46 protein-coding genes (1 of these 46 only partly in view) are annotated in these 53119 nt (G+C 42.2%); 23 read left to right on the top strand and 23 right to left on the bottom strand.

Annotated features, from left to right (window positions below; translation table 11 throughout):
• Positions 1–457 carry the 3' portion of a glycerophosphodiester phosphodiesterase family protein gene (locus BMX50_RS29580; RefSeq protein ID WP_091219655.1) on the top strand. Its footprint begins 398 nt before the window's first position, so 457 of the gene's 855 nt are visible here — the last part of the coding sequence; its start codon lies beyond the left edge, outside the window; it ends in the stop codon at positions 455–457.
• A 134-nt stretch (positions 458–591) separates the two neighbouring features.
• Here the strand turns inward: BMX50_RS29580 and BMX50_RS29585 are convergent, their stop codons facing one another.
• The gene (locus BMX50_RS29585) at positions 592–2316 is read right to left on the bottom strand and encodes an OmpA family protein (RefSeq protein ID WP_091219658.1); all 1725 of its coding nucleotides are present in this window, start codon (positions 2314–2316) and stop codon (positions 592–594) included.
• Between the two features lie 119 nt (positions 2317–2435).
• Between BMX50_RS29585 and BMX50_RS29590 the strand changes: the two genes are divergently transcribed.
• From BMX50_RS29590 to BMX50_RS29605, 4 genes are all read left to right on the top strand, one after another.
• Positions 2436–3536, top strand: coding sequence for a TRADD-N-associated membrane domain-containing protein (locus BMX50_RS29590; protein WP_091219662.1), 1101 nt, complete (start codon positions 2436–2438; stop codon positions 3534–3536).
• A 209-nt stretch (positions 3537–3745) separates the two neighbouring features.
• Positions 3746–4687, top strand: coding sequence for a helix-turn-helix domain-containing protein (locus BMX50_RS29595; RefSeq protein ID WP_091219859.1), 942 nt, complete (start codon positions 3746–3748; stop codon positions 4685–4687).
• A 52-nt stretch (positions 4688–4739) separates the two neighbouring features.
• Complete coding sequence (locus BMX50_RS29600; protein ID WP_091219665.1) at positions 4740–4967, top strand: UPF0175 family protein; 228 nt, start codon at positions 4740–4742, stop codon at positions 4965–4967.
• Entirely contained in the window at positions 4951–5409 is a 459-nt protein-coding gene (locus tag BMX50_RS29605) for a PIN domain-containing protein (protein ID WP_091219670.1), read from the top strand. The genes BMX50_RS29600 and BMX50_RS29605 overlap by 17 nt, the downstream gene beginning before the upstream one ends.
• Positions 5410–5440: 31 nt before the next feature.
• On the opposite strand, the gene BMX50_RS29610 is transcribed toward BMX50_RS29605, so the two are convergent.
• The 5 genes from BMX50_RS29610 to BMX50_RS29630 all read right to left on the bottom strand — a co-directional run bounded on the left by BMX50_RS29610 (position 5441) and on the right by BMX50_RS29630 (position 9119).
• Positions 5441–6136, bottom strand: coding sequence for a Crp/Fnr family transcriptional regulator (locus BMX50_RS29610; RefSeq protein WP_091219673.1), 696 nt, complete (start codon positions 6134–6136; stop codon positions 5441–5443).
• Between the two features lie 282 nt (positions 6137–6418).
• Positions 6419–7066, bottom strand: a complete 648-nt coding sequence (locus BMX50_RS29615; RefSeq protein WP_091219677.1) for a response regulator transcription factor — start codon at positions 7064–7066, stop codon at positions 6419–6421.
• A gap of 26 nt (positions 7067–7092) precedes the next feature.
• Entirely contained in the window at positions 7093–7899 is an 807-nt protein-coding gene (locus tag BMX50_RS29620; RefSeq protein ID WP_091219682.1) for a sensor histidine kinase, read from the bottom strand.
• Complete coding sequence (locus BMX50_RS29625; protein WP_091219687.1) at positions 7883–8548, bottom strand: hypothetical protein; 666 nt, start codon at positions 8546–8548, stop codon at positions 7883–7885. Before BMX50_RS29625 ends, BMX50_RS29620 begins: the two co-directional genes overlap by 17 nt.
• Before the next feature lie 22 nt (positions 8549–8570).
• Entirely contained in the window at positions 8571–9119 is a 549-nt protein-coding gene (locus BMX50_RS29630) for a hypothetical protein (protein WP_143065293.1), read from the bottom strand.
• Positions 9120–9535: 416 nt separating this feature from the next.
• On the opposite strand from BMX50_RS29630, the gene BMX50_RS29635 reads away from it, so the two are divergent.
• Positions 9536–9994, top strand: coding sequence for a GyrI-like domain-containing protein (locus BMX50_RS29635; protein WP_091219704.1), 459 nt, complete (start codon positions 9536–9538; stop codon positions 9992–9994).
• A 17-nt stretch (positions 9995–10011) separates the two neighbouring features.
• Here the strand turns inward: BMX50_RS29635 and BMX50_RS29640 are convergent, their stop codons facing one another.
• Entirely contained in the window at positions 10012–11112 is a 1101-nt protein-coding gene (locus tag BMX50_RS29640) for a hypothetical protein (RefSeq protein ID WP_143065294.1), read from the bottom strand.
• 367 nt (positions 11113–11479) lie between these two features.
• Here BMX50_RS29640 and BMX50_RS29645 point away from each other — a divergent pair, with 367 nt between their 5' ends.
• From BMX50_RS29645 to BMX50_RS29705, 12 genes are all read left to right on the top strand, one after another.
• Positions 11480–13978, top strand: coding sequence for a glycoside hydrolase family 9 protein (locus BMX50_RS29645; RefSeq protein WP_091219721.1), 2499 nt, complete (start codon positions 11480–11482; stop codon positions 13976–13978).
• 4 nt (positions 13979–13982) lie between these two features.
• Complete coding sequence (locus BMX50_RS29650; RefSeq protein WP_091219726.1) at positions 13983–15557, top strand: AGE family epimerase/isomerase; 1575 nt, start codon at positions 13983–13985, stop codon at positions 15555–15557.
• A 29-nt stretch (positions 15558–15586) separates the two neighbouring features.
• Entirely contained in the window at positions 15587–17560 is a 1974-nt protein-coding gene (locus BMX50_RS29655) for a glycoside hydrolase (protein WP_091219729.1), read from the top strand.
• Positions 17561–17961: 401 nt separating this feature from the next.
• Positions 17962–18252 carry a hypothetical protein gene (locus tag BMX50_RS29665; protein WP_244281141.1) on the top strand — a complete coding sequence of 97 codons (291 nt, stop codon included), beginning with the start codon at positions 17962–17964 and terminating at the stop codon, positions 18250–18252.
• A gap of 3 nt (positions 18253–18255) precedes the next feature.
• Positions 18256–19221: a wax synthase family protein gene (locus tag BMX50_RS29670; protein WP_091219737.1), complete on the top strand. Its 966-nt coding sequence runs from the start codon at positions 18256–18258 to the stop codon at positions 19219–19221.
• 660 nt (positions 19222–19881) lie between these two features.
• On the top strand, positions 19882–20472 hold the full coding sequence (locus BMX50_RS29675) for an RNA polymerase sigma-70 factor (RefSeq protein ID WP_091219740.1): 591 nt from the start codon (positions 19882–19884) through the stop codon (positions 20470–20472).
• 77 nt (positions 20473–20549) lie between these two features.
• Positions 20550–21581: a FecR family protein gene (locus BMX50_RS29680; RefSeq protein ID WP_091219744.1), complete on the top strand. Its 1032-nt coding sequence runs from the start codon at positions 20550–20552 to the stop codon at positions 21579–21581.
• A 264-nt stretch (positions 21582–21845) separates the two neighbouring features.
• Positions 21846–25262 carry a TonB-dependent receptor gene (locus tag BMX50_RS29685; RefSeq protein WP_167668142.1) on the top strand — a complete coding sequence of 1139 codons (3417 nt, stop codon included), beginning with the start codon at positions 21846–21848 and terminating at the stop codon, positions 25260–25262.
• A gap of 17 nt (positions 25263–25279) precedes the next feature.
• Positions 25280–26776 (top strand): RagB/SusD family nutrient uptake outer membrane protein, encoded by a 1497-nt coding sequence (locus tag BMX50_RS29690; RefSeq protein ID WP_091219752.1) that lies wholly within the window; start codon positions 25280–25282, stop codon positions 26774–26776.
• Positions 26777–26882: 106 nt separating this feature from the next.
• Positions 26883–28118, top strand: a complete 1236-nt coding sequence (locus BMX50_RS29695; RefSeq protein WP_143065295.1) for a cytochrome c3 family protein — start codon at positions 26883–26885, stop codon at positions 28116–28118.
• A gap of 240 nt (positions 28119–28358) precedes the next feature.
• Complete coding sequence (locus BMX50_RS29700) at positions 28359–28721, top strand: hypothetical protein (RefSeq protein ID WP_091219757.1); 363 nt, start codon at positions 28359–28361, stop codon at positions 28719–28721.
• Between the two features lie 261 nt (positions 28722–28982).
• Positions 28983–30677: a tetratricopeptide repeat protein gene (locus BMX50_RS29705; RefSeq protein ID WP_091219759.1), complete on the top strand. Its 1695-nt coding sequence runs from the start codon at positions 28983–28985 to the stop codon at positions 30675–30677.
• 60 nt (positions 30678–30737) lie between these two features.
• Here the strand turns inward: BMX50_RS29705 and BMX50_RS29710 are convergent, their stop codons facing one another.
• The gene (locus tag BMX50_RS29710; RefSeq protein WP_091219764.1) at positions 30738–31157 is read right to left on the bottom strand and encodes an OsmC family peroxiredoxin; all 420 of its coding nucleotides are present in this window, start codon (positions 31155–31157) and stop codon (positions 30738–30740) included.
• Positions 31158–31258: 101 nt separating this feature from the next.
• Positions 31259–32329 (bottom strand): NADH:flavin oxidoreductase/NADH oxidase, encoded by a 1071-nt coding sequence (locus tag BMX50_RS29715; RefSeq protein WP_091219862.1) that lies wholly within the window; start codon positions 32327–32329, stop codon positions 31259–31261.
• Between the two features lie 211 nt (positions 32330–32540).
• Here BMX50_RS29715 and BMX50_RS29720 point away from each other — a divergent pair, with 211 nt between their 5' ends.
• Both BMX50_RS29720 and BMX50_RS29725 read left to right on the top strand, forming a co-directional pair.
• The gene (locus BMX50_RS29720) at positions 32541–33077 is read left to right on the top strand and encodes a GNAT family N-acetyltransferase (protein ID WP_091219769.1); all 537 of its coding nucleotides are present in this window, start codon (positions 32541–32543) and stop codon (positions 33075–33077) included.
• Between the two features lie 71 nt (positions 33078–33148).
• Entirely contained in the window at positions 33149–33718 is a 570-nt protein-coding gene (locus tag BMX50_RS29725) for a tetratricopeptide repeat protein (RefSeq protein ID WP_091219772.1), read from the top strand.
• Between the two features lie 126 nt (positions 33719–33844).
• On the opposite strand, the gene BMX50_RS29730 is transcribed toward BMX50_RS29725, so the two are convergent.
• From BMX50_RS29730 to BMX50_RS29745, 4 genes are all read right to left on the bottom strand, one after another.
• Positions 33845–34732: an alpha/beta hydrolase gene (locus tag BMX50_RS29730; protein ID WP_091219775.1), complete on the bottom strand. Its 888-nt coding sequence runs from the start codon at positions 34730–34732 to the stop codon at positions 33845–33847.
• Between the two features lie 101 nt (positions 34733–34833).
• Positions 34834–35718 carry an alpha/beta hydrolase gene (locus BMX50_RS29735; RefSeq protein WP_208864831.1) on the bottom strand — a complete coding sequence of 295 codons (885 nt, stop codon included), beginning with the start codon at positions 35716–35718 and terminating at the stop codon, positions 34834–34836.
• A gap of 18 nt (positions 35719–35736) precedes the next feature.
• On the bottom strand, positions 35737–36699 hold the full coding sequence (locus BMX50_RS29740) for an MBL fold metallo-hydrolase (protein ID WP_091219787.1): 963 nt from the start codon (positions 36697–36699) through the stop codon (positions 35737–35739).
• A 350-nt stretch (positions 36700–37049) separates the two neighbouring features.
• Positions 37050–38144 (bottom strand): AI-2E family transporter, encoded by a 1095-nt coding sequence (locus tag BMX50_RS29745; RefSeq protein ID WP_091219791.1) that lies wholly within the window; start codon positions 38142–38144, stop codon positions 37050–37052.
• A 278-nt stretch (positions 38145–38422) separates the two neighbouring features.
• On the opposite strand from BMX50_RS29745, the gene BMX50_RS34670 reads away from it, so the two are divergent.
• Positions 38423–38599 carry a DUF6496 domain-containing protein gene (locus BMX50_RS34670; RefSeq protein ID WP_162996252.1) on the top strand — a complete coding sequence of 59 codons (177 nt, stop codon included), beginning with the start codon at positions 38423–38425 and terminating at the stop codon, positions 38597–38599.
• A 68-nt stretch (positions 38600–38667) separates the two neighbouring features.
• On the opposite strand, the gene BMX50_RS29755 is transcribed toward BMX50_RS34670, so the two are convergent.
• The 10 genes from BMX50_RS29755 to BMX50_RS29800 form a co-directional block, all read right to left on the bottom strand.
• Entirely contained in the window at positions 38668–39180 is a 513-nt protein-coding gene (locus BMX50_RS29755) for a hypothetical protein (protein WP_091219799.1), read from the bottom strand.
• Positions 39181–39204: 24 nt separating this feature from the next.
• Positions 39205–40185 carry a Gfo/Idh/MocA family protein gene (locus BMX50_RS29760; protein ID WP_091219804.1) on the bottom strand — a complete coding sequence of 327 codons (981 nt, stop codon included), beginning with the start codon at positions 40183–40185 and terminating at the stop codon, positions 39205–39207.
• A 311-nt stretch (positions 40186–40496) separates the two neighbouring features.
• Complete coding sequence (gene mgrA / locus BMX50_RS29765; RefSeq protein WP_091219806.1) at positions 40497–41489, bottom strand: L-glyceraldehyde 3-phosphate reductase; 993 nt, start codon at positions 41487–41489, stop codon at positions 40497–40499.
• A 206-nt stretch (positions 41490–41695) separates the two neighbouring features.
• A complete protein-coding gene (locus BMX50_RS29770; RefSeq protein ID WP_091219811.1) occupies positions 41696–43006 on the bottom strand; it encodes a bifunctional folylpolyglutamate synthase/dihydrofolate synthase in 1311 nt (436 codons plus the stop codon).
• A 231-nt stretch (positions 43007–43237) separates the two neighbouring features.
• Positions 43238–44056, bottom strand: coding sequence for an energy transducer TonB family protein (locus BMX50_RS29775; RefSeq protein WP_091219815.1), 819 nt, complete (start codon positions 44054–44056; stop codon positions 43238–43240).
• A gap of 249 nt (positions 44057–44305) precedes the next feature.
• A complete protein-coding gene (locus BMX50_RS29780) occupies positions 44306–44707 on the bottom strand; it encodes an ExbD/TolR family protein (RefSeq protein ID WP_091219820.1) in 402 nt (133 codons plus the stop codon).
• On the bottom strand, positions 44704–45417 hold the full coding sequence (locus BMX50_RS29785) for a MotA/TolQ/ExbB proton channel family protein (RefSeq protein ID WP_091219824.1): 714 nt from the start codon (positions 45415–45417) through the stop codon (positions 44704–44706). Before BMX50_RS29785 ends, BMX50_RS29780 begins: the two co-directional genes overlap by 4 nt.
• On the bottom strand, positions 45414–46487 hold the full coding sequence (locus tag BMX50_RS29790; protein ID WP_091219828.1) for an HU domain-containing protein: 1074 nt from the start codon (positions 46485–46487) through the stop codon (positions 45414–45416). The genes BMX50_RS29785 and BMX50_RS29790 overlap by 4 nt, the downstream gene beginning before the upstream one ends.
• A gap of 39 nt (positions 46488–46526) precedes the next feature.
• A complete protein-coding gene (locus tag BMX50_RS29795; protein ID WP_091219832.1) occupies positions 46527–48401 on the bottom strand; it encodes a TonB-dependent receptor domain-containing protein in 1875 nt (624 codons plus the stop codon).
• Positions 48402–48430: 29 nt separating this feature from the next.
• Complete coding sequence (locus BMX50_RS29800) at positions 48431–51523, bottom strand: tetratricopeptide repeat protein (protein ID WP_091219865.1); 3093 nt, start codon at positions 51521–51523, stop codon at positions 48431–48433.
• 72 nt (positions 51524–51595) lie between these two features.
• Between BMX50_RS29800 and BMX50_RS35085 the strand changes: the two genes are divergently transcribed.
• On the top strand, positions 51596–51718 hold the full coding sequence (locus BMX50_RS35085) for a hypothetical protein (protein WP_262494054.1): 123 nt from the start codon (positions 51596–51598) through the stop codon (positions 51716–51718).
• A gap of 75 nt (positions 51719–51793) precedes the next feature.
• The gene (locus tag BMX50_RS29805; RefSeq protein WP_143065296.1) at positions 51794–52894 is read left to right on the top strand and encodes a DUF922 domain-containing protein; all 1101 of its coding nucleotides are present in this window, start codon (positions 51794–51796) and stop codon (positions 52892–52894) included.
• The last annotated feature ends 225 nt before the right edge of the window (positions 52895–53119 follow it).

Raw genomic sequence — 53119 nt, forward strand, 5'->3', positions numbered from 1 at the left:
CTATCATGAAGCCCTGGCGATATTAAAAGAAACCGGTACAGTACAACAGGCTATTTTTAAATCGGAGGTACCTTATGCTGATCTTAAAGCCCGCTACCCAAGCCTTATTGATAGCATCATTTATATGCCTGTGGTAAACCTTGATAAACCGGAAGCTAAACAGATCATTGTTGATTACCTGAAAAATATGAAGCCTTATGCGTTTGAGCTTAATTTCACCAAAGATACCTCGGCCGTGTTAAGGGATAATAAGTTCATTACCCAAACAGGTGCTAAGGTGTGGATCAATTCATTATGGGCTTCGCTTAACGCTGGGCACGATGACGATACGGCTGTGGAGGATGATAACAAAAAAGATAGCTGGGACTGGATCATAGCACATGGCGCTACCATCATTCAAACAGACAGGCCGCAATTAATGCTGGAATATCTTCGTAAGAAACATCTGCATAAGTAGGGTTTAATATTGCCATTTACAAAGTAAAAGGCTGTTATGCTGAGCATGTTGAAGTATGGTGTGTAGGCCTCTCGGCGCGAGTCTTCGACAGGCTCAGACTGACAGGCCTACAACTTTTTTCATTTTACCCCATATCATCTTTTGGTAATTTCCACGCTCCTGTTTTGAAATTGGCGGTCGTAATTATTTACCCCGCTTAAAGGACTCGCAGTGCCAAGCGCTATTTTACTTTTAATTTGTCCGTCGGTAACATGCTGACTTATTAAATAATCAAATACGCTGTTTATCCGTGCCTGTGAAAGTTTAATTGGAGTGTTATGGTCGTTATTCAGTTCTGTTCGTGGTATTTCCTGTGTATTACAATGTCCTTTTAAAGCTATTTGAGCACCTGGGTTGGCCGTTAGATAGGCGACTATTACTTTAAGTTTGCTTTGCATATCAGCCTTTAGCACAGATTGATTGGGATCAAACGTTATCCTGGTTGGAAAAGGGCTGCTTGTTGCTGCCTGTATATTAAACTGAACGCGACGATTAAGTATACGGCCCTCTTCGGTTGAATTGCTGGCAATTGGACGGCTTTCACCAAATGCTTTTATTTTTACTTTCTGAGGATCGACCCCTGAATTAACTAAGTAAGTTTTTACCGAGTTAGCGCGGTCTTTGGCTAACCTCATTTGATGTGCCGCCGTTCCCTCGTCGTTTGAAGTAAAACCGTCAAGTTCAATAGCCTTGCCAGATGCGCGTAAATCAGCGGAGGTGGCGTCTAACACCGGGTAAGATGAAGTACGTAATACTGAGCTATCAAATTCAAACTGGATGTTTGCGTATGCTGCTGTACCGGGTGAAGCTTTAATTGTATCCGCATGAGGAAATATCATGGTACAACCAGAACCATCAACTACGCTACCTGCAGCAGTGCCCGGGCATTTGTCAAACTGATCAGCAACACCGTCACCGTCAGAATCTTTTTTCAGGTCATTAACAGCAGTTTCAACGTTAGCAACACGGCCTTTTAAAGCTTCAACTTCCTGACGTAAAGCTGCATCATACAGTTCGTCATACATCATAGCTACCGGGTTAACCCACTCCAATACTGGTTTTGATTTTGAACCTAAAGTAAAGGCTAAACCAGCATAAGCATATGAGTAGTGATCTTTAGTTGGGTAAGATTTGTTGTAACCGTCAAAGTTATCAGCACCAACATAAGTTTGAGTATAACCCAAATCTAATGCTACTGCATCGCTTAAACGGAACTTAACACCAGCACCTACAGGAACAACAAACTCTTTTACGTAGTGGCTGCCATCAGATGTTGGGTTTTTGAAATGAAATTCATCAGCACCTACCCTGGTTACTTTTGGATCATAAAAAGCCATACCAGCACCACCTTTTAAGTAGAAGTTAACTGCATTTTTACGACGGATGAAATCGATAGTAGCAACGTTAACCACAGCGCTAATGCTTGCTTGCCGAAAACGGGTATCATATGATACATAATCGCCTGTTGCAGTAGGTGCAGGATCATTTTTACCTTTAACTTTACCACCTGTAACATCTAATTGTAAAGCAAAAGAATGTGCTAACTGCTCTTTTAAATAGATACCGTAGCCGTAGCTAACAGAATGAGAGTTAAAGTCGTTGTTACGGCCACCGGTAGCAATTACTGGTGAAGTAACACCACCATTGATACCAATGCTAAATTTCCTGTACTGGCCTAAACCACCAAATACCTTAGCGGTTTGGGTTTCAGATGACGTTGTAGTTGCCGTTGTTTTGGTTGAATCGGAAATATTCTGGGCATATGCAGTTCCCAAATAAGTCAATGATAATATTACGGTAGTCAGGTAAACTTTTATCATGATATGTCCAGGTTGTTTTATTAGCTAAGTTATTGTTTTTTTATATATTTAAAAATCTGAAAATAAGGTAGTTGTGGTTAATTGTGGCGATAAATAAATAATCTGTAGATAAAATATTTATGAAGAAAGCTTTTAGTTTCTTGAAAAGATTAAATTTCGGGAATAACAGTCTCGAAAAATTTAAGCTTTTGAACCGTGCTGTCTTCCTGTTGCTTATTTTGATGGTGCTTTTTTACTTAGTTAAGGGAGCTGTAAGCTATCGATTTGATACCAGGGGAGCGCAAAACTACATAGGTATATTAACACAGAACTATGCTGCCAAATCAGGTTTCGCACCCGGCGATACTTCGACAATAAGCTGGGCTGGTTTGAAAAATTTAGATACTGCAATAAATAATCCTTTAATAAGGGCAAAGTACGCACCAATGTCAATAAGCAACATCATGGTTGGTAGTAGCAGTGATTCGGCTAAAATCTTATTTCCGGATATTCCCAGCAATAGTTTTGCCGGTATTACGGGGGTTAGTAGCGTGTCATATAAAGGGCTGGCCGAGATTGTGAGTCAATCGATAGGAAATGGCTACTATTCATTGAACTTTGACCAATTTGTACAACGCGGGGCTTTTGCGAGCGATGCCCAGGTTGGCATTATTTGGGCAATTACATGCATGTTCATGCTTTTTTTGATAATAAACAGCATCCATTACTATGGTCATATCCTTGATCAAAAGAAAATTCAGGCCGAGCAGGATAAATTAAGGAAAGATGTATTGGAAGGAAGTCAGGCTTCGCCGGTTTGGGAGCTTGCGCAAATCACACTTAATAAATATTATCAGCGAAACCTGCTTCAAAACAATTGGATATTTTATGTAAGTGTAGTTGTAATGATAGCAGGCTTTGGGTTGATCATGTACGGAGTTGGTAATGCCTATGGCCCTAAAAGTGATAAAACCGCCGAGTTTATAGCGGCCGGATCCGGCGTTATAGTGCAGTTTATCGGTGCTACCTTTTTGGTGGTATACAACTCAACCATTACACAGGCCGCGCAATACACTACCTCATTGCAAAAGTTAAGCACTATCGGTACCTCAATTAAGATCCTGGATAGTATTATATTGGATAATGCAAAGAAGATGGAAGGTGATATAGAGTTTATTAAAACCATTACCAACGCTAAAATCGATCTCGCTAAATCCCTTATTGAGCAATCAAAATCATAATAGGATAAATAGGGGGAGTTGTTTTGTCCTTGTTACTATCGTTTATCAAATTTAAATGCTGATGTTACCGGTAGTTAGTTTAATGTATTATATATTGATTATCAATATGTTGTTTCTTAGTTTGCGACATTGACAGGCATTTATCATATTCAATGATCGGTGCGCTTTTGTTTTGGTTTATAATTAGCTTTGTTAACAGTGACAAACGTATGAAAACAGTAACTGTTGACGATTTTTATAAAAACGCTGCCGAACTCACCGATAATCGGGTAGGAGATCTGCTGCCTGCTGATATTAACAAAGAGATAGGGCATTTCAATGTATTTAATCTTGGCGACCTAATTGCTAAAATCAAAAAAGACCCCAGTCACGTGCCCTACAATCGCCGGTTGTATTATAAGATAAATCTGGTAAGGGGGCGTAATATAGCCGAATATGCAGATAAGGTGATCAATATTGAAAAGAATGCGCTTGTGTTTGGCACTCCCAAAATCCCTTATAGCTGGAAGCCTCAGGATATGGAACAATCCGGCCATTTCTGCATTTTTACGGATGACTTTTTGGTGCAATCAAAAAGCGGTGTAGTGCTGGATTCATTGCCAATTTTTAGCCCCGGAGGTTGCCCCGTGTTTATGCTGACCGATGAACAGGCCGACGAGATCACGTTCATTTTTAAAAAGATGCAGCAGGAAATAGCGTCCGACTATCTGTATAAGTATGATCTGATCAGGAATTATTTATTGGAGCTGATCCATTACGGTCAAAAATTACAGCCTTTTACCAATTACAGCAACAGTCACAATGCGTCGGCAAGAGTATCGTCACTTTTTATTGAGTTACTGGAAAGGCAGTTCCCGATCGCGTCACCGGATCAGAAGGTAATCCTGCGTACCGCGAAGGACTATGCCGACAGGCTTGCCGTTCATAGCAACCATCTCAATAAGGTATTAAAGGAAAGTACCGGAAAAACCACTACCGAACATATCGCCAGCAGGCTCATTCAGGAAGCCCGTATCCTGCTCAAACAAACCGACTGGAATATCTCGGAAATAGCCTATAGCCTGGGTTTTGAGCAGCTATCGCATTTTTCAAATTTCTTTAAAAAGCAAACATCATTATCACCGGTTGAGGTAAGGAATTTGGCGGGGTAAGGTTGGTTATTTTGTGTTTAGGTTTTTATTTCAAATTTGTATATTTACGTATATGACTACAATAACATTAGAGGTGCCGGATAGTCTTGGAGAGCATCAGTATGATACTGTGCGGTTTATTGCGGCTAAATTGTACGAATCGGGGAAATTATCTCTTGGGCAGGCAGCTGAAATGGTTGGTTTATCAAAGCGTACTTTTGCCGAGTTATTACCCGACTATAATGTTGCGTTATTAAACTATCCTGTATCTGAAATGCTAAGCGATGCAGATAACATATGAGACTGTTATAGCTGATACTACCTGTTTTATATTACTTGATAAAATTGGTGAATTAAATCTTTTAAAACTGTTATTTGGTTACGTAGTAACTACAACAGTAATAGCTTTGGAGTTTGGTGAACCATTGCCTGAATGGGTTCGAATCAAAGAAGTTAAAGATGTTGTTTTTCAGGCTACACTCGATGTTGATTGGGGTGAAGCCAGTGCAATAGCTCTTGCTATTGAATCTCTCTCTTCATTAATTATCCTCGACGATGATAAAGCCAGAAAAAAGGCAAGAAAGTTGCAATTAAATGTTACCGGCACATTAGGCCTTTTTTTGAAAGCAAAACGAGAAGGAATTATCCCAAACGTAAGATCGATGCTCAATAAAGTTCAGAAAACAAATTTTCATTATTCTGAAAATGTTTTTAATGAGATTCTAAAACTGGCCGGGGAGTAATTGTTTGCTATTGTAATTAATTTCATTCCTTTTATGCCTCATCATCCTGCGTTAAAAGAAAAAGTTTATCATGATTGATAATGCTGATCTTTTTACCATTTGTGCTGATCAGTTTTTCCTGAAGTAACTCGTTAACCACCCTAAAAACAGTTTCGTAAGTGGCGCCGGCGTATGAAGCCAGATCTTGCCGCGTAAGTTCAACGTCGATATGCCCGTCGGGGTTTAAGCCAAATTGCTCTTTAAGACTGATGAGCGCCTGGGCAACACGGCCTTTTACAGGCATATGCGCAAGATTGCGCATTTTGTGTTCGGCCTCCTGCAGTTCGTCGGCAAAAAACAACATTAACTGGTAGGTAAACTGAGGATTTACCTTTAAAGTAGCCTCAAAAAAATCCATATCGATGAAGCATATTATACCGGCTTCTAAAGCAGTAGCCGAAATAGGGTAGTGGGTAGCATGTTTACCCAGCACGCGATGGCCAAAGATAGCTCCCTTGTTGGCAAAGCGGATAATAAGCTCTTTATCCGCTCCCCATTTTTTATGAACTTTTATATTGCCTTCATAAACAAAGTAAATCCCTTTTACAGGGTCACCCTCACTGAAAATAACCTGTCCTTTTTTTACAGCAAAGTTTTTTTTGTTAGCTGCTATTGCGGGTAGCCATTCTTTTATACAGCCTTTGCATAAAAAACAGGTGTTATTATCGCATTGAATATTTTTTTTCATTCAAATATTAATCAATCAGTCAAATCTGTTGTAAAAATATTAATGAAAATTGTAAATGTTGTTAATAAATTAAATTTTTAGTGCTAATTTTTATTTAATTTTCTATTTGAGATAAATTTTAGGTGTATTTAGCTTCTGTTTTTGTTTTGATATCTTGTTTTTTCTTTGTTGAGTATGTTGAATTTGTCTTTTTGTGTTGGAATTTTTAGCGAAAAAAGGATGAACTGTTAAAATTAAGAAGGATTTGATGAATAATTTATGGGTTTACAGCAGCCGGGCCTTTTATATTATTCCATTCTTCACTGCAAACATGACCAGCCCGGCTGTATTGCGTACCCCTACTTTGTCTATCAGGCGTTGCCTGATGCCTTCAACCGAGCGCGGGCTTAGGAAAAGTTGCTGCCCCATTTCGTTGGCTGTTTTTTCGGCGCAAATCAGTTTCAGCACATCCTGTTCACGTTCGGTAAGTTCAACACCTTCTTTAAAAGATGGCTTGATGTTACCTTTAAGCACCAGTTTTTTTAACAATGCATTACTTACAATATTGTTAAAGTAGTAGCCCGTTTCATGTACAGAATATACAGCTTTCCTGATCTCCTCTGCTTCTGAATTTTTTAATAGATATCCGTTAGCGCCAATCTCCATTAAATGGATCACAAACTTTTCGTCGTCGTACATGGTCACTACTAAAATTTTTATATCAGGGTATTTTTTTTTAATAAGTTTTGTAGCCTCCATGCCATCCATAACAGGCATTTTAAGGTCCATGATAATTACATTGGGCATGTTTGTCTCTATGCCCTTTACCAGGTCTTCGCCGTCTGCGGCCTCGAGCATTACTTCCAGGTTTTCATCCTGGGTAAGACCGATTTTTAGGCCTTCTCTATATATGGTATGGTCATCGGCTATGGCAATTTTAATAGGTTTCATCGCCTTGTATTTTGATGTTATAATAGTTAAATAGTAATCTGTCGGGGGATATTGATGATAATGTAATATCCCTCAGGTTTGTAATTAAAAGATACTTCGCCTTTCAGTAAAATAATACGGGTTTGAATAGCTTTGAGGCCAAGTCCCTGTTTATTGAATTTTAGTTCTTCATATTGTGCATGGCTGAGCCCCTTTCCGTTATGAAAAATGCTGATGTTCAAAGCCTCCTGATTATAAACTGATGTAATGTGTACTTTTTGAGGCCTGGCATGTTTAAGTATATTGTTCATTAATTCCTGCACCATGCGGTAGATGCTGATGTCATTTTCATTGGTTAGGGTTGTGTAAGCATCATCAAGATCTGTTGTAATAAAAATGAGGTCGTTATTCGTTATTTTTTCAACAAAATGCCTGATAGCTTCATTTAAGCCAAACTCTTTCAGGATACTTGAATGCAAATTGTGCGAAATACCGCGCACCTGTTTAATGGCCATGTCAAGCAGTTCCTGTCCCTTTTCATACCTTGGTTCATTGTTTTTATCAATAACGTTGATCTTTACTCCCTGCAGGTGCAATTTTGATGCTGATAAAATAGCACCCACTTCGTCATGCAACTCTTCGGCAATTCGGTGACGTTCGGTTTCCTCGCTGCGTACTGCGGCTTCAATTAATTGGTTTTGCTGGGTTTGATGCAGCTTTTGAATTTTTTGCTGGTATTGGTATTTCTTACGCTGAAAGAAAATGAAAATGAGCAATATACTCGCGAATAAGGAAAGCATAACGGCAATGCCCATAAAGAGCAGGAGCCTGATATCGTCATTCGTTTGTTTCATATAACCCTTTCGCTATAAATACACATAAAACGGTATACGTGAAATTGTGGATATTCCACAGGCTTATGGCAAAATTGTGCAGACGTATCGTGAGCTCATTGTATAGCAAAAAAATGAAAAAATTTATCGTGTAATAAATGCCCAGCCCGGTAACAATCCAAAAATCGGGCTGTTTTTTGCCTGGCTCTTCATCTTCAGTTATTTTAAACAAATAATACTGCATACAATAAAACATCATAATTACCGCCTCAAACGAAAGTAGTCTGCTGCTCAATTGCCCGTAGTCAAAAAAGTTTTGATAAAAGCTGAAATTGATAAGCACAAACCCTAAAAAAATATACGGAACTATCCTTTTGGTTTTGGATAAAAACTGTTGGTTTAACTTTATAAAAAACGAACTGAACAATAACAGCCTGATTATAGAATGAACGTTGTATAAGTAATTATTGGTGTTAAACGGACGCGGTATTATTGTCTTAAGCTTCCATATTACATCAATAGTTATGTTAATTGCCAGCGCTGTCCATAAATAAATGGTAACAGGTTTATTAAAAGCCGGCTGTTTTTTCTTTAAACAGAGAATGGCCAAAGGAATGAGCAGTGCCCAAACCTCCGACCAGTCAGATATGCCTTTAATTAGCTGTTCCACTATGCAACAGTTTTAGCCGATATTACATTTTTGCCGGAGGAGATGGATTTGAATCAATATCCTTCGTATCCTCATCTGCATAATTAATAAACTTTCCGTTTTTTACCAAACCTATAGCATATACAAGATGCTGATTTGAAGCTGAAATCTTAGGCGTGAAAACCAGATAATCATAATCGCGTTTGCCGCCGGCATCGGTAGATATTACAGCTATTATTGCTTTTTTTGTGAGATAGGTATTGCCTAAAACCACGGGGCCTGTTAAGTTAACAGTGGTGTCTTTCGTAACAGCAAGTGTATCGGGGTGCAGTGGGTTAAGGTAGTTGCCTGCAGTATCAAGAATGTACGATACAAGCTGGTAGGGTTTTTTAACATCATCAACCTGAGGGCTGTAAAACTGAAAAATGAAGCTATCCGTTGATTTTGAGTCAAGCCAATAGTTAACCTGGGCGGCGGTGTATTTTACCTGGGCAAATTTGGTGGCCTGCTTGCACGATGTCATTGCAAATAATAAGCAAATTGTGCTTGCCGCTAAAAATGGGCGTAAAAAGTTAAGGGGTCGTTTTTTCATGATATAATAGGTTTATATATGTTGGTAATATAATTGTATTATTTTTATTTTATGAGATTAATAATTAATTATATAAGTGAGAAATTATTTATACTACTGTGAAAAATTTTCTCACTAATTATTTATTATTCGTGCTGTTTTCTGTTTGTTTTCCTATAGGGCAAAGTTAGGATGTGTGAAATTGTGTGAAAGGGTGTTTTTATGGTTTGAGAACGTATAAATACTTATTTTATTTATTTGGTATTTTATCTATAATAAGCTGATGTTGTTATCGGGAATAAGTAGATAAGCAAAGGCATTGACGGGTATAACAGTCGTTTTGAGCATGTAAATTAAAAAACAACTATAAACCATAATAGCTGGCATAAATCATAAGAAAAGCTGTTATATTAGGTGTGCCAGCAAAATAAACTGATATGGAAGATACGGTACAGTTAATAGCACTTAACAATCCGATAAAACTTATTGGAAAAGTATTTACAGGGAACTATGCAGAAGCTTCACTGTACGTTACAGCTGTACAAAATGAATTAACCGCGGCGCAGATTGCTTTTATTCCTTTTAAAATTTGCGGCATTTATTATGATGACCCACAGGTTATTCCTGCGGCCGAACAGCGGAGTTTTCAGGGTGTGGTATCAGAAGGTAATGTGGATCTGTCGTCAACCTCTCTCTCGGCTATTGATATGGCAGGCACATTTCTGTATACTAAAGTTACCGGCGACCCGATGCAAGCCATTATGAAAGGCTATGGTGATCTTTTCGCTTATATTCAAACTCATCAAACCCAATTAAAATCAAACGCAGGTTATCAGATCCTTACATTTGCCGAAGGGCAGGTAGTCACTGAGATCTACATGGAAATTTTAACTTAAGGCATTTAAGTGCTTTATTATTTTTTACCTCCGGAGCCTTTCCCGTCCTCTCCATCAGGCTGGTCAGCAGGTTTTTCATTCCCGATGGTCGTTGAATCATGTTGCTCTGTTACCTGGTCTTTGGTGGGCTCGGTGGCTTTTAAACCGGCATAGGTTCCTGCGCTAATGCCCATCATCAGTAAGATATTGTTATCAAAATCAGGTAATAGATTTGATGAAACTGTTTTCTGTATAAAGATTAACCCGAACAAAATATTGAAAAGCACATTTTGAAGGCGTTGGATATTAATGCTGCTCCGGTCGGAGAGGATATCGTGAAAAAAGCCTTCACTATGTGCTTTGGGATCAATCTCAGTTTTAGGTTTTTGGTCGTTTTCTATAAGTTTACCTGTGGCCATTGTTGCAGCGCTGATACCAAGGATAGCCAGCAGCGAACCCGGAATATCCGGCAAGGCGCCCGTTTCATTACATATGTACAAATAAGTGACGCAAAAAATTACCGTCCAGTACAGGAGTTGCGTACGGCTCAGGCTGTAGTATAAATTGGCGTCATCTTTTAAGATGTTGTTTTTTAGGCCCATTGCCAGGAAGCCGGCCATTACAACAGCCATTATCCATACCCAAACCCGGGTTATTTTTTGTTTAACCTCAAGCTGTGTTTTTATTAGTCCTTTAGTTACGTAACCACCCGAATAGCCTACAGAAAAATATACCGGGATGCGGGCTTTATCGATAGATTTACTGGCTAAAAACTGAACGGCCAGATTTTGTACCGATTCATCTATCTTGAAATAAACTATCTTTTCATAATCGTTACTGCTCCAGAAAGCGGTTTCTCCTACTTTAATGTCATCAACATACAGGGTTTTGAACGAATCGATAGGAAGCGTTGTTTTGAGCCTGATAGCGATGATCTCGTTAAGCCGCGCCGAATCCTTTCGTCCACTCAGGTTGTATATATTTAATATAGAGTCGGGAAGGAGTGCTTTTTGAGTTACTGAATCTTTTTTACCTGCATGGCTTTTTGTACTGTCGGGATTTGCAGCTTGAGCATAAACCACTGCGGAGAGGCTAACTATTAAAGCACTCGCTAATAGTCTGATTAACTGTTTTTTCAAAACAGGGAGCGATAACAACAGTAAAGCTATTACGGCAAAAGATAACAATAAGGCCATTGGTTTGAGTATTGTTGCCTACTCTTTGATCCCTTTTTCGGCATGCAGGTAGTAATGGTAATCAAATTTAATTAATAAATGAATAAAATGAATACCCAGTGGTGGGTATTTTTTGTTTTAATTAATTGATAATTAGTTTATTGTAGTGTTGGTTTGTAATATTGCTTATCGGCGGCTCAATGTAAAATCTATGTTATGATATAAAATCGGCAACAAAAGGTTAATATATCATTATACCGTGCCCTTACCCCGGGACTATTTTTAGCCATGCAAATATCGTATTGCATATTACCGGTTAACCATTATCCTGATGAGATTTAAATTTACTTTCGCGGCAATTATCGCTGCCTGCTGTTTACTACCCTGTTTTGTGTGTGCACAGGTTAAGCCAACTGTTAACTTAATGAAGCTTAATGCGCAGGAATATCTTGAATATAAAGGTGTAAATGTGATGCTTGCCCATGATTTTTACCCCGAAGGGCACCAGGGTGGGGTAGGTATTATCCAAAATGGGCAGCGTGTTGCTACCAATGGCGATATCAGGCTGGAACCTACGCCGGGGCAATGGTCGCCTATACCTAAGGTAGGCAGGCGGGTGGTTGATAAAACTACCGGTGAGGTAAGCGTACGCATGGAGTTTCCTAACCCGGATATGAACCGCCATGGTTTTAACCCTATTATTTATCCCGATCTAAATTTTGCTTATAATATCAGGGTGCTCCCTGCAGGTAAAGCATTCAGAATTATAGTTGATTTGGATAAACCACTGCCTGATAATTGGATAGGGAAGGTGGGTTTTAATCTGGAATTATTCCCGGGCATCTTGTTCGGTAAATCATATTATATGGATAAGCAGTTCGGCATTTTCCCTCAGCAGGCCGACGGACAAACTTATATCGACAAAGAAGGCGAAACCCAGGTACTGCCCATGGCCGAAGGCAAAAAACTAACCATAGTTCCTGAAGCGGACCCGCAAAGGATGACCATCGAAAACCTTTCGGGCGGTAACCTGCAACTGCTTGATGGACGGGCCAAGCACAATAATGGCTGGTTTGTGGTACGTTCATTAGTTGCAAAAGGGGCTTCAAAAAATGCGATAGAATGGCTGGTAACACCAAATGCAGTAGATGGCTGGCAATCACAGCCGGTGGTACAGGTATCGCAGGTTGGTTATCACCCGGCCCAACAAAAGATAGCTGTAATTGAGCTGGATAAAAATGATAAAAAAGTATTGCCGGTTTCTTTGCTCAGAGTAGATGAAAACGGCGGATTGGTAACCGCTTTAAAAACTACACCCAACAACTGGGGCGATTTTTTAAGATATCATTACCTGCAATTTGATTTTACAAAGATCACCAAACCGGGTATGTATGTGGTTAAGTATGGTAGCTATCAAACTGAGCCCTTCCAGATCAGTACCGATGTATTTAAGAACGACGTGTGGCAGCCAACACTTTCGTACTTTTTGCCGATACAAATGTGCCATATGCGTGTTAACGAAAAGTACCGCGTATGGCATGGCCTGTGCCATATGGATGATGCCCGGATGGCTCCAATTGATTCCAATCATTTTGATGGGTATATCCAGGGACACAGTACGCTTAATAAATATAAACCCGGTGATAACGTGCCTTTCCTTGACCGTGGTGCCTGGCATGATGCAGGTGATTTTGACCTGAGGGTTGAATCGCAGGCCGAAACGGTGCATGGGCTTACATTAGCTTATGAGGCTTTTGACGTGAAGTATGATAATACTACTATCGATCAAAAGAATCACATTGTAGAGATTCACCAGCCCGATGGTAAGCCGGATATGCTGCAACAGATTGAGCATGGTTTATTAGCCATTACAGGCGGTTACCAGGCTATGGGCCGCTTTTACCGTGGCGTTATAGAGCCAACCATCAGGCAATACACTATTTTGGGCGATGCCGCCAATATCACCGATAACAAGCCTTTTGTAACCAACGCTGCCAACACCGATCCGGTATTGAAAACCCCTGCTGCGGCTGATGACCGTTGGGTGTTTACGGAGGATAATCCTGGCCGCTCATTGGAAACTGCCGCAGCGTTGGCTGCAGCCAGCCGCGTGATGAAGGGCTATAACGATACACTTGCCACACAGTGCCTGCAGATAGCACAGGAGGTTTGGAAAAACACAGCCGATCAAAAACTATCTCACCGCGTAGCATTAGCCGTCGAATTATTGATCACTACAAAAGATAAAACCTATGCCGATTACCTGGTGAATAACACTGATGGCATAGCAGCCGATATCAATAACACCGGCTGGCTGGTTGGCCGTACTATAGGGCTGATCAGTGATGCAAACTATCATAACAAAATAACAGAAGCGGTTAAAAAGCTTTACGCTCAAATTCAGGAGCAGGGTACTAAAACCCCTTATGGCGTTCCGTACGAACCAAACATCTGGGGCGCGGGCTGGGGCATTCAGAATTTTGGCTATAAACAATACTTTTTGTATGCCGGTTTTCCGTCCGTTTTTAGCGATACCTATATGCTGCATGCCATTGATTTTGTACTGGGCTGTCATCCGGGCTCTAACACTGCCTCGTTTGTATCGGGCGTGGGCTCAAGATCAATGACTACGGCCTACGGCTTTAACCGTGCCGACAGGTCATATATTCCCGGCGGTATTACTTCAGGTACGGCGCTTATCCGCCCGGATTTTCCTGAATTGCTTAACTGGCCTTACCTGTGGCAGCAGGGCGAATACGTTTTGGGCGGCGGCACAACCGATTACCTGTTTTTGGTTTTAGCGGCTGATCATGTTTTAAATAAAAAGTAAGCTTATGAAATTGAAGATCACGTTGCTTTCGGCATTGATAGGTATTGTGTCTGTAGTGTTTGCTCAAAATAGTAAAAGCGAAAAACAAAAGATAGCCCATGAAATACAAAAATCCATGGTTGATGAATTGCTCAAACCCTGGTACCCCGCGGCTATTGATACTGCCGATGGTGGCTTTTTGAGCGCATTCACTTTTGATTTTAAGCCAACAGGCAACCAGGACAAAATGATAGTGACCCAGGCACGCCATGTTTGGAGCAACAGTAAGGCCGCTGAACTTTTCCCTGGTAAAAAATATTACATAGAGGGGGCCCGCCACGGATTTGAATTTTTGAGGGATAAGCTTTGGGATAAGCAATACGGCGGCTTTTACATTTTTACGGATAAACAAGGCAACCCGAAACAGGGTGGCTTTGCACCTAAAGAAGCCTATGGGAACTCTTTCGCTATTTATGCGCTTGCTGCTTATTACCAGGCTTCGGGCGATACCAGCGCATTAAACCTGGCTAAACAAGGTTTTTGGTGGCTGGAGAAACATGCTCACGACCCGGTTTATAAAGGTTATTACCAGCATATGCAACGTGACGGTACACCTATTGTTAGGGATGCAAGCATAAAATCAACTGCCGAAACCGGTTATAAAGATCAAAACTCATCCATTCACCTGCTGGAGTCGTTTACCGAGCTTTATGGTGTATGGCCAGATAAACTGCTCAAGACCCGTTTAGAAGAAATGTTGCTGCTGGTGCGCGATAAGATCACAAACGACAAGGGTAACCTCATCCTGTTTTTTCAACCAAATTGGACACCGGTATCTTACCGCGATTCGAGCCTGACGGTTTATAAACAACACCATAGTCTCGATCATATTTCGTATGGCCACAATGTGGAAACGGCTTACCTCATGCTTGAAGCCTCGCATGCTTTAGGTATTGAAGATGATACCAAAACCTTACAGATAGGTAAAAAAATGGTTGATGATGCATTGGATAACGGTTGGGATAACAAAGTGGGCGGCTTTTACGATGAAGGGTATTATTTTAAGGATAAACCCGGCCTCACCATTACCGAAGATACCAAAAATTGGTGGGCACAAGCCGAGGGACTTAATACACTGCTCATCATGGCTGCCAAATATCCGCAGGATAAGCATCACTACTTTGACAAGTTTAAAACCCTTTGGCAATACACCCAAACTTACCTCATTGACCATGAACATGGCGACTGGTACCAGGGCGGTATAGATAAACAACCTCAATATAAAACAGCCCTCAAAGGCCAGATCTGGAAAGGCACTTACCACACCTTCCGTGCGCTGATGAATTGCGTGGCACAGCTCGATCCGGATAAAACACCACCCACTGCACCACGGCAAGTAGAACTGATTAAAGCTACCGGTACTTTAAAATGGCAAACTTCGACTGATAATAAGCGTGTGCTGGGTTATAATATTTACAGCAATGGCAAGCGGATAGGTTTTACACCACTTAATCATTTTATGGTGGATAAAGATTTAGCGGGTAAGTTAACTGTGGGTGCGGTTGATTTGGCTGGGAATCAGTCGGTTTTGAGTAAATGATCTAAATTAAAAACTACTACCCTTCAATAATGGTACAGGTAAATAAATCGATTATAAGTTATAAAACCCTGGTATTGGTTTTACTTTTTCTGGGGATGTTTACGCGGGAGGCTTCTGCACAAACAGAAGTTGAACCCTGGGGTAATATCACCGGTATCAGGGTACAAGGGCAGTTGTTTGAGTTTGAAACCAGTTTGAGGGTTGCCGGTAAAGATTGGACAAAGCTGCACGCTACTGCCAAGGAAGAACAAAACCCTCAATACCATCGGGAGGGTAAAACACAATTGGTTACAACCCGGATAGATAGCCTTTATTTTAATGAACGGGTAGCTGATGGTGAAGCAGGTAGTGCCATTGTAGCCATTAATTTTATGCCCCATGCCGATACTACGCTTACTGGCGTTTATTTTGTGGTGCGGATTGCCAAAGGGGATTATACCGGCGCTTCGATAAAGGTAAATAACGATTGGGTTAACCTGAATGCCTTGAAAGCTACCACGGGAAATGAATATCTTAACGGCAACACGCAAGCTGTAGAAATAAAATCATTGAACCGCTCGCTTAAACTCACGTTAGATGAACCAACGGAGGTATCGTTGCGGGCAGATACCGGCAAACTGCATAAAGGGGATTACCTGCTTTATCTGCCCATTGCGCAAGGCGATATCAAAAACGGACAGGGTATTGTTAAAACATATACACTGGCTGTATCGGGCAAAATTGACAATGCACCGGTTACTTTGAAGGTCAATACGCAGCAAAACGGCAGGCTCTTTGCCGGTTTCGGTGGTAATTTCAGGATCCAGAACCCCAAAAACGATCCGCAGGTGATTGATTATAGCCTGAATAATTTGCGCGTTGCCTGGGGCCGGGTTGAAATGCCCTGGCGCTTTTGGCAGCCGGAAAAAGATAGTGATCCGACCGAAAATGCAAAAGACAACAAGTTGCATCCTGCCGTTCAAAAAGCCATGGAAATGGCACAGCGCTTAAGCAAGATGAATATCCCGGTGATCCTGACGGCATGGTCGGCACCTGATTGGGCTATTGAGGGTAAACCCCGGTTCAGGCATCAGTCGGGTGAGCCATGGGGTAACCCGTTAAATTACGGCAATATCGATGCTGCCTATAAATCCATTGCCGATTATATTGTTTACCTGCATGATGCTTACGGCGTTGATGTGAAACTTTTTTCGTTTAATGAGTCGGATCTGGGTATCAACATCCGTCAAACAGGCTTGCAACATGCCGATCTGATCAAAGGCCTCGGCGCTTATTTTGTATCAAGAGGATTAAAAACCAAATTGTTGCTGGGTGATAATTCCGATGCCACTACTTACGAGTTTATTTACCCGGCCATGGCCGACCCGGCAGCACGCCAATATATCGGCGCTATTTCTTTTCACTCGTGGCGGGGCTGGGACACCCCTATATTACAAAAATGGGCTGAGGCTGCCAAAAAGATGAACCTGCCGCTCATAGTAGGTGAGGGCAGCATTGACGCTGCCGCCTGGAACTACCCGGCCATTTTTGAAGAACAGACCTATGCCCTTGAAGAAATTAACCTGTATACCCGCCTGCTGGCCATCTGCCAGCCGCTCACCATACTGCAATGGCAACTCACTGCCGATTATTCGCCCCTTATCGGTGGCGGCATTTTTGGCAATAATGCACCTTTAGCGCCAACCCAGCGTTTTTGGAACCTGAAACAATTAGCTTCAACGCCTGAGGACGTTTACGCCATGCCTATTAGTAACAACGGTAAATACCTTTCGGTAGCAGCCCTGGGCAACAACGGCAAACATACCTATGTTGTGCACATCGTAAATAATGGTGCAACAAGGCAGGTTACCCTCAGCGGTTTGCCTCAAATGGTAACGAAAGGTGTGTTGTATTTGACGGATAAGGGGCATCAAATGGAGAAAACCCCGGTTGCGATAAATAATGGCATAGCTAAGTTTAAGGTGGAGGCCACGAGTTATGTGAGTTTGGTAGTGGAAAAATAGGATTCGATTTTTAAGTTCGCGTCGTGTCGAATTTAGTTCAGCATCTAATATGCTAAGTAAGCGTGATTCAAGGCAATTTTTTAACTTTTCTCTTGAGCTCCTAAAGCAAGTTACTTATAAGATAATAAAAAAGGGGTGTCATGCTGAGGCTCTCGAAGTATGGTGGGCAGGCTCTGCGCGTGACCCTTTGACAGATTCAGGTGACAGATTATTGTTTAATATTTTATTTTCAGTATTTTTTGAAAATTCAATAAAATAAGTATATTTGTTCATTATGAACATTCAGACTTCTCCGTCTTGCGGGTCTTGCCCAAATCGCTCTGGTTATAGGGAGTTTCGCTATCCCGCGCATCCTTAACTGGCACGGAGAACTGGAGAAAGTTCAAACTCTCATTAAACAAATGTTCTGGACATATGCGGCATATATACTGGTCGTTAACCTGTGCTTCGGCCTGGTTTCGGTATTTTGTTATTGGGAGTTGACTAATGGTTCAAGACTGGCTATGCTACTTACCGCTTTTATTGCCGTGTATTGGATCTCAAGGGTGTTGATACAGTTCTTTTACTTTGATAGGGAAGCTTTTCCTAATGGCTTATGGCATAAATTGGGCGAGGTGGTTTTGGTTACGCTTTTTGTTTTTCTGAGTATTGTATACAGCTGGGCTGCATATATTAACTATCTTCAAAGCTGAGCCATGCAAAATATATTAATCCATGTTGTTTATTTCGCGGTTATAAACCTTGCATTGGTGCTATTGGGATATGTTTTTGTAAAACGTGAACTGGTTTGGCCGGGCTGGTTATCAATGCTGCTGGTTATCCCTGTAGTGTACTGCATTTTTAACCACGAGCACCCGGTACTTAAAATGCTTGGCATTATTGCCACAACTTTTACCGGTATGAAAGTGATCACCGCCACGGTTGATTACAGTAGCAAAAAGACGAAACTTAAATTTATACCATGGCTGGCCTTTGCTGTGGGCTGGGCAGGCATGCGGGCCCAACCTTTTGAAACCCTCGGACAGCAGGCTTTGCCAAATGCCTGGACGATGATCAGGTTTGGCATCAGCAGGGTTATAGGCGGTTTACTGCTTATTGTACTGGCACATGGAATTGTGGTTTTACATTTTGATACAGGTGTAACTTATTTTTTGGTGAGCCCATTACTGCTGGTGGCTTTGAGTCTGATATTACATTTTGGGTTGTTGAGCATAGGCGCAGGGCAATGGCGCTTAATGGGCGTTAATACTTATTACCTGTTCAGGCAGCCTGCCAAATCCATGAGCCTTACCGAATTTTGGGGCAAACGCTGGAACCTTGCTTTTATTGAAATGACCACGATTACTATCTTTCGGCTGCTTCGGAATAAAATTGGGAGGGGCGGGGCCTTAGCTGTGGCGTTTTTGTTTTCGGGCTTATTACACGAGCTGGCATTGAGCGTTCCTGTTAATAGCGGCTACGGCTTGCCGATGCTGTATTTTGTTATCCAGGGTGTTGTGTTACTGGTTGAAAAGAAGCTGATCCGCCGCAATATTGCGTTTTTGAAGCATCCCATATTGGCAAGATTATGGCTTTTCTTTTGGCTGGTAGTGCCGATGCCTTTATTATTTCATGCACAGTTTATTAAATTGGTGGTGTGGCCGTTGGGAGGGTTCATATGATTGTAGTATCTGGAGTACTGTTATTATACTTAATTTGCGTTAGGGATTGCAGTGTAAAGCCCGCAGCGTGTGTAGGGAGTGAGGGCAGGAAAGGCGAGGACTTGTAACGGAAAGCCCGGCCCGCCAGCTGGCGGGAACGCCCATGTTATAAAATCGATTTTTAAAATATATTTAATAATCAATAACTTACGATCACGTCATTATAAGGTATTAAGCAATCTCAAACTATATAAGGCGGCTCTGTAAGTAGGGGATTGCTTTGTCGCTCATCCTCGCAATGACGATATTCTTAATCTGTTTTAAACAGCTTGTTGGTTTTAAATAAATCTTATCGATATTGAAATCTACTCCTTAAGAATATATTAGATAAACCGTATGATCTCTGCTTTTTCTGACGATATTTTATCCCACTCCGTAGCAAAAAATCTTATTTTATGTCAATTTATAGTCAATATAAATCTGCTTAAAATCGAACAAGCTCGGGCATAAAATCTCGCCCTGTTTGCTATAAAATCAACATTACAACCTACTTATCTTATTGTGTCAAAGCAACATAATGGGCGTTTATATTAAAAGTATTACAATTCATGACTTGTTAGTTGCCTTAATTATTTTCAGTTTTGCCAATCATTTAACATTAATTGCCACGTTATTTAACAAATGAACGATTTTACCAGGCTGACTGAGGAGGATTTGTTGGGATTGCTGCAGCAGGATAAGCTTAGTGCGTTCAGGGAAATCTATCAGCGTTATTGGAAAAAACTGTATGGCGATGCCTATAAGCGACTAAAAAATAAGGAGCTGTGCGAGGAAGTTGTTCAGGAGATATTTTCAAATCTTTGGCATAAACGGCATACGCTGCAAATTAATACCACCATTGGCGGTTACCTGCACCTGGCCGTTCTAAACCAGGTGGTTGACCAGTACCGTAAACAAGCCATCCGCGCAAAACATACCGAAGCGCTTAAATTGCTAACTACCGAGACCGATACCGGAACAGAAGACGCGATCATGCTTCGTGATCTGACCCATACGCTCGAAACCGAGATAAGCCACCTACCCGATAAATGCCGATCTGTTTTTGAGTTGAGCCGCAAGGAATATAAAAGCAACAAGGAAATAGCCCAGTTGCTTGGAATTTCAGAGAAAACTGTTGAAAATCAAATTACTAAGGCAATTAAACGGCTCCGTTTAAGCCTGAGCCATCACCTGTTCATTACGATGGCTGCACTCCTGCATAAATTTTTTTAAAAAATATCATCAAGGTGTAGGGGGTACACTATCTCACATACGTCATACCCTTTATAAACCGGAATTATATTCTTTTCATGAAAGAACCTATACGCATTGATCTGCTCGAGAAATACATTAAAGGCGATTGCACCGAAGCCGAGATAGCTTTGGTAAAGCAATGGTATTTCGGCTTTGAGCATGAAAATGATCATGTTTCGGACCTGTCACCTGCCGACGAGAAGCAACTGGAAGAAAATATCTATTTCAGCATTATCAGTAACCTTAATCTCGCGCACCTGCAAACAACTGAAGAACAGCCAAAAGTTAAGTCGTTGCGTAAGTGGTATGCTGTTGCTGCTGCTGCTGTAGTTGTATTTGCTTTGTCGGCCGTGGCAGTTATCTATAGCCGGAAATCAAAAGATCAGCAACAACTGGCCACCTCCGCAGTAAGTGATTCGCGCTTGTTTAACGTAGCAAATAATACCGGCCATATTTATAAAGTAACCCTGCCCGATAGCAGCGCGGTGTGGTTAAGCCCTTCGGCAAAAATCAGTTACCCTAATGTGTTTGCTGCCGGATCGAGGCAGGTAAGTATATCAGGCGAGTGTTTCTTTGAGGTGACCAAAAATCCGCAACGTCCTTTTATTATCAGCAGCCGATCGATAGTTACCAAAGTTTGGGGCACCAGTTTCCTTGTGCGCGATAATGAGCAGAGTAATATGGCCGATGTATCCGTATTAACCGGCAAAGTTTCTGTAAGTGCCAGGGTTAGCGGTAGCGCTATCTCCACAAAGCTTAACAGGGATGAGGTGATGATTTATCCGCATCAAAAGGCGGTTTATCTGAATGATAAACATACCTTAACTGCACAGGTTGTTGAAACTAAATCGGCGTTAAGACAATATCAGCGCACCCGTTTGGTATTTGACAACAAGCCTCTTAAGGATATTATACCGGTGCTTGATTCAAGCTACAATGTAAAAATAAAGGTGAGCAGCGAGAAGCTGAACCACTATATCCTGAATGCCGATTTTGAAGGTTTTAATTTACCGGATGTGCTTGACGCACTGAAGAAATCGCTCAATGTTGATTACGCTATTGTCAATAACCATATAGAACTTAAATAACCAACCATTTAAACGCTCAAAAATTATAAGATGTACAAAAAACTACAAACCTAAAGAAGAAAGAAAGCAAAACAACCCAGAAATGATCTGCATAAAAAAACTTAGAAGTGTTGCGAGCACCCCTAAGTTTTAAGGATCAAAAGCCCGTTCCGCTAAGAACACCTCCGGGAGGTGTGCGGGCTATTAATTGTCTCATTTTTAACAAAGAAACATAACAAATATATGAATTTTCGTTTACGAAGGCCCATACCGTGGGGTAAAATCATGAAGATCACTTTTAGCCAGATCCTGATAGGAATAATGGTAAGCAGCATAGCTTATTCAAGCCCAATTAAAGCTCAGGGTATCCTTAATAAAAAGGTAAATGTTACGCTCAGCAACACAACCATGCTTGAGGCTTTACAGTACCTTCAAAAAAACAACAATGTAAAGTTTATTTACAGCTCCAGCTCACTGGACGCCGATAAACACTTTTCATTGGATATCAATAACCAAACATTAAAAACCGTACTTGACCAGGTGTTTAAAAACAATGGCATCAATTACGATGTAATGAATGATAGGGTAGTACTTGAGAAAAAGGCTGCCACCGCGCCAACAGTTAACACTACCGAACCTGGTGTAGTAATTACGGAGCAGGCTGCGGCTAACGTTACCATTACCGGTAAGGTTACCGATAATACAGGTCAGCCGGTTCCCGGAGCTACGGTGACAGAAAAAGGTACTACTAATGGCATTACTACCGGTGTTGACGGTGGCTACAAATTATCGGTAGCCGGCCCGCAATCGGTTATTGTGGTGCAGTTTATCGGCTATGCTAAAAAAGAGGTTGTAGTAGGCGACCAAACTGTTATCAATGTTGTATTAACTGAAGACGTAAAAACAATTAATGAGGTTGTAGTTGTTGGTTATGGTACGCAGAAACGTACTACAGTTACCGGGGCCATCAGCAGCGTTAAAGCCAATGATTTGCAAGATCAGCAGGTTACCCGTGTTGACGATGCTTTGAAAGGCCGCGTTACCGGTGTTAGCGTTGTGCAAAGCTCGGGCTCGCCGGGTTCTTCACCTCAGATCAGAGTGAGGGGTATTACCTCAAGGCAAAACAGCGATCCGCTATATGTAATTGACGGTATTGTGGTTGATAACGGCGGTTTGGATAACGTTAACCCTAATGATGTTGAATCGATAGACGTATTGAAGGATGCATCGGCCGCTATTTATGGTTCACGTTCATCAAATGGTGTAATTATCGTTACAACCAAAAAAGGTAAAAAAGGCGATGCCCAGATTAGCTACAATGGTTATGTTGGTATCCAGTCGCCGGTAAGCAAGCCTAAACTAACCAATGCAACCCAATATGCTACTTTGAGGAATGAGTCACTGACCAATGATGGCAAAGCAGCTCTTTTTGCGAACCCGGCATCATACGGCACAGGTACTAACTGGCAAAATGAGATTTTTGAAGGTAACGCCATCATTCATAACCATAACCTGAGTATCAGCGGCGCTTCTGATAAAGCTAACTATTATACCTCATTCGGTTATCTTGATCAGCAGGGTGTAGTTATGCCTTCGATTTCGGGTTATAAGAAATTTAACTTCACCGTTAATACTTCATACAAACTAAAGAAATGGCTTACCGTAGGTGAAAACTTTACCTATGCGTACAGCAAAAACAAAGCGTTCGGTAACACTAATAGCGTATTCGGTGGCCCTTTAAGCTCTGCTTTAAACCTTGACCCTATTACCCCGGTTACCGTAAACAATGTTAGCGGGCAACCAAACCAGGGTGATTACGCCAATGCAAACATCATCCGCAATGCGCAAGGTTTACCTTACGGTATTTCAGGTTATGTTGGCCAGGAAATCACTAACCCGTTTGCCTACGCACAAACAATTGCAGGTAACTACAATGATGCTACCAACCTTTTAGGTAGCGCGTTTGTTGAAGTTGAACCTATCCGCGGTTTAAAGATCCGTTCGCAGATCAGCGCTAAGCAGGCTTATTATGGCTCTGATGCTTTTACGCCATTGTATTACCTTAACTCAAGTACCTCAAATACTACAACATCACAGGTAACTGCTTATAACAGGAACCTTACCTGGAACTGGGATAACACAGCTACTTACACCCGCTCGTTTGGTAAACACAACCTTACCGCTTTAGTAGGTACCAGTGCACAAAAAACTACGTCATCTGGTTTACAGGGAACATTTTTGGGCGAACCGGTAGGTTCACTTGACGATGCTTCTATCAACTTTGCCTTGCCTGCCGCAAACAGGATTGCAGCAAGTGCGCTTGGTTTAGATGCAGTACAGCCGCATACTTTGGCGTCTTACTTTGGAAGGGTAACCTATGATTACGATCAGAAATACCTTTTCTCAGGTATCATCCGTCGTGATGGTTCATCAAAATTTGGTAGCAACAATGTTTACGGTGTATTCCCGGCCGGTCAAATCGGTTACGTAATGAGCCGTGAGGATTGGTTCCCTAAAAATTCATTTGTTGATTTCTTCAAACTGCGTGCTTCATACGGTTCGGTAGGTAACGAAATGGCGCTTCAGCCGTTCAGGTATGCTGCTACAATCGGCAGTGGCCGTAACGCGGTATTTGGCGATCAGGTGTATATCGGCTACAGCCCTAACGCACCGGCCAACCCTAACCTGAAATGGGAAGAAACCCATACTACCGATATCGGTTTTGATGCAACACTGTTAAATAACCTGAGCGTAACTGTTGATGTATACCGCAAGCTTACCAAAGGTATGTTACAGCAGGTATCATTGCCTTCATACGCAGGTTTCTCTGATCAACCTTATGATAACGTAGGTGATATGGAGAATAAAGGTATCGAGTTAAGCCTTGGCTATAACAACAAGATAGGTGATTTTAGCTATAACGTAGGCGGCAATATCTCTTACAACAAAAACACTGTGTTGAGCTTAGGCAACCAGATAGACCATTTTACACTTGGTACCGTACAAAGCTCAACTTATGAAATTGGCCGCGTTACTCCGGGGCAGCCACTGGGCGAATTTTATGGGTTTAAAGAACTGGGTGTATTCCATTCACAGGCCGAAATTAATGCATATACCAAAAATGGCCAGCTGATTCAGCCTAATGCAAAACCAGGCGATTTCAAATGGCAGGATACCGACGGTGATGGCAAAATAACCCAGGCCGACCGTCAGTTTTTAGGTAACCCGCTACCAACTTTCACTTATGGTATTAACCTGAGCGCCAACTACAAAAACTTTGATTTCAAATTATTTGGACAAGGCGTTTGGGGCAACAAAATTTACCAGGCTTACCGCAGGTTAGATATCCCTGCTGCTAACTATCCAATTGAAGCGCTTAATGCATGGACAACTGCCAATAGCGGTAGCAACTATCCTCGTTTAAGTGATGCCGATCCGAACAACAACTTCAAAAACCCATCAAATTTCTATCTGCAAAATGGTGCCTATTTCCGCATCAAAACTTTGCAATTGGGTTACAGCTTACCGGCAGCATGGTTAAAAGCGGCCGATGTTAAAAGGGTTAGGGTATTCCTGAGCAGCAACAATTTGGTAACTATTACAGGTTACAAAGGATATGATCCTGAAATAAGCGGTGGCATTGATATGGGTATCTACCCTCAGGCACGCACATTTATGGCAGGTTTGGATATTACTTTATAACAGAAATTACAATTATCATGAAATCGAAATATTATCTATATACAGGGATTGTTTTATTGGGGATGGGTACGATAGTATCTTGTAAAAAATCATTCCTGGAGCTTGACCCTAAAGGACAATTCTTAGAGTCAAACTATTACGCTAATCCTGATGAGGCGCTTACTGCGGTAGTAGCGGCATATGATCCGCTGGTTACTGAAACAGGTGGTATCGATAACACTTACTCTGATCCGCTTGGCGCACTTAACTCAGCGTCTGATGATTGCTATGCAGGTGGCGGCAGCTCGTCCGACGTACCACAATGGCAGGCTATCAACAACTACACACTTACACCGGCATTAGGTCCGCAAAACCAGTTTTGGGCAATTAACTTTCAGGGCGTTAACCGTACCGACGTATTGCTTTCAAAATTGGCTAACGTACCGGGCTTAAGCGCTGATTTGTTAAAACGTTATACAGCCGAAGGCCAGTTTTTACGTGCTCATTATTATTTTGACTTGGTAAGGTTATTTAAAAATGTACCACTGATATTAACCACGCTGAACATTACTAACGTATATGATCAGCCACAGGCAACCCCTGAAGCTGTTTACACACAAATCGAGACCGATCTTAAAGCTGCTATAACTGGTTTGCCAACTACAGTTCCGGCAACAGAAGGTGGCCGTGTAACACAAGGGGCTGCTAAAGCTTTATTGGGTAAAGTTTATTTGTACGAGAAAAAATGGGCAGATGCTGCCGCTATGTTGCAGGATGTTAATACCAACTACGGTTATAAACTGCTTCCAAACTTTGGCGATGTGTTTAGCCCTAAAAATAAGTTCAATAGCGAATCGATATTTGAATTGGTTCACTCAGGCTCACAAAGCTATACCTGGAGCAACTGGAACCAGTTTAAATCAAACATCTACACCCAGATGATTGGCCCGCGTAGCTATACCGGTCCGGTGTATTATGGTGGCGGTTATGGTTTTAACCCGGTTACTACAGAATTAGCTACCGCTTTAAAAGGCGACCCACGTTATGGTTATACTGTTGTTAACATTGATAGTTTAACAAAAGCAACTAAGACTTCTTATTCGCCAAGCTATCAGAACACGGGCTACTTTATCCAAAAGTATGCACCTGTATTGGCTAATAAAGTAACCACTGGTACAACCGACCTGAACTGGCCTAATGATTATATCGAGATCCGTTTGGCTGATACTTACCTGATGGAAGCTGAAGCTGAATTGAACGGTGGCGGCGACCAGGGCCGTGCACAAACACTGTATAATGCTGTGCGTGCCCGTGTTGGTTTAGCTTCAAAACCTGCAACTCTTCAAAACATCTATGATGAGCGCAGACTTGAGCTGGCTACCGAAGGCCACCGCTGGTTTGACCTTGTACGCTGGGGCCAGGCGCCAACAGTATTAGCGTCTAAAGGCTTTAAAGCAGGTGTTAATGAAATTCTGCCTATTCCGTTAAATGAAACCCTTAACGGTACCAAGCTTAAACAAAATCCGGGTTATTAATTTAACCCTGATAATTAATAAAAAGGCTGTCATGTTACATGGCAGCCTTTTTATCTTTATATAGAGGGGCATTACATTGGCTTCTTTGATTTTAGCAGATAATATTATGCTTAAGCAGCGCACATTCTTTTTGGCTTTGTTGTTACTGATACCTTTAAGCTTTTTATTGGTACAATGCTTTAACGATAAGCCACAGGATCCGCGTGCAGAGATCTTCGCTGGGTCGGCAAGTTGTCAAAAATGTCATAAGGATGTTTACGACAGCTACCTGCATACAGCGCATTATCTTTCATCACGACCAACATCTCCTGAAATCGTTCATGGAAGTTTTGATCCTCATGGTAATACCCTGCAATATGCTGATGGTACGGTAGTAAAAATGGAGAAGCGTAATGGTGAGCTTTACCAGGTGAGTTACGCTAAGGGCAAAGAAACCATTGCCCATAAAATGGATATTACTTTTGGGGTAAACAAAGCCCAAACCTATATGTACTGGCAGGATAAGCAACTGTTTGAGTTGCCGGTATCTTATTTTAACACAGTGCATGGTTGGGCAAATAGCCCGGGATATGAAGGGGGGAAACCAGATTTTAACCGACCTATTCTGCAAAGATGTTTTGAATGTCATGCATCGTTCATCAGGCAGGCATCGCAACAAAATGTAGATATGCAGAACCGCAAGATTGAGTTTGAGCCTGCATCCATCATTTATGGTATTGATTGCGAACGCTGCCACGGCCCTGCTGCCAACCATATAAATTACCATGAGGCTTATCCGGAGGAAAAGCAGCCTAAATACATCATCCGTTTTGCATCGCTTACTCGTGCGCAAAAAATGGATGCTTGCGGGGTTTGTCATTCAAGTAGTCAGCAGGCTTTCCAGGAATCAACGTTTAAGTTTAAAATGGGGGATACGCTCGCCCGCTTCAAGGAACCGGACTATTTGAATATTCAAACCAATGCAGCTTCGCTTGACGTGCATGGCAACCAAAATGGATTGCTGACTGCCAGCAAGTGTTATTTGATGAGCAACATGGATTGCAGTACTTGCCATAACACGCATGTAAATAATGGTGGCAATCTTGCTCTGTATTCAAAAAAATGTATGAGTTGCCATACCGAAGCTAATCATAACCTGTGCAAGGTTGCGCCCAAGCTGAGCGCAGTGATGCAAAACAACTGTATTGATTGTCATATGCCGCTTAAGCCGTCAAACACCATCGCTGTAAATGATACCGCGAATAAAAAGTCGTCGCCATACCTGGTGCGCACGCATCGCATTGCTATCTATCCAAATGAAACTAAAAAGATTTTGGCGTTTTTAAGAGTAGCCGGGAAGTAACTTTTTGCTTTCCAAGTAAACAAAATTTATGTCATTGCGAGATACGAAGCAATCGCATGCTATACAGAGTGGCTATGCTTACGTGCGATTGCTTCGTCGTTCCTCCTCGCAATGACATGTTTTTTTATCTTCCCAACGCCGTGGTTTTGAGAAGTGACCACGATCACTTTTTTTACGCGCTATGATCATGGTACAGGTGAGCTGTACCAGCCATCTTTGTATCATTAAAAGATAACAATCATGGCAACTTTAAAAATAAATGCTCCTGAATGGACCGCTGCAAACACCTCTGTTAATACTACCAATACTAAAGTAAATAACAATATCTGGAATAAATTAATGGCCTTTGCCGATAGCCAGGCCCCTAACAAAACCATTTGGTTCATGTTTTCTCTTGTTTCACAAGGTGTTCTTTTTTTACCTATACCTGCTTTTCTGCTTTATTATTATAATGCTCCAATAGCTATACTGGCTGTTACACTGGTGTTATTTTTTAGCAACATCATAGCCGGCATGGGTGGTTTAGGTATCCGTAGCTTACTTGGATTATTCGCATTCAGCGTGCTGGTACATATTACCATGTTGCTGGTATTCATACTATAAATATCGCTTATTTAACCCCTAATTTAATAATGTGCTCAAAAGCCGCCGGTTTCGCTCCCGGTGGCTTTGTTGTTTTAAAAGGGTTTTATGATGACGTAGTCCATCGAACCGGTTGTGTTTTAAAATGGCCGTAAGCGTAAAATCTTGAAATAATTTACATTAGCTTTATAATCAGTATTATATGCTGTAATTGAGTTTTTATTTTGATTATGGTGTTGATTTTCGAGGGGCTTGTTATATCACTTGTCAATATTTTCAATTATGAAGAAAACATTGCTTTTTATACAGGAACTTTTCTTTATTTCATTTATCGCGCTTGCTTCATGCCGGCAAAAAAAAGTTGAACCCTCAAAAGAGGTAATCGATGAAATTGGCCTGAAAAAGGGAGAAATTGTGTTGTGTGGCAGCCCTGCGAAGCATTTTGGCACAGTTGAATTTGAAATATCCAATAAAGGAAAAATAAAGGAGGATTTCAATCTTGCCGTAGCACTGCTGCACTCATTTGAATATGACGAAGCGGAAAAGGTTTTTGCAAAAATCATTGAGAAATCTCCCGGCTGTGCTATGGCTTATTGGGGAGTAGCCATGTGTAATTATCACCCGCTATGGACCCCGCCTTCGGAGTCCGAACTCAAAAAAGGGGCAAAAGCCGCGGAAATAGCCCGGTCCATACGACCAAAATCAGACAGGGAAGCCGAGTATATTGATGCCATCCTTTCTTTTTATAAAGACTGGGATAAAATTGACCACCATACCCGGAGCATCAACTTTGAGAACGGGATGGCGAAAGTATATGCCGATTATCCTGATGACAAAGAAGCCGCTATATTTTATGCCCTCGCGCTTGACGCGGCTGCAGATCCGGCTGATAAAACTTTTAAAAAACAAAAGAAAGCGGGGGCCATTTTATACTCGCTATATCCTGGCGAACCCGATCATCCCGGAATTGCACATTATATAATTCACACGTATGATTACCCGGGATTAGCCGCGCAGGCGCTGCCAATGGCCCGGAGATATGCTGATATAGCACCATCCTCGGCACATGCCCTTCATATGCCATCACATATTTTCACCAGATTAGGCCTCTGGGACGAAGCTATCAAATCAAACCTTGCTTCCGTTTCGTCGGCTAAATGTTATGCGCCGGCTGCCGGCATCAAAGGTCATTGGGACGAAGAACTGCATGGCCTCGATTACCTGGTGTACGCATATCTGCAAAAAGGAGAAAATAAGCTTGCAAAGGAACAATGCGATTATCTTAAAACGATTAATGAAGTACATCCGGTTAATTTTAAAGTAGCCTATGCTTTTGCAGCCATTCCTTCGCGTTACTTATTAGAAAATAAGTTGTGGGCTGAGGCAGCAAAACTGAAAATATACCCTGTGAATTTCCCATGGAAGAATTTTCCATGGCAGGCCGCCATTATACATTTTACGCGTTTAATGGGCGCTGTGCACACAGGTAGCCTCGACTCGGCAAAAGCCGAACTGGTAAAACTAAATACTATTCATGATACGCTGATCAATCAAAAGGATATGTATAAGGCAAACCAGGTGCAGATACAGATAAAAGCAGCTGAAGCATGGCTGCAGTTGAAAACGGGGCGGAATGAGGAGGCCTTAAAACTCATGAACACAGCAGCAAACATGGAAGACCAAACCGAAAAACACCCGGTTACCCCTTGTGAAGTAATTCCTGCAAGGGAACTGTTGGGCGATATGTTATTACAGATGAACAAACCGCTTGACGCGCTTCGCGCCTATCAGGCAGATTTGAAGGTTCACCCCAATCGCTTTGATGGCACGTATGGTGCTATTATTGCCGCCCAAAGAACGGGTAATGTAAAAATTGCCGAATCATATTACCGGCAATTACTGAGTTTTACGAACCGTGACAGTTCGGATAGGGTAGAGCTAAAAAATGTAAACAATATTTTAAAAAGGCACAGCTGAATAAAAAAAGAGGCTGATCATGATTTATGATACAGCCTCTTTTTTTACTATAAAATACGCTTAAGCGTAAGTAACGCTTAATGTAATTGGCACACTCAGTGCTTTTGAAATGATGCAATTAGCTTTAGCACCTTCAGCAATTTGTTTAAACTGCTCTTCTGATACACCATCAATTGCTGATCCTTTAAGCTCCAGGTGAATGCCTGTAACTTCCAATGCCTGCATATCCAGGTCAAGAATTGCATCGGTGGTTAAATCATTAGGTGTGAAACCTGCCTGGGTTAAAGCAGCACCAACAGCCATAGTAAAACAGCCTGCGTGGGCAGCAGCTAATAATTCTTCCGGGTTGGTGCCAATGCCATCGGCAAAGCGGGTTTTAAATGAATACTGAGTTTTGTTTAATACAGTGCTTTGGGTAGTGATTTCTCCCTGACCTGCCTGTAATGTACCATTCCAATGGGCGTTTGCTGTACGTTTCATAGTGTGTTGTTTTTGTGTATTTAGTTCATAGTTTATGGTTCATTGGTTGGCTTATAGTTAATAGTTCATGGTTCATAGCCAATTAAACTATTACCTACATCTTAGTGCCATTTAGCGCGCTCGTACTGTACCGGCCATTTTATTTCTTCGCCAAGTTCATGTGCAGCACGCAGTGCAAAGTGCGGATCGCGGAGCATTTCCCTTGCAAAAAACACCAGATCAGCGCGTTCGTTTTTTATAATTTCGTTAGCCTGGTCGGCTTTGGTGATCAAGCCTACCGTACCTGTAAGTATACCGCTTTCTTTTTTAACTTTTTCGGCAAATTCAACTTGATAACCTGGTATTAACGGGATTTTAACATTTGGTATGTTACCACCTGTTGAGCAGTCAATTAGGTCGACACCTTTATCTTTTAAAATTTTAGCCAATGCTACCGAATCATCGGCAGTCCAGCCACCTTCTACCCATTCTGTTGCTGAAATACGCACAAACAGCAGGTTTTCTTCGGGCCATACCTGTTTGATGTCTTCAATGATCTCCAGCAGCAGGCGGATGCGGTTTTCAAAGCTACCGCCATACTCATCTGTACGCTGATTGCTGAACGGAGATAAGAATTGGTTGATCAGGTAGCCGTGGGCACCGTGCAGTTCTATCACCTGAAACCCTGCAGCAACGGCCCTTACTGTAGCAGCTTTAAAATCTGCTTTCACTTTTTCAATTCCCGCTTTATCCAAAGCTATGGGTGGCTCTTCATTTTCAACAAAAGCAATAGCACTGGCCGAAACGCTTTTCCAACCGTTAGGTTGATCGGAAGGGATCTGTTTACCTCCGTTCCATGGTTCCTGGTGACTTGCTTTACGACCAGCATGTGCCAGTTGTGTACCCGGAACAGCGCCTTGTGCCTTTATAAAATCGGTGATCTGTTTTAATTTTTCAATATGCTCGTCTTTGTATATACCCAAATCGGCAAAGGTAATGCGGCCTTCGGGTGATACAGCCGTAGCTTCAGTAATGATCAGGCCTGCACCTCCGGTAGCAAAGCTGCCCAGGTGTACCAGGTGCCAGTCGTTAGCAAAACCATCCTGGCTTGAATATTCGCACATAGGCGATACTACGATGCGGTTTTTTAGTTCGATGTTTTTTATTTTAAGGGGAGAAAATAGTGTAGACATGTTGTTTGTTTTTACAAATATGCTCAAAACAAGCAGTGTGCAAGTACTGTTTTTGTAAAATAACAGGAACGATAATAAAATGATATTACGGTGAGTTTGGCGGCCGAAAAATGTCTGAAATCGGCATTTACCGCATAGCTGAATTTTCAGAATAAAGTCATTCTTAAGTGCCAAATTTTGCGGGATGCGGTAAAATATTACTTTTACCACCATGTCTACTATAACAACACGCTTAGCAACTTTTAATGATATCCCCGAATTGCAGGAACTGATAGCGCTTTCTGTTCGCGGTTTGAGTACCAATTATTATGATCAGCAGCAAATTGAAAGTGCCATTAAGTACATTTTTGGTGTGGATACACAACTGGTTACGGATGGTACCTATTACGTGGCCGAAATAGATGGCATTACCGTTGGCTGCGGAGGCTGGAGCAAACGCAACACCCTTTACGGCGGCGATCAGCATAAAGAAACTGAAGATCCATTACTCGACCCTAACCATGATGCCGCCAGGATCAGGGCTTTTTTTGTTCATCCCGAGTATGCCCGCCGGGGTATAGGAAGTTATATTATGAAGGTTTGTGAAACTGCTGCGCAGGATAACGGTTTTAAAAGCCTGCAATTAGGTGCAACGTTACCAGGCGTGCCGCTTTATGAGGCTATGGGTTACAAAGCAATGGAAAACATTGATCAGCCTATGCCCGATGGTGTGATATTGCCTTTGGTTAAGATGTTCAAGGTTTTATAACTTCGGGATAGATCCAGGTTTAATATTAAACCGTCCGTTTCGGCGTTATAGCTAAAACCAAGCCCGCAATCATGTTCAGGAAAATACTGGTATCCGTAATTTTATTGATAACTGTAACATCGGCATACGCCCAAACGGCCGAAGATACTTATAATAAATACCTCGATTTTAATTTGGCGCGCTTACAGGGTGAACAGGATAAGGCGATGGATTTATCCCGGCAGATTATGCAGGATACAGCTAAGCTATCTGCAAAAGTAAAGATCAATTTTTTCAATTCATTGGCTAAGCTTTATGAAGATGATAATCAAAGTGTAAATGCAATACCCTTATATGAGCGAGTTGTTGCTGCCGAACCCGATTATTATGTAGCGCATAGAGCTTTAGGGTATTTATATCTTAAAAATATCCCTGATGCCGATAAATCTTTAAATAGTCCGTCAACAGATGTTGAATATATTAAGGCTGTGAAGAAGGCATTACCACAGCTGGAGAAAGCGCAGGCCTGTGATGCTGATGACAGTACCCTTACGCTGATCAAAACACTTCATAAAAACATAGGGGATGACGCCGGGTTAAGCGGGCTGGATAAACGATTGAAAGCTTTGCAAGTGAAGTGTGAGGATATACTGAGTGATTAGTATAAAAAATGATTAGTATAAAATATGTCATTGCGAGCGCAGAGCGGCAACCGCACGGAAGCATAGCCGCCCTGTATAGTATGCGATTGCCACGCTGCGCTCGCAATGACATGAAGTTGTTGTTTGTTATTTCTGCCTGAAACTATCCCCAATAAATGCCAATGCATCAGTAATACCGGTGCGCCAGTACGTCCAGGTATGGGCACCGTCGCGGATGCGGAATTCATGGGGCACTTTCTTTTCGGTTAGAGCGATATGCAGCAGGCTGTTGCCTTTGCTCAGGGCATCATCATCACCGCAATCAATCCAAAAGCGTACCTTACTAAGCTCATCGGCCGATTTACTTTGTACCAAACCCAGTATTGAGTTAGCCTGCCAGGTAGCATTAAGGCGTTCCTTTCCTTTAAGATCGGGTCCGAATACTTTGCTGTAGGCTTCTTTCCAGCGTTCATCGGTTACAGCCATAAAATCATCATCGGTACGTACTGCTGCACTCAAAGCCGCTGCTGCCGAGAACATATCCGGGTGTTTAATACTGTACTCGAGCGTGCCGAAGCCGCCCATCGAAAGACCGGCCACTCCGCGATATTGTTTAGTGCTTTTTATGCGGAATTCGCTTTCAATAGCAGGGATAAACTCTTTGAAAAAGAAATCCTCATAGCTTTGTTTTCCATTGTAAGCGTTGATATACCAGCTTTTGCCAGCATCAGGCATCACAATAATCATAGGGGGAATAGTACCATCAGCTATAGCTTTATCGGCATAACGGTTAACTTCGCCAAACTGGAGCCAGCCGGTATGGTCGTCACCGTAGCCATGCAACAGGTATACCACAGGGTAGGTACGGTTGGATGTTTCATAATCGGCGGGCAGGTAAACTGCGTATTTTACGTTATGATTTAAAATATCGCTTTTTACGTACTGCTCCTCAATCACCTTACCGGTAGTTTGCGCAAATGCGTTTACCGAAATCACCAACAAACAAAGCAGCAGGATCCTTTTTATGGTACTCATATTATTATTTCTTTAATTAAATCATCAAATGCACATACGACGTTTATTTGCATATCTGCACACCTGAAATCTGCACATTCGCATATCTGCACATCCAAAAATTATTTCTGCCGGAAGCTATCCCCAATAAATGACAGGGCATTAATGATGCCTGTGCGCCAGTAAGTCCAGGTATGGGCACCATCGCGCACGCGAAATTCATGCGGTACGCTTTTTTCGGTAAGTGCTATATGTAGCAGGCAGTTGCCTTTGCTCAGGAAATCATCGTCGCCGCAATCTATCCAGTATCTTACGGCTTTCAAGTCATCCGTGGTTTTGGTTTGCACCAGGTTTAAAACCGAATTGTTTTGCCAGGCATTGTTAACCCTGTCTTTACCTTTTAAACCGCGGCCATAAAGCTGCGCGAATATTTTATCATAAGTATCATCAGGGGTACTGATAAGCTGATCATCCGGGAAAACTGCAGCACTTAAGGCAGCTCCCGCCGCAAACAGATCAGGGTGTTTAAGCGTATAGATCAGCGTTCCATAACCACCCATCGAAAGACCTGCTATACCGCGATACTTTTTTTCGGCCTTAATGCGTAATACCTTTTCGATATGCGGCATAAATTCTTTGAAAAAAAAGTCTTCGTATTTCTCCTTGCCATCGTATGAGTTGATGTACCAGCTCGAATCGGCATTGGGCATTACAATGATCATCGGCGGGATAGTACCATCGGCAATGGCTTTATCAGCGTAGCGGTTAACCTCGCCAAATTGCAGCCAGCCGGTATGATCGTCGGTATAGCCGTGCAGCAGATAAACAACAGGATAAGTCCGGTTAGCGCTTTCATAATCAGGAGGGAGGTAAACGGCATAGTTTACGTTACGCTTTAAGATCTTGCTTTTTATGTTTTGTTCTTCAAGCACCTTGCCTTGCTGTGCAAACAAGCTGAAACTGCTTATCAGCAGCAGAATTAAAAAAGCCGGTTTTATCATTCTCATAGTCCAGATTTTTAGGTTTTAAAAATTAAGCGCTTTGCCCTGTTGCGGGTATATCAGGTTTAACTGTAATTTGTTAGCAGCCTTTAGCTGGGTTTTGATTTTGCTGATGCTGGTAACAGGTGGTTTTAAATGTGTTACTACGATATTTAAACCTTTGACGGCATCGGCGCCGGTAATCGTCGCAAGTTTGTCCATCTCGGTCATCAGCCATTTCGGGGTAAGGTGACCGAACAAGGTTTTATCAGGCTGCTCATTGGGGAAGGATACTTCTATTAAAATAGCCTTCAGTTTTTTGCCTTTTACCAGCTGCGCAACAGCTTGCCACAGGTTTTGCAGGTTGTTGCTTTTTTCAATTTCATCAGGACCGGTATCGCCCAGGTAAAGTAAGTAATTGTCGTTACTATTTACCAAAAAAGCAGTGCTGGTTAAATTGGAATGGCTTAAAGGAAAGGCCTGAACCTTAAGTTCGGTGTTTTCGATAGCGGTTTCTGTGCCGGGTTCCAATACTTTATAGTGGTATTTTTTGAGTGCGGGTGTTTCGCCCTGGTCGGCAAAATTGGCCCAGCTTTTCCAGGTAAAGTAATGGGTTTTTACGGTTTCAATACAATCATTAAGTGCGTAGATGTTTTTGGTACTATCTTCCGGCGAGTTAATGATAAGCCCTGCAATATGGTCAAGGTGCGAGTGGGAGATGAAATAGCCTTTGATATACTGCCTGAGCACAGTGCTTGCAGGCACATTAAAGGTTTTATTAGCCACAGCCTTTTCAATACCGTAATGTACGGTACCGGCATCAAGGCAGATATAGTTGTTACTGCCTGCAGGGGCAAGCATATAAGCCGATAGGTTGCTTTCATCAATGCCTCCAAGCACGCCTAACGGAACCAGTTTAAAAGCCGTGCCCTTTGAAGTTTGCGCTAATACAATTACAGGAAACAGGAAAATATATAAAAACGGCAGTAATTTACGCTTGAGGTTCATTTTAGGCAGATTTAGCTTTAATATGCTACGCTACTAAATTAAGGATATGCCTAAATAATCAAAGTAAAATGCCGCCTGTTTTTATGAACACTTACATTACGTAACGTGTTTTAAGGCACCGCTCACAGAAAAATTTCCTTATCGGAAGCCAAAATAGGGTGGCTTTTAACAACAGGCCGCGTTTACGCCTGATTTTTAAGGGCTCATTACATTTTTTGCACATGTAAACCGCGCGTGGGGTATCTCTTACAATTTCCATTGTCAGGGGTATCAATAGTTTGCTGTAAAATTAAAAGTTTAGGCTATTTAAACGAAAGTTTACAGATTTTGGTTACCCCCTTTTTGGAATTTTATTCTGTTTTCATTGCCTTTGCTGCAGATTTCTTGTATTCATAATCGCCACCTAACAAATATCCCCATGGCTTAAGCGTTTCAATGCGGTCAAATATGATCTTGAATATGGCGATAACCGGAATAGAAAGGAACATGCCCGAAAGCCCCCAGATCATTTCGCCCAAAATGATGCCAATAAAGGAGATGAGTGCATTAAGCCTAACCTTAGATCCAACTATGGTAGGCAGCAAAAAGTTAGCATCAACCGCGTGAATACCGATGACACTCACGGCCACGGCAATGGTATTGCTGATACTGCCGGTAGCAAAAGTTATCACCGTACTTAACAGCAACGCAGTGAAAATACCGATGTAAGGTATAATATTGAATAGCCCTACTATGATGCCCAGCAAGGCAGCATATTTTATACCTATCATCCAAAAAACTGTAATAGCAACACCGGCAACTATCACCATCTCTAATAACAGACCTAATATGTATTGCCTTAAAATGCTTTGTATATTTTCAACAATATCCATTACCACGTGCTCATTTTCATCCCTGAAAACCCACACTATAAAACGGATGAGCAAGCGCCTGTATAGTAGTATGAAAAAGGTAAAGATAAGGATGAACACATAGAACAGCATAAGCGATGAAATTGCCCCGAAAGTGGTTCCCAATACATCGGTGCCTGATTCCATCAGTTTTTTAGCCGTATCGTCAACATAGGCCATTTGTTTGGCTGCGTTAACATGAAAAGCATGCTGGATCCATTCCTGAAGGTCTTGTATTGATTGTTTTACCTGTTTTTGGAGCATAGGCCAGTCGTTGGCCATGTTTGAGATCTGTGACCCCACCAGGTACAGGATCCCTCCGATAACGCCTATCAATAACAATATAGAAACCAGTGATGCCATACTGCGGGGCAACCTGAGCTTACTTTCCAGAAAGTTACAAACCGGGAGTAACAGAATAGCGAAGATGAAGCCAAAGATCATCGGATCAAGCAAATCTTTACCCATAATAACCAGGTACCCCAGGGCCATAAAACCAATAAGTACTAAAGCAAGACGTTCGTAAAATGGTGCGATGAGTTTTTTTGTTGGCATACGGGCAAATGTTGGGGGTATTTTATGATGGCTTAACACGTAAGCTTTTCAGATGTTTTGAAGATAGGAAATAATTGGGAACTGACGGGCGGAAAACGCGAAACGTTTAAAATATTGATACTCCTGGATTTAGCAGCAGTTGCAGTTTTAAGTAGCAGTTTTAACTATGATAATAGTATAGACAACAAACTGCCACTTGCTCCTGCCGCTGCTACTCGTTTTATGTTTTGGCAAATATTTTGCATTGTAATAATATCATTTACTTTAAAATCAACATTATGGCAAAGTATTCAGAAAAAGCCGGAGAAAAGGTTGAGAAAACCATGCACGAAATGAAAGAAGGCAAGCTTAAGAGTGGTAGCGGTAAAAAGGTAACCAGTAAAAAACAGGCTATTGCAATAGGCCTTTCCGAAGCAAGAAAAGAGGGTGCCAAAGTGCCTAAAAAGAAAAGTTAATAAAAGGCTCAACGCACGGGCTCAATGAAACAACAGCAAGCTTCTTTCATTGAGCCCGTGTTAGGTACTTACTTAGTTTTATTAAAATCGGAAGTCATCCAATCGGCTAATTTGCCGTCCTTATCAATTTTGGTAAGTTTGTTGAGCAGACTATTGTTTTTATGATCTGTTTCAACAACGTATTTATCAATCACAGCCTTTACCCCGGCCTGATTGGCCTTGTTTTTATCAAACGCTGTTTTGTTTTGAAGTGCGTATTTGGTATAACCGCCCATAAAGGTCATTAGCAGCTGCGGATTCTTTTCCGTCATTTTGGCTACGCTGCCGTTAATTTCAATGCTAACTGTAGGGCTGCCCTGAATCCATTTCATTAAAAAAACATTAGTCTCCATGCGTTTTTGTTCTTCAAGCGGCCATGGTGTATCTTGAAGCCAGTCAATACCTTTTATAACATCGTCCTCGTATTTGCCATAGTCGGCTTTTTCTTTCAGGGTGTAGTTTTCAGGTACATGGAAAGTTTGGGCTTTTGTTTTGAAGCTAAAAGCGACAACGGCTAAAAGCAGGATAATAATTTTCTTCATTGTGATTGGGTAAGGTAAAGGTAATTAGCTATTTTTTAATGTAAAGGAGTCGATGATATCCATCAGCGTCACGGCGTCATCGATAGGGCAGGGATTGGGGCCTTCGCCCTTAAAGTAAGCCACTATTTTAGTTATAAACGGTTGCTGGATATGTTCGGGATGGGTAATGGTTATGGTTTCTTCTTCTGTATCAGTTTTCCAGCTGATGTAATTACCAAAAAACGGGAACGTTATTTTTCCTTTTGTGCCGATGATTTCGCAGGTATCGGTAGTTTCACTTTCAGCAACGTTGAAACACCATGATCCGTTTACCACTACTTTGTTTTTGAACAGGATTTGCCCGCAAACATGATCATCGGCAGGAGTTGCGCCAGATTGGTTGAGCGAAAAGCCGTGGTACATTTCAGGTTCGCCAAAGTAGTATAACATCAAATCGAGCTGGTGAGGGGCGAGGTCATGGAAATAACCGCCACCAGATAGCTCGGGCTGCACGCGCCAGTTGGTTTCCACATCGGCAACCAAACCGGGTTTACGGCTTTGCCACATCCTGATCTGCACTGTGCGGATGTCGCCTACCACCCGCGTATCAATCAATTCCTTAACCTTTAAAAACATAGGCAGGGCCCTGCGGTAATGTGCAACCGTAAGTTTTGAATTGCCCTCTTTTACAGCCACCGCCATAGCCTTTGCTTCGGCCGAATTACGGGTTACCGGTTTTTCAACGTATACATTAAATCCCTTTTTTAAAGCGGTAACGGCGTACTCGAGATGAGAAGCCGGGGGGGTAGCTATATAGACGGCGTTGAGCTCGGGATCGCTCAATAGCTCATCGGCATCGCTGTACCATTTGCCTACGCCATGTCGCGCCGCATAATCGGCTGCCTTTTCCGCGTCGCGGCGCATAACGGCCACCAGATTACTGCCTGCCACTTTTTTAAATGCAGGTCCGCTTTTTTTTTCTGTTACGTTGCCGCAACCTATAATACCCCAGTTTATCGTACTCATATTAGCCTTCTAAATTCCCCCCGATGGGGATTTGAAAATAGTTATTTTTTTGTACTTATAAAGTATCAACGTCCTCTCAAGTATCAACGTCTCCTCAAGTATCAACGTCCCCTCAGGGTCTCTCGAAGAGGACCCTGAGGTATCCGCCAGATTTTTATGTTTAGAATTGAATAATCTTCAAGCTAAGTTGACCATAAGATAATTATCAGCATCAGGGTCCTCTGCGAGAGACCCTGATGGGACAGAAATAATTATCAGCATCAGGGTCCTCTGCGAGAGACCCTGATGGGGCAGAAATTCCCTCCAAGGGATTATGGGGCCAAAATTTCCTCTATCTTCGTTAACTCTTCTGTCGAAAATTGCAGGTTATCCAGTGCCTTTAAAGAATCCGATAATTGTTCTGGTCTGCTGGCGCCTATCAATACCGATGTTACACGTTCGTCTTTCAGAATCCAGGCCAGTGCCATTTGAGCCAGTGATTGCCCGCGTTGTACAGCCAGGCTGTTCAAATCTCTGATCTGGCTCAGGCGTTCGTCGGTAATGTGGCTTTTTTGCAGGAAGCCGGTTGGCCTTGCGGCCCTTGAATCTTCGGGGATGCCATGCAAATATTTATCAGTAAGTAAACCCTGCGCTAAGGGGGAAAAGGGGATACAGCCAACACCTTCATTTCCTAAAACATTCAGTAAACCACCTTCAACCCAGCGCTCAAACATCGAGTATTTGGGCTGATGAATAAGGCATGGTGTGCCGAGCTCTTTCAATATCCTGATGGCTTTTGAAGCCAGTTCGGCAGGATAGTTGGAAATACCAACATAGAGGGCTTTTCCCTGGCGAACGATCAGGTCTAACGCAGCCATGGTTTCTTCAAGCGGCGTATTCGGGTCCGGACGATGATGGTAAAAGATATCTACATAATCGAGCCCCATACGTTTAAGGCTTTGATCAAGACTGGCTACCAGGTATTTCTTTGAGCCCCAGTCGCCATACGGGCCAGGCCACATGGTATAGCCGGCTTTGCTTGATATGATGAGTTCATCGCGGTAGTCGCGGAAATCTTCTTTCAGGATTTTGCCAAAGTTTTCTTCGGCCGAGCCTGGGGGAGGGCCGTAGTTATTGGCTAAATCAAAATGGGTGATCCCGCTGTCAAAAGCGAGATGTAATATTTTGCGATAGTTATCAGCCACATCAACGTGACCGAAATTGTGCCAAAGGCCCAGTGAAATTGCCGGAAGTTTGATGCCACTGTTGCCACAGCGACGGTATTGCATAGTTTGATACCTGTTGGCAGATGCGATATATGTCATATTTTAAGGTAAAGATTGGACGAGTAAAAATAGGACTTTGAGCAGATTAAGAATGGTATTTTTGACAGTTTAATTAGGGGATTTATAATTTTTATTTCCACCACGTTATTGCGAGGCACGAAGCAATCCCCGATTGGCAGAGCGGCTATGCAAGTGTCTCTGTAGAGTTTGGGATTGCTTTGTGCCTCGCAATGACGTTTAAAAAATCAGACAACCTCTGCTACCACAAAAGTGCTTCCGCCAACAAACACCAGATCACTATTACCCGCATTTTTTTGAGCTGATAGCAATGCTTCTTTTACGGAAGGGTAGGCTTCGCCTGTTAATCCATGGGCCTGGGCCTGGGTTTTCATGGTTTCAGCATCCAGGCCGCGGGGAATATCGGGTTTGCAAAAGTAATATGTGGCCTCTTTCGGAAACATTGGAAGTACTTTCCCCGTGTCCTTATCGTTTACCATCCCGATAACCATGTGCAGGTGATTGTATTTAACAGCAGCAATGTTTTTCATTACTTCCTCAATGCCATCAGGGTTATGCCCGGTATCGCAAATAGTGAGCGGATTTTGACTCAACGTTTCCCAGCGGCCATGCAAGCCTGTGAGCGTTTTGACCTGGGCTAAGGCCGTTTGAATATGATCATCAGCAATATCAAACCCTTGTTCACGCAGCTCGTCAACGGCAGATAAAACCGTTTTTATATTTTTAAGCTGATAGGTTCCCGGAAGATCAAGTGCTAAGTCGTAAGTTTTAAGTCCTGAATCCATACTTTGGATTTGAATTTCCAATAATTCGGTATTACCTTTCGCCTTTCGCCTTTCACCTTTCACCTTTTCTGTAATCCACTCTTCCGATGCAAACCGAATTTTACTATTGAGCTGCGCAGCTTTATCAATAAAAACGCCGGCTACTTCCTCTTGCCGTTCTCCAATAACAACCGGAATGCCCGGTTTTATAATTCCTGCTTTCTCGCCTGCTATAAGTGGCAAAGTATTACCCAGCATATTCATGTGGTCCCAGCCAATATTAGTAATTACCGATACGAGTGGGGTGATCACATTAGTTGAATCCAATCTGCCGCCTAAACCTACCTCAATTATGGCTATATCCACTTTCTCTTTTGCAAAAACATCAAAAGCAAGTGCCACGGTCATTTCAAAAAAGGAGGGAGCAATTTCTTCAAAATCAGCTTTATGATCTTCAACAAAATCAATAACCGTTTGCTCGCTGATCATTTGCCCGTTAACACGGATGCGCTCGCGAAAATCTTTGAGATGGGGTGAAGTATAGAGCCCTGTTTTGTAGCCGGCAGTTTGCAAAATGGCCGCCAGCATGTGCGATGTTGAACCTTTGCCATTGGTGCCTCCTACATGAACACTTTTAAATTTATGCTGAGGATTGTCCAGCCGCCTGCAAAGCTCAAGTGTATTGGTAAGGTCTTTTTTAAATGCCGAAGCCCCGTCACGCGTAAACATGGGGAGCTGGGTGTAGAGATATTGGATGGTTTGTTCGTAATTCATTTTGCAGTTTGCGGTCGCCAGTTTGCAGCAGGCAGTTGTTATTGCAAAGCTATTAATTTGGAAATGCTAACTGCAAATTCACTTTGCAGTTGCGGTTTAAAATTTGCATTATTTGTATGCAATTGGCAAAAATCAATTAAGCATAGCACAATTACTTGAGCTGTTGCTGCAAAAACGCCGTTTTGATTTTTTCATAACAGCTAACTGTAAACTCAGAACTGCAAGCTGAATTTAATTTACCTTAAATACAAACACAACGGTACCTTGCTGCTGGTCAGGCGCGTTATCAAGTGGGTTTAACTTAGAGTTGCGCACAGCATCCTCGCATTTTTGAAGTAATGCATCGTCGGATATAGTAGTTCCGCGGGCACCTGCACGGGCATAAGTTACATTGCCATCTTTATCAACCCTGATATCAACCACGATTTTGCCGCTTTGGCGGTTAGCATCAGTTACCGACGGACGGCTTACAAAGTTACGCTGTGCCATATTCAGGCTGCCACCGTTTCCTGAGCCTGTTCCGTTGTAGTTATTGGTAAGTGTAGTACCTGTGGTTTTGCCCTGATTTCCAGGAGTTTTACCTGTTCCATCGCCTTCGCCGGTACCGGTAGAGGCTTTGCCTTTGTATAAAGCATTTTGATTTACACTTGGCTTAGCCGGAGGTGTTTTTACCGGCGGATTGGGGGCTACGTTCTGACTTGGCTTTTTGGTAGGTGCAGCCACTTCAGGCGCATCTTCATTATTTTGTGTAACTACCGTTTTTTCGCTGCTTTCGGGCGTAGGCTTTTCTTCGGTAGGTTTGCTTTCAGTAACCTTATCGGGCTTGGTATGATTGGCTTTCTCGGCTACAGAGGGCTCTTCGGTGCTCATGTAATCATCGCCCATGCCTTCATCAACTGTACCGTAGTTAACAAGGATGCCGCCGGTACCGTTTTCTTCAACCGGCGGGTTTTTAAACACAATAAAATAACATGCCGCTATCAGCACAGCCATAATAATGCCTGTTGCTATAAATGCCTTCGGATAGTTATTTTCTTCCCTGTACTCCATTTTCAAAATTAGTGCAATTTTTAATTAGTTGCGGTTTTTAGTTGCAGTGGCAGTTTTCAATTAGTAGCAGTGGCAATAGCGAGTGGCAGTTTACGTCAATGGCTATGATATCCTTTGCAACTGCTACTCCAAACTGCAACTGCTACTTTTATCTGTAACTGCTACTTTAAAAAAGTGGCAGTTTGTTTAAGCAGTTACAGTATATTACTGCAATAAGCTACTGCAAACGTTAAACTGCAACTGCCACTGTTATCCCTTAGGTTCTGTTGCTAAAACCAGTTTAATATTTAATTTTTGTGCTACGTCCATTACCTGTACTACATCCTGTATAGCTACAGTTTTATCAACATACAAAACGATGGTAAGTTCTGTAGCCAGGTTTTTATAGCCTGCCAGTGTGGTTTGCAGGGCATCTACCGGAATCTCCTTTTTATCTACGTAGTACTTAAGGTCTTTAGTTACTGATACCGTAATAGTTTTCTTAGATACCGACTGCCCTGTTGATGATTTTGGCAGCACCAGCTTAATAACGTTAGGATTGGTAACTGTTGAGGCTATAAGAAAAAACAGCAGCAAAAAGAACATGATATCATTCATTGCCGATGTATGTACCTCTGCCGATGCGCCCCTGTGTCGTTTTCTTAAATTCATTTGCTCGGCTCCTCTAACAGGTCAATAAATTCAATGGCATCGGTTTCCAGTTTCAGGATCACCTTATCAACCATCATATTTAAAACGTGGTAGCATACATAAGCTACGATACCTACAAACAAGCCCGCGGCTGAAGTAACCATCTTTACGTATAAACCGCCCGAAATTACACCCATGCTGATGTTATCAGTTTTTGAGATGTCATAAAAGATCTTGATTACACCGGCAATAGTACCAAGGAATCCAAACATCGGGGCGATACCTGCTACGATGCCTAATATACCGATGTTTTTTTCCAGTTTGGATACTTCCAGCTTACCAACGTTTTCGATAGCACCTTCAATATCTTTTATAGGGCGACCAATGCGCAATAAACCTTTCTGCAACATACGGCCAAGCGGCGTGTTGTTATTACGGCAAATAGCAATAGCCGATTCAAGGTTGCCCGAGTGGATACTTGAACGTACCTGTACCATCAGGTTTGATTCATCGCGCGATGCTTTGCGGATAGTAAAGTAACGCTCAAAAAATATTACCAGCCCCAGTACAGCTAAAATACCTATCGGGATCATTACCCAACCACCTTTAATAAGCAGGTCGCCAAAGCGAAGCTCTTCTGCTGGTGCGGCGGCTGTTGTTACTGCGTGATTTGCGGTGTCTGCCAGGTGTTTGGCGGTATCGGTAAGTTGCTGTATTAATAATAAAGTCATTTCGTAGAATCAGTAATTTGTTTTGAGTATGTATCTTTAGTTATTTTTCCTTGTGATATAAGTTTTTTTCTCATGGTTTCAGCTTCATCTGATGAAGCAAACCCACCGATAATGATTTTGATACGCGGACCGGTTCCAGGGCCTTTCAGTATGCGGGCATCAATGCCTTTTCTTTTATAATCGTTAACAGCCTCTTCGCTTTTGGTTTCAGTTTTAAACGAACCTAAGAAAATGGCGTATTCGGTTTTTACAACGGTGTCGGCCTTAGCCGTTGATTTATTTAACGCAGCAACCGGTTGCGAAATTGCCTTAGTGGTATCTGCCGTAACCGGCACAGAGTCTTTTTTGACGCTGTCGGGTTTTACAATAGGGGTGGCCTTTGGTTGTTGTTCAACCTTTGGCTGCTCTGTTGTATCGCTATCATTTAGATGTAATAATGCAGGGTTATATTTATAAACACCAAATACTGCAGCCGCAAGTGCAACTATTACCAGTGCAATAATAATCCAGATGTTTACACCACGTTTTGATTCCGGTTCGTCGGCAACATACTCCTGCTCGCCGTTAACCGGAATTGTGGTAATTGGCGGAGGCGTATAAGTTTGCTGTAAAGGTATAGCCGTTGGCAAAGGCGGCGGCGGCGGAGGTGGCGGTACATAGTTCACCTTGTTAAGTGTAACCGGTGTAAGGCCAAAAAACAAAGGATCAGCCCCTTGTGATTGCTCCTGTGCCCTGAAAGCAATTTTGCCTTCCTGCATATAAAACCAGCCTAACTGGGCAAAAGACACTTCATGCAGTGCCAGTTCCTGCTTTAGGCTGTTGATGTATTTTTCGGTGAAATATTTGGATGATGCCAGCGAGATCTTTTTCTTTTCGGCAATATACTGTGTTAAGATCTCGTCGTTCTTTTGCTGTAAATCAAAATGTAACTTATGTGCGGGCGGATAAAATGTGGCCTGTGCATCATCATAATAGCCATTTACGCGCAGGCGCGAAAAGCAGCCTAAACCGGGTACACTTACTTCAGTGTACCGGCCAAGTAGTTCGCTTAAATAATTGGCTATATCCATCCGGTAAAAATACAGTTAATTTTAAAACATCAAACAGGCTTAAAACGCGTATCCTACGCCACCAAATATATTAAATCCATAGTTAGGGTAGTACAACCAGTTTTGGTACGAGCTGCTTAAAATATTATTAGCCTGCGCAAATACCGAAAACTTCCTATTGATCTTGTATTCCACGCTGCCACTCAAATCGCCAAAGCCATTAATTGGCTGCTTAACCTGGTTGTAAACCGGAGTAGTGCTTGCTGAGGTTGATGGCACCAATAACATTAACCTGTCGTTAGTTGCACCGCGGATAAGTAATGAACCGGTAACAGTCAATTTACTGTCGATATGTATTGAAGTACCCGCAGTTAATAAAAACTTAGGCAGGTTCCATGGTTCTTTTTCTGAGGCCATCTGGTAATCTTTTATTTCAACACGGCCAAAAATGTTAAAGTTGTCTGTTGCCTTGAAATCCAACTCGCCATTAAAGCCATTTACGCGCGCTTTGCCATCATCATAAATAACGGTGAATTTGTTGCCTTCTGCATTGAAGTTACTCACCATCAAAGGCATATTTTTAATGCTGTTACGGTATACCGAAGCTTTGAAGCTTAAACCGGGAGCAAGGGTGCCTTTTAAACCGGCGGCAATATCCAACTGGTCAACGGAGTTTTTAATATTGAGGTTTTGACCAAGGAATGGGTTGATCATCGCAAAATCGTGCAGTGATGAGCGGTTTACATCGCCTTTGGCTTCCACAAACAAACGTACATATTTAGGCACTACCTGTACCTCAAGTTTTGCTGCCGGGAAAATGTAAAACTTCCCAAAATCGCCAAACTCTTTAACAATGTTAACCCCTGCATCTATCTTATAATTAGTACCCTGAAATTTGATGTAAGGGTTAATCCTCGCGATGTTATTGCCAAGGCTGTAAAGGCTATCTTTCTGAGTGGCCAGATCTAACGAAGCGCTTAAACCTGCATAAAATTGTTTAACGGTCTGGTTTAAAAAACCCGAGATAACCACATTGTTTTCACGTGCATGGTAAGCGTTGCTAAAAGCGTAGCCTTTTAATTTTACTGCATAGGTAAAATCGTTTTCAACATCTTTATAGTTTTTAGCTAATTCCACCTCGCCGCTTATGGTGTTAAAGTGTTGTTTGGTTGGTACAAAAGAGTTGTCTGGCGCGTCTCCGTTATAACCATAAAAGTAAGTTCCTAAACGGTTATAGTTGATGCGGCCTGATATATTGTTATCACCAATGATACTTTTGCCAAAAACGCCAACATCGTCGCGGCTTTGGGTTTGCTTTTGCAGCGAACCTGACTGTGACAGGTGTTTGATGAAGCCGCCAAATTGTAATGCTTCATCACGACCATTGGCAAAATAGCCTTCGCCATAAATGGTTTTCAGGTTACCAAAACCAACTTTAGCATAGTTGTTGGTTAAAACAGAATCCTGCTCGGCAGGTCTTTTCATGGGGTCAAGCTGCCTGATCTCGGAGTTTTGCTCCTGGCGTTTATCAAGCGGTGCGTAGGTTAGTGGCGCTTTAAATGACACTTTATCTTCCAGGTCAGGATTGCGGCGAATCTTTACAGCATCGGCCAGTACCGGTTTGTAGGCTGTAGTTACCACAATCTCTTCCGATAAACTACCACCGTTGGCAGATGCATTAGGGTTATTGCCGCCACCTTTTTTAGTGGTATCTGCCACAGTTTTTGCAGCCGCATCACCTAAACTTTTGCTGTCAGCAGCTTTTTTGGTTACCGGTTTAGGTGCGGCTTTTTTAGGCGCTGGCTTGGCAGCCGGTTTTTTAGTTGCAGTTTTTACAGTTGCTTTCTTCGCGGGTTTCTTTGTTTGTGCCTGGGCAGGAACAAAGTATAATGCTATTATTAAGGTAAGCAGCGTATATGTGTATCTTGAGTTCATTGCTTGTCTTTTTTTTATATTACTCTTTGTTACTGTTTGTTAGTTGTATCTGGCTGGGCAGTCTCTTTAGTACTTGCAGCAGGAGCTTTGGTTTTGCGGCCGCTCAGTTTATCCAGCTTTTCTTTAGCAGTAGGTAATATGTCGTCATCGGCTTTATAGTTATCAATGATACTTTGCAGGGTTGCCTTAGCCTGGAAGCTGTCTTTTAAACCCACGTAGGTGTCTGATAACAAAATATAAGTTTTGGCAACCCAGTAATCATAGTTTGGCATTTCTTTAGCCAAATCAAAACACATTTTTTGTGCAGTTTTGTAGCGGCCTTTTTCGTACTCAATAAAGGCAAGGTTGTAACGGGCTTCGGCAGCTGCAACGGTTTTAGTGTTAGTTGCAGTGTAGGTAAATTGCTTAATAGCAATAGCGGTGTCGCCGGTTGCCAGGTAAGCTTTACCTTCGTAAAGACCGGTTTTGAATTTATCCTCCTGCGATGTTTTATCGTTGGTTTTAACCAGCTCTGCGTACTTGATAGCATCGTCGGTCATTAACATTTCCGAGTAGCAGTACATCAGGTTGGTAATAGCGAAGGTGTAATCGGCCTTGTATTCGGCATTAGTTTCCAAACGTTTCAGGAACACTACAGCTTCGTTATATTTCTTTTGCTGCATGTACAGTTTGGCCATACTGATCAGTGCTTTTTCACTGTAGGCACTTGTCCAGTCGTTCAGGATCACGTTATAATCAACTACGGCCTCATCTGTACGGCCTAAGGCTGCTAAACCTTGTGCACGAATAAAGCGGGCCTGTTTTTCATAGATCTGTTTACCCGGGAATTTATCAAAATAAGCGTTTACAGCGCTTACAGTACCTTGCCAATCTCCTTTAAGGTAAAGGTTGTTAGCCGCGGTGATCATGATACTTTCCTGATCGGAGGTGGTATAATTACCGATAGGGGTGGTACCTGCATAGTTGATAAATGTTTGGGCATCGCCTTTATCAGTATATATCTTTTCGATCTGTTTCAAAGATTGTTTGGCCTCATCTGTTGAGGAGTAATCCTGTACTACCTTTTTGAATGATTCAATAGCAAGGTCATCGTTGCCGGCGTTATAATCAATTAAACCGATGGTAACCAACGCACGTGGTACGTAGCTGCTGTTCGGATATTTCTGGATCATAGCCTGCAAATCGGTTTTAGCCTTTTCTCCGTCTGTTTTCAGGAAGTAGGTATATGCTATCTCAAATGATGCGTCATCGGCATAATCAGAGTTAGGGAACTTGTTCAGCACATCATTCAAAGTGCTGATCTTGGTGTCTAACGATCCCTGTAAACCCTGGATCATACCACGCTGAAACAAGGCATAATCTTCGCCCTGGTTGTGCATGGCTATGATACGATTGTAATAGGTCATCGCATTGCCATAGCTTTTCATCACAAAATAGCTATCGGCCAGGCGGGTGATGGCATCGTTTTGGGTATTGGCGTCTTTTACATCGCCCTGTAAAAACTTCTCAAAGTAAGTGGCTGCTTTTTTATACTGCTCGTCGCCAAAGGCTGCATAAGCTAAAGCGTAGTTGGCATAATTGGCTACATCGGTTTCCTTAGCCTCAGGCATGCTCAGGAATTTTTCGAAATTCTCTACAGATTCGCCGTATTTACGCACCTCAAACATGGCTTCGGCCATCCAGTAAGTGGTTAAAGCTTCAGTTTTACTATCAACCGGATCTTTTAACGAACGCAGGAAAATACCAATGGCATTCTCAAAAGCGCGCTCATTGTAAAATTCCAAACCGCGATAGTAAGTGACTTTTTGATAAGCTAAACGTGCACTCTGGCTTTTATTAGGGATTGGTTCCAGGATTTCAACAGCTTCTTTATAGCTGCGCGAGTTCAACAGCTCTTCGCCTAATAATACCTTAACTTCATCAATACGTTTTGAACGTGGGTAGGTAGCCAGGTATAATCTTGTGGCGCCTAAAGCCTGCAGGTTAAAGTCAAGCTCGTATGATAGTTTGGCGTACTCATAAAGGGCGTCTTCCTGTAACTGCTTATCGTAATCTAATTTTGATGCATTAAGGAAAGCGTTACGGGCACTCTGTTTATTGTTCATCTTCAGGAAAACGTCGCCCAAAGTATAGTTACCGCTTTGGCTGTAAACGTCATGCTGTTCAACCAATTTTTCCAGTTCGCTGGCGGCTTTGGCGTAGTTGCCCACTTTATAATAGGTATAACCCATCTGGTAGCTGTCCTGCGTGTTTTGGGTACGGCCCTGGTCGCGGTCTTCAAAACGGCCATAGTACTTAACCGCGTTATCATAATCGGCTTTGGCAAAGTATGACGCAGCTATGATGCGCAGCATTTCGGTTTCGTTTTGCTGATGGGTGCGGTTTACAATAGGTACAGCATAGTTAATTACATCATCATAACGCTTATCTAAAAAGTAAACAGCCGAGATGTAATAAGGATAGCTGTTTTCGTATTTTTTAGAGTTTTTAAGCTTTTCAAAGTTTACCAGGGCAAGGTGATAGTCCTTGTTTAAGTAAGCGATGTAGGCAAAATAGTAAGTAGCATCTTCGGTAAACTCAGTGCGTTTATTTTTTACTTCGCCAAAAAGCAGCTGGGCGTTTTTATAATCCTTTAACTCAAAGTAGGCATAACCTTTACGGAATTTATATTCGGTATTGTCATGGCCGTTAAGCTCGCCTGCTTCAACTTTATTAAACCAGCGGATGGCATCTTCATATTTACCTTGTTTAAAATATGATTTACCTATCTGGAAAAAAGCCTGTTTGGTGAGTGGGTTTTCCGGATGTTCTTTTATAAAACGAAGAAACATGCTTTCAGCATCATCGTTCCCTAAATTAAGGGCGCAATAGGCTTCGTAATACTGGCAGTTTTCTTTAGTGAGCGAAAGCTCGGTTTCAAACTGCGGCTGGGTACTGGTTTTAATTTTGAAAGCTTCAACCAAACGGAACTGTTCGGCAGCCGAAGAAAATTTCCCTTTGTCCATCAAGTCCAAAGCCGCATGATAGGTGCGGTAGATTTGAGTGGAAGGGTTTTGCTGGGCTCGTGCGGTTGAAACTAAAAATACGGGAATGAGCAGGGTGATGTATCTTGTTTTGATCATAAAGCGCATACTAACGATAGTGCGAAAATAGCTAAACCAAAAAGAGGCTTTTCACATTAGAAATTAACAATTGTGGATAACACTTCTTTTAACGAAGGTAATACTAAAGATAATATCCGTGTGGAAAACTTTAAAATTGTTGAGTATTGCCGGAGCATTGGCGGTGGGTGGCCAAAAGTAATAATTACTGATTAAACAGTGCAATTTATTTGTATTTTGAGCATTATAATACCCCTGGGGTTATGTGCCCCGTCGTTTATTTTACCAATTATGAATAGGGTTTTTAACAGTGCGGGATTATGGTTGCCGGTGATGTTGTACATGTTGGTGTTTTATCCGTTAAATTCAAAAGCACAAAAAACAAATGCCGAAATTGTTTTAACAAACAGGCAGTTAAATGAAAAACCGAACGAATTTTATATTGCAAATGTTATTGATGAACGAGCTGAACGCAATGCCGTTGCCTGGTTGCTGCCTGTGCCGGGGAACGCAGCCGTAATGAAATATAAGGTGGATTTACAGGGAGGGGCGGCAACAGCAGTTAAGCAGTTTACCGATTATGCTATCGCTGTTAATAAAACGCTGCGCCCGGTTGTTGTCCGTATAAAAAAATTGAAACTTAATGAAATGGCAATGCCAGATGGCAGGATAGAAGGCCGATTGGAGATCCAATTATGGTTTGAATTGAAAAAAGATGAGGGCAATGTTCATTTGGTTGATTACCCGGCCGCCACAACATATTACCGCAGTACGGAACAGCAATATGATACCGGTGTGTTAATAAGCAGGGCGCTTGGCGCCGGTTTTGAGTTTTTCAATAAATGGGTTAACCGGGAAGCCGATACCAATATCAAACTGGCTAAAGGTGTGAAACTGATCTTTACCGATTATTCGGAACAACCCGAAGGCGACACCATTTACTACTCGGCAAAGCGACCATTAACCTGGAATGATTTTCAGGATAAAGCCCGCGGCGGGAAATATGTTGCCGAGGTGATGCCCGGTTTTGGTTACACTGAACAGGTAGAGGTGATCAAAGCTATTGTTGCTGTAAGGATAAGCATGAAGGTATTTTTGCCCAAAAGTGCCGCCTGGGTAAAACCGGAGGGTCGAACAACGTTTGCGCTAAACCATGAACAAAGGCATTTTGATATTGTAGCGATAGTAGCCCGGCATTTTAAGCAGGCGCTTATGGCCATGAAACTCCCGGTTGACAATTATGATGGCTATATTAATGTACAATACCTCGATTCGTACCGCGAAATGAACCAACTGCAGGAGCAATACGATAATGAAACCAATCACGGCACGAACCAATATTACCAGCAGGAATGGAATACGAAAATAGATGGGCTTTTGAGGGGTGATTAGAGGTTAGCGGCTTCTTCACCCGTCATTGCGAGTAACCACCAGGGAAGCCCTGGAAAAAATTGTGATGACGCGTAAAATATGTTTTAGAGATAGTGTGCTGGGTTGCGTTAGGGATGGGAGCGGATACCGGCCAATGTCATTAAGTTAAGGAACTATATAGCTCTTTTGTAATTGGTTAAGGTTTTGTATTTGCCAGACCTTCGTTTGAGCTTTTTCACTCTTGGC

Source organism: Mucilaginibacter gossypiicola (assembly GCF_900110105.1).
In the GTDB taxonomy this organism is placed as follows: Bacteria; Bacteroidota; Bacteroidia; order Sphingobacteriales; family Sphingobacteriaceae; genus Mucilaginibacter; species Mucilaginibacter gossypiicola.

What these genes read in the sequence shown, in the direction of transcription:
- BMX50_RS29585 (WP_091219658.1), bottom strand. Translation starts at nt 2,316, where the DNA reads ATGATAAAAGTTTACCTGACTACCGTAATATTATCATTGACTTATTTG.
- BMX50_RS29590 (WP_091219662.1), top strand. Translation starts at nt 2,436, where the DNA reads ATGAAGAAAGCTTTTAGTTTCTTGAAAAGATTAAATTTCGGGAATAAC.
- BMX50_RS29595 (WP_091219859.1), top strand. Translation starts at nt 3,746, where the DNA reads ATGAAAACAGTAACTGTTGACGATTTTTATAAAAACGCTGCCGAACTC.
- BMX50_RS29600 (WP_091219665.1), top strand. Translation starts at nt 4,740, where the DNA reads ATGACTACAATAACATTAGAGGTGCCGGATAGTCTTGGAGAGCATCAG.
- BMX50_RS29605 (WP_091219670.1), top strand. Translation starts at nt 4,951, where the DNA reads ATGCAGATAACATATGAGACTGTTATAGCTGATACTACCTGTTTTATA.
- BMX50_RS29610 (WP_091219673.1), bottom strand. Translation starts at nt 6,136, where the DNA reads ATGAAAAAAAATATTCAATGCGATAATAACACCTGTTTTTTATGCAAA.
- BMX50_RS29615 (WP_091219677.1), bottom strand. Translation starts at nt 7,066, where the DNA reads ATGAAACCTATTAAAATTGCCATAGCCGATGACCATACCATATATAGA.
- BMX50_RS29620 (WP_091219682.1), bottom strand. Translation starts at nt 7,899, where the DNA reads ATGAAACAAACGAATGACGATATCAGGCTCCTGCTCTTTATGGGCATT.
- BMX50_RS29630 (WP_143065293.1), bottom strand. Translation starts at nt 9,119, where the DNA reads ATGAAAAAACGACCCCTTAACTTTTTACGCCCATTTTTAGCGGCAAGC.
- BMX50_RS29635 (WP_091219704.1), top strand. Translation starts at nt 9,536, where the DNA reads ATGGAAGATACGGTACAGTTAATAGCACTTAACAATCCGATAAAACTT.
- BMX50_RS29645 (WP_091219721.1), top strand. Translation starts at nt 11,480, where the DNA reads ATGAGATTTAAATTTACTTTCGCGGCAATTATCGCTGCCTGCTGTTTA.
- BMX50_RS29650 (WP_091219726.1), top strand. Translation starts at nt 13,983, where the DNA reads ATGAAATTGAAGATCACGTTGCTTTCGGCATTGATAGGTATTGTGTCT.
- BMX50_RS29655 (WP_091219729.1), top strand. Translation starts at nt 15,587, where the DNA reads ATGGTACAGGTAAATAAATCGATTATAAGTTATAAAACCCTGGTATTG.
- BMX50_RS29665 (WP_244281141.1), top strand. Translation starts at nt 17,962, where the DNA reads ATGTTCTGGACATATGCGGCATATATACTGGTCGTTAACCTGTGCTTC.
- BMX50_RS29670 (WP_091219737.1), top strand. Translation starts at nt 18,256, where the DNA reads ATGCAAAATATATTAATCCATGTTGTTTATTTCGCGGTTATAAACCTT.
- BMX50_RS29675 (WP_091219740.1), top strand. Translation starts at nt 19,882, where the DNA reads ATGAACGATTTTACCAGGCTGACTGAGGAGGATTTGTTGGGATTGCTG.
- BMX50_RS29680 (WP_091219744.1), top strand. Translation starts at nt 20,550, where the DNA reads ATGAAAGAACCTATACGCATTGATCTGCTCGAGAAATACATTAAAGGC.
- BMX50_RS29685 (WP_167668142.1), top strand. Translation starts at nt 21,846, where the DNA reads ATGAAGATCACTTTTAGCCAGATCCTGATAGGAATAATGGTAAGCAGC.
- BMX50_RS29690 (WP_091219752.1), top strand. Translation starts at nt 25,280, where the DNA reads ATGAAATCGAAATATTATCTATATACAGGGATTGTTTTATTGGGGATG.
- BMX50_RS29695 (WP_143065295.1), top strand. Translation starts at nt 26,883, where the DNA reads ATGCTTAAGCAGCGCACATTCTTTTTGGCTTTGTTGTTACTGATACCT.
- BMX50_RS29700 (WP_091219757.1), top strand. Translation starts at nt 28,359, where the DNA reads ATGGCAACTTTAAAAATAAATGCTCCTGAATGGACCGCTGCAAACACC.
- BMX50_RS29705 (WP_091219759.1), top strand. Translation starts at nt 28,983, where the DNA reads ATGAAGAAAACATTGCTTTTTATACAGGAACTTTTCTTTATTTCATTT.
- BMX50_RS29710 (WP_091219764.1), bottom strand. Translation starts at nt 31,157, where the DNA reads ATGAAACGTACAGCAAACGCCCATTGGAATGGTACATTACAGGCAGGT.
- BMX50_RS29715 (WP_091219862.1), bottom strand. Translation starts at nt 32,329, where the DNA reads ATGTCTACACTATTTTCTCCCCTTAAAATAAAAAACATCGAACTAAAA.
- BMX50_RS29720 (WP_091219769.1), top strand. Translation starts at nt 32,541, where the DNA reads ATGTCTACTATAACAACACGCTTAGCAACTTTTAATGATATCCCCGAA.
- BMX50_RS29725 (WP_091219772.1), top strand. Translation starts at nt 33,149, where the DNA reads ATGTTCAGGAAAATACTGGTATCCGTAATTTTATTGATAACTGTAACA.
- BMX50_RS29730 (WP_091219775.1), bottom strand. Translation starts at nt 34,732, where the DNA reads ATGAGTACCATAAAAAGGATCCTGCTGCTTTGTTTGTTGGTGATTTCG.
- BMX50_RS29735 (WP_208864831.1), bottom strand. Translation starts at nt 35,718, where the DNA reads ATGAGAATGATAAAACCGGCTTTTTTAATTCTGCTGCTGATAAGCAGT.
- BMX50_RS29740 (WP_091219787.1), bottom strand. Translation starts at nt 36,699, where the DNA reads ATGAACCTCAAGCGTAAATTACTGCCGTTTTTATATATTTTCCTGTTT.
- BMX50_RS29745 (WP_091219791.1), bottom strand. Translation starts at nt 38,144, where the DNA reads ATGCCAACAAAAAAACTCATCGCACCATTTTACGAACGTCTTGCTTTA.
- BMX50_RS34670 (WP_162996252.1), top strand. Translation starts at nt 38,423, where the DNA reads ATGGCAAAGTATTCAGAAAAAGCCGGAGAAAAGGTTGAGAAAACCATG.
- BMX50_RS29755 (WP_091219799.1), bottom strand. Translation starts at nt 39,180, where the DNA reads ATGAAGAAAATTATTATCCTGCTTTTAGCCGTTGTCGCTTTTAGCTTC.
- BMX50_RS29760 (WP_091219804.1), bottom strand. Translation starts at nt 40,185, where the DNA reads ATGAGTACGATAAACTGGGGTATTATAGGTTGCGGCAACGTAACAGAA.
- mgrA (WP_091219806.1), bottom strand. Translation starts at nt 41,489, where the DNA reads ATGACATATATCGCATCTGCCAACAGGTATCAAACTATGCAATACCGT.
- BMX50_RS29770 (WP_091219811.1), bottom strand. Translation starts at nt 43,006, where the DNA reads ATGAATTACGAACAAACCATCCAATATCTCTACACCCAGCTCCCCATG.
- BMX50_RS29775 (WP_091219815.1), bottom strand. Translation starts at nt 44,056, where the DNA reads ATGGAGTACAGGGAAGAAAATAACTATCCGAAGGCATTTATAGCAACA.
- BMX50_RS29780 (WP_091219820.1), bottom strand. Translation starts at nt 44,707, where the DNA reads ATGAATTTAAGAAAACGACACAGGGGCGCATCGGCAGAGGTACATACA.
- BMX50_RS29785 (WP_091219824.1), bottom strand. Translation starts at nt 45,417, where the DNA reads ATGACTTTATTATTAATACAGCAACTTACCGATACCGCCAAACACCTG.
- BMX50_RS29790 (WP_091219828.1), bottom strand. Translation starts at nt 46,487, where the DNA reads ATGGATATAGCCAATTATTTAAGCGAACTACTTGGCCGGTACACTGAA.
- BMX50_RS29795 (WP_091219832.1), bottom strand. Translation starts at nt 48,401, where the DNA reads ATGAACTCAAGATACACATATACGCTGCTTACCTTAATAATAGCATTA.
- BMX50_RS29800 (WP_091219865.1), bottom strand. Translation starts at nt 51,523, where the DNA reads ATGATCAAAACAAGATACATCACCCTGCTCATTCCCGTATTTTTAGTT.
- BMX50_RS29805 (WP_143065296.1), top strand. Translation starts at nt 51,794, where the DNA reads ATGAATAGGGTTTTTAACAGTGCGGGATTATGGTTGCCGGTGATGTTG.